The sequence below is a fragment of the Nocardia sp. NPDC050413 genome (genome assembly GCF_040655475.1).
Classification (GTDB): Bacteria; Actinomycetota; Actinomycetes; order Mycobacteriales; family Mycobacteriaceae; genus Nocardia; species Nocardia coubleae.
This window is the reverse complement of the sequence record NZ_JBFAJZ010000003.1, coordinates 284,038-341,708: the sequence shown is the minus strand read 5'-3', so window position 1 is coordinate 341,708 and position 57,671 is coordinate 284,038. Positions and strand designations below refer to the sequence as shown.

The 57,671-nt window shown below is 69.1% G+C and carries 41 protein-coding genes (2 of these 41 only partly in view); 32 read left to right on the top strand and 9 right to left on the bottom strand.

Annotated features, from left to right (window positions below; genetic code table 11):
* The 3 genes from AB0I19_RS11310 to AB0I19_RS11300 form a co-directional block, all read left to right on the top strand.
* Nucleotides 1-283, top strand: the 3' end of a protein-coding gene (locus tag AB0I19_RS11310) for a hypothetical protein (RefSeq protein WP_357147334.1). It extends 1,646 nt beyond the left edge of the window; only the last 283 of its 1,929 coding nucleotides appear in the window; its start codon lies off the left edge, out of view; it ends in the stop codon at nt 281-283.
* Complete coding sequence (locus tag AB0I19_RS11305) at nt 280-1,074, top strand: ESX secretion-associated protein EspG (RefSeq protein WP_357147331.1); 795 nt, start codon at nt 280-282, stop codon at nt 1,072-1,074. Before AB0I19_RS11310 ends, AB0I19_RS11305 begins: the two co-directional genes overlap by 4 nt.
* 61 nt (nt 1,075-1,135) lie before the next feature.
* Nucleotides 1,136-1,456, top strand: a complete 321-nt coding sequence (locus tag AB0I19_RS11300; protein ID WP_067641146.1) for a hypothetical protein — start codon at nt 1,136-1,138, stop codon at nt 1,454-1,456.
* Between the two features lie 30 nt (nt 1,457-1,486).
* Here AB0I19_RS11300 and AB0I19_RS11295 read toward each other — a convergent pair whose 3' ends face one another.
* The 3 genes from AB0I19_RS11295 to AB0I19_RS11285 are packed head-to-tail and all read right to left on the bottom strand — an operon-like array spanning nt 1,487 to nt 2,821.
* Complete coding sequence (locus AB0I19_RS11295; RefSeq protein WP_357147328.1) at nt 1,487-1,939, bottom strand: hypothetical protein; 453 nt, start codon at nt 1,937-1,939, stop codon at nt 1,487-1,489.
* A complete protein-coding gene (locus AB0I19_RS11290) occupies nt 1,936-2,427 on the bottom strand; it encodes a DUF6301 family protein (protein WP_357147325.1) in 492 nt (163 codons plus the stop codon). The genes AB0I19_RS11295 and AB0I19_RS11290 overlap by 4 nt, the downstream gene beginning before the upstream one ends.
* A gap of 10 nt (nt 2,428-2,437) precedes the next feature.
* Nucleotides 2,438-2,821 (bottom strand): hypothetical protein, encoded by a 384-nt coding sequence (locus AB0I19_RS11285; RefSeq protein WP_357147322.1) that lies wholly within the window; start codon nt 2,819-2,821, stop codon nt 2,438-2,440.
* Between the two features lie 353 nt (nt 2,822-3,174).
* On the opposite strand from AB0I19_RS11285, the gene AB0I19_RS11280 reads away from it, so the two are divergent.
* From AB0I19_RS11280 to AB0I19_RS11210, 15 genes are all read left to right on the top strand, one after another.
* Nucleotides 3,175-22,062 carry a hypothetical protein gene (locus AB0I19_RS11280; protein ID WP_357147319.1) on the top strand — a complete coding sequence of 6,296 codons (18,888 nt, stop codon included), beginning with the start codon at nt 3,175-3,177 and terminating at the stop codon, nt 22,060-22,062.
* Complete coding sequence (locus AB0I19_RS11275) at nt 22,055-22,804, top strand: hypothetical protein (protein ID WP_067641156.1); 750 nt, start codon at nt 22,055-22,057, stop codon at nt 22,802-22,804. The genes AB0I19_RS11280 and AB0I19_RS11275 overlap by 8 nt, the downstream gene beginning before the upstream one ends.
* 15 nt (nt 22,805-22,819) lie before the next feature.
* On the top strand, nt 22,820-24,019 hold the full coding sequence (locus tag AB0I19_RS11270; RefSeq protein ID WP_067641158.1) for a hypothetical protein: 1,200 nt from the start codon (nt 22,820-22,822) through the stop codon (nt 24,017-24,019).
* An 87-nt stretch (nt 24,020-24,106) separates the two neighbouring features.
* A complete protein-coding gene (locus tag AB0I19_RS11265) occupies nt 24,107-24,583 on the top strand; it encodes a YbaB/EbfC family nucleoid-associated protein (protein ID WP_357147316.1) in 477 nt (158 codons plus the stop codon).
* Nucleotides 24,584-24,848: 265 nt separating this feature from the next.
* On the top strand, nt 24,849-26,576 hold the full coding sequence (locus AB0I19_RS11260) for a hypothetical protein (protein ID WP_357147313.1): 1,728 nt from the start codon (nt 24,849-24,851) through the stop codon (nt 26,574-26,576).
* Nucleotides 26,573-27,355 carry an ESX secretion-associated protein EspG gene (locus AB0I19_RS11255; RefSeq protein WP_357147310.1) on the top strand — a complete coding sequence of 261 codons (783 nt, stop codon included), beginning with the start codon at nt 26,573-26,575 and terminating at the stop codon, nt 27,353-27,355. The genes AB0I19_RS11260 and AB0I19_RS11255 overlap by 4 nt, the downstream gene beginning before the upstream one ends.
* A gap of 23 nt (nt 27,356-27,378) precedes the next feature.
* Nucleotides 27,379-27,711 (top strand): hypothetical protein, encoded by a 333-nt coding sequence (locus AB0I19_RS11250; RefSeq protein WP_067641166.1) that lies wholly within the window; start codon nt 27,379-27,381, stop codon nt 27,709-27,711.
* A 37-nt stretch (nt 27,712-27,748) separates the two neighbouring features.
* Nucleotides 27,749-28,045: a YbaB/EbfC family nucleoid-associated protein gene (locus AB0I19_RS11245; RefSeq protein ID WP_067641168.1), complete on the top strand. Its 297-nt coding sequence runs from the start codon at nt 27,749-27,751 to the stop codon at nt 28,043-28,045.
* Between the two features lie 100 nt (nt 28,046-28,145).
* Entirely contained in the window at nt 28,146-28,457 is a 312-nt protein-coding gene (locus AB0I19_RS11240; RefSeq protein WP_067641169.1) for a type VII secretion target, read from the top strand.
* 26 nt (nt 28,458-28,483) lie between these two features.
* Entirely contained in the window at nt 28,484-29,824 is a 1,341-nt protein-coding gene (locus AB0I19_RS11235) for a hypothetical protein (RefSeq protein ID WP_357147306.1), read from the top strand.
* 27 nt (nt 29,825-29,851) lie between these two features.
* On the top strand, nt 29,852-30,157 hold the full coding sequence (locus AB0I19_RS11230) for a PE family protein (RefSeq protein WP_067641173.1): 306 nt from the start codon (nt 29,852-29,854) through the stop codon (nt 30,155-30,157).
* The gene (locus AB0I19_RS11225) at nt 30,154-31,134 is read left to right on the top strand and encodes a PPE domain-containing protein (protein WP_357147303.1); all 981 of its coding nucleotides are present in this window, start codon (nt 30,154-30,156) and stop codon (nt 31,132-31,134) included. Before AB0I19_RS11230 ends, AB0I19_RS11225 begins: the two co-directional genes overlap by 4 nt.
* Complete coding sequence (locus tag AB0I19_RS11220; RefSeq protein ID WP_357147300.1) at nt 31,131-31,922, top strand: ESX secretion-associated protein EspG; 792 nt, start codon at nt 31,131-31,133, stop codon at nt 31,920-31,922. The genes AB0I19_RS11225 and AB0I19_RS11220 overlap by 4 nt, the downstream gene beginning before the upstream one ends.
* A 42-nt stretch (nt 31,923-31,964) precedes the next feature.
* On the top strand, nt 31,965-32,294 hold the full coding sequence (locus tag AB0I19_RS11215) for a WXG100 family type VII secretion target (RefSeq protein ID WP_067641179.1): 330 nt from the start codon (nt 31,965-31,967) through the stop codon (nt 32,292-32,294).
* A gap of 32 nt (nt 32,295-32,326) precedes the next feature.
* Nucleotides 32,327-32,620, top strand: coding sequence for a type VII secretion protein EsxR (locus AB0I19_RS11210; RefSeq protein WP_067641181.1), 294 nt, complete (start codon nt 32,327-32,329; stop codon nt 32,618-32,620).
* Nucleotides 32,621-32,787: 167 nt separating this feature from the next.
* Here the strand turns inward: AB0I19_RS11210 and eccE are convergent, their stop codons facing one another.
* On the bottom strand, nt 32,788-34,530 hold the full coding sequence (gene eccE, locus AB0I19_RS11205; protein WP_357147296.1) for a type VII secretion protein EccE: 1,743 nt from the start codon (nt 34,528-34,530) through the stop codon (nt 32,788-32,790).
* 117 nt (nt 34,531-34,647) lie between these two features.
* Between eccE and eccB the strand changes: the two genes are divergently transcribed.
* On the top strand, nt 34,648-36,147 hold the full coding sequence (gene eccB / locus AB0I19_RS11200) for a type VII secretion protein EccB (RefSeq protein WP_357147294.1): 1,500 nt from the start codon (nt 34,648-34,650) through the stop codon (nt 36,145-36,147).
* A 72-nt stretch (nt 36,148-36,219) separates the two neighbouring features.
* Here eccB and eccA read toward each other — a convergent pair whose 3' ends face one another.
* Nucleotides 36,220-38,061, bottom strand: a complete 1,842-nt coding sequence (eccA, locus tag AB0I19_RS11195; protein ID WP_357147290.1) for a type VII secretion AAA-ATPase EccA — start codon at nt 38,059-38,061, stop codon at nt 36,220-36,222.
* A 157-nt stretch (nt 38,062-38,218) separates the two neighbouring features.
* Here eccA and eccD point away from each other — a divergent pair, with 157 nt between their 5' ends.
* From eccD to eccCa, 3 genes are read left to right on the top strand one after another with little or no spacing between them, the layout of a single operon-like run.
* Nucleotides 38,219-39,679, top strand: a complete 1,461-nt coding sequence (eccD, locus tag AB0I19_RS11190) for a type VII secretion integral membrane protein EccD (protein WP_357147286.1) — start codon at nt 38,219-38,221, stop codon at nt 39,677-39,679.
* On the top strand, nt 39,676-41,085 hold the full coding sequence (gene mycP, locus AB0I19_RS11185; RefSeq protein WP_357147283.1) for a type VII secretion-associated serine protease mycosin: 1,410 nt from the start codon (nt 39,676-39,678) through the stop codon (nt 41,083-41,085). The genes eccD and mycP overlap by 4 nt, the downstream gene beginning before the upstream one ends.
* An 8-nt stretch (nt 41,086-41,093) precedes the next feature.
* Nucleotides 41,094-45,155 carry a type VII secretion protein EccCa gene (eccCa, locus tag AB0I19_RS11180; protein WP_357147281.1) on the top strand — a complete coding sequence of 1,354 codons (4,062 nt, stop codon included), beginning with the start codon at nt 41,094-41,096 and terminating at the stop codon, nt 45,153-45,155.
* Here eccCa and AB0I19_RS11175 read toward each other — a convergent pair.
* Nucleotides 45,152-45,724, bottom strand: coding sequence for a GNAT family N-acetyltransferase (locus tag AB0I19_RS11175; RefSeq protein WP_357147278.1), 573 nt, complete (start codon nt 45,722-45,724; stop codon nt 45,152-45,154). The genes eccCa and AB0I19_RS11175 overlap by 4 nt on opposite strands.
* The gene (locus AB0I19_RS11170; RefSeq protein ID WP_357147275.1) at nt 45,721-46,530 is read right to left on the bottom strand and encodes a GntR family transcriptional regulator; all 810 of its coding nucleotides are present in this window, start codon (nt 46,528-46,530) and stop codon (nt 45,721-45,723) included. The genes AB0I19_RS11175 and AB0I19_RS11170 overlap by 4 nt, the downstream gene beginning before the upstream one ends.
* Nucleotides 46,531-46,811: 281 nt before the next feature.
* Here AB0I19_RS11170 and AB0I19_RS11165 point away from each other — a divergent pair, with 281 nt between their 5' ends.
* Nucleotides 46,812-47,204 carry a DUF4254 domain-containing protein gene (locus AB0I19_RS11165; protein ID WP_357147272.1) on the top strand — a complete coding sequence of 131 codons (393 nt, stop codon included), beginning with the start codon at nt 46,812-46,814 and terminating at the stop codon, nt 47,202-47,204.
* A gap of 4 nt (nt 47,205-47,208) precedes the next feature.
* Here the strand turns inward: AB0I19_RS11165 and AB0I19_RS11160 are convergent, their stop codons facing one another.
* Nucleotides 47,209-48,543 (bottom strand): AAA family ATPase, encoded by a 1,335-nt coding sequence (locus AB0I19_RS11160; RefSeq protein ID WP_357147269.1) that lies wholly within the window; start codon nt 48,541-48,543, stop codon nt 47,209-47,211.
* Nucleotides 48,544-50,911: 2,368 nt separating this feature from the next.
* Between AB0I19_RS11160 and infA the strand changes: the two genes are divergently transcribed.
* The 9 genes from infA to AB0I19_RS11115 all read left to right on the top strand — a co-directional run bounded on the left by infA (nt 50,912) and on the right by AB0I19_RS11115 (nt 57,101).
* On the top strand, nt 50,912-51,133 hold the full coding sequence (infA, locus tag AB0I19_RS11155; RefSeq protein WP_003418601.1) for a translation initiation factor IF-1: 222 nt from the start codon (nt 50,912-50,914) through the stop codon (nt 51,131-51,133).
* 148 nt (nt 51,134-51,281) lie between these two features.
* Nucleotides 51,282-51,395: a 50S ribosomal protein L36 gene (gene rpmJ, locus AB0I19_RS11150; protein WP_011207363.1), complete on the top strand. Its 114-nt coding sequence runs from the start codon at nt 51,282-51,284 to the stop codon at nt 51,393-51,395.
* Nucleotides 51,396-51,574: 179 nt separating this feature from the next.
* A complete protein-coding gene (rpsM, locus tag AB0I19_RS11145; RefSeq protein ID WP_067491000.1) occupies nt 51,575-51,946 on the top strand; it encodes a 30S ribosomal protein S13 in 372 nt (123 codons plus the stop codon).
* A 9-nt stretch (nt 51,947-51,955) separates the two neighbouring features.
* A complete protein-coding gene (gene rpsK, locus AB0I19_RS11140) occupies nt 51,956-52,369 on the top strand; it encodes a 30S ribosomal protein S11 (RefSeq protein ID WP_019045110.1) in 414 nt (137 codons plus the stop codon).
* A 22-nt stretch (nt 52,370-52,391) separates the two neighbouring features.
* Nucleotides 52,392-52,997, top strand: a complete 606-nt coding sequence (gene rpsD, locus AB0I19_RS11135; protein ID WP_067490998.1) for a 30S ribosomal protein S4 — start codon at nt 52,392-52,394, stop codon at nt 52,995-52,997.
* A gap of 91 nt (nt 52,998-53,088) precedes the next feature.
* Nucleotides 53,089-54,147, top strand: a complete 1,059-nt coding sequence (locus AB0I19_RS11130) for a DNA-directed RNA polymerase subunit alpha (RefSeq protein WP_022567324.1) — start codon at nt 53,089-53,091, stop codon at nt 54,145-54,147.
* A gap of 80 nt (nt 54,148-54,227) precedes the next feature.
* Nucleotides 54,228-54,734, top strand: a complete 507-nt coding sequence (gene rplQ / locus AB0I19_RS11125) for a 50S ribosomal protein L17 (RefSeq protein WP_067641200.1) — start codon at nt 54,228-54,230, stop codon at nt 54,732-54,734.
* Nucleotides 54,735-54,819: 85 nt separating this feature from the next.
* On the top strand, nt 54,820-55,659 hold the full coding sequence (gene truA, locus AB0I19_RS11120) for a tRNA pseudouridine(38-40) synthase TruA (protein ID WP_357147266.1): 840 nt from the start codon (nt 54,820-54,822) through the stop codon (nt 55,657-55,659).
* Between the two features lie 191 nt (nt 55,660-55,850).
* Nucleotides 55,851-57,101, top strand: coding sequence for a cytochrome P450 (locus tag AB0I19_RS11115; protein ID WP_357147263.1), 1,251 nt, complete (start codon nt 55,851-55,853; stop codon nt 57,099-57,101).
* Between the two features lie 7 nt (nt 57,102-57,108).
* Here AB0I19_RS11115 and AB0I19_RS11110 read toward each other — a convergent pair whose 3' ends face one another.
* Nucleotides 57,109-57,671: the 3' portion of an acyl-CoA dehydrogenase gene (locus AB0I19_RS11110; RefSeq protein ID WP_357147261.1), read on the bottom strand. It continues 1,195 nt past the right edge of the window; the window shows 563 of its 1,758 coding nt (coding positions 1,196-1,758); its start codon lies off the right edge, out of view; it ends in the stop codon at nt 57,109-57,111.

Genomic DNA, 57,671 nt, shown 5'->3' with positions numbered 1-57,671 from the left:
CGCGATCGGGCTGACGGTCGACCCCGCGATCGCCGTCGCGACGCCTGCGGCCGGGCTCGCGTCGACCGAACCGGTGACCGAATCCGTCGGCGCCGCCGAGGCTTTCCCGCGCGCGTCGCTGCCCGACTTCAGCAATCTCGGGTCGCTCACCGACATCATCACGCCGATCGTGGCCGCGAGCTCGGAGGTCGTCACGCCCGTGGTCACGGAAGTCGTCGAGGAGACTGTCGCCGCCGAGGGAAACGCTGACCGGGAGAACGCCTCGGTGGAGCACCTGTCGTGACGCGCACCTGGGAATTCACCGACACCGAGTTCTATGTGCTGTGGCAGCGGCTGGTCCGCACGGCGATGCCGCGACCGCTCACCTTCGTGACCGAGGTCGAGGACTCGAACGAATTCGAGCAGCGCAAACACGAGGCATGGCAACGGTTGTCCGACATGCTCGACGGTGAATTGCACACCGCGATCGATGTGCTCGCGAAGCCGCAGGTGTATGTGCGTCTGCGCGGGTGGAACGACCGTGCCTCGCTGGACCCGAAGTACATGATCAAGGCGCGCGCCGCCCGCTCGGGGGCGCGCGGTTACCTGGTCTATCAGAAGCCGGGAATCACCTCCTGGCACAGCTCGGGGTACACCCTGGTCGAGTGCGGTCCGCACGGGCTGACCGAGGCGATCCTCGAACGCATGCCCGCGCTCGACGCGGGCAAGTCGGGGATCATCCCCCTGGTCGGCGGGCAGGTCGAACAGCCCGACTTCGAGCCGCGCTCGTCGCTGATCTTCGACGAAGCCGACACCGGGCTCGCCACCCGCAGCGCCGCCTTCTTCGAGACCGAGGCCGAACGGACCGGGCTGATCGAAATCCTGCAGAACCAGTCGATGTTCGGTTCCCGCGGCATGGAGCGCGACATCCTGCTGTGGCGTGACCTGCCGGACGACGGTCGCTACGTGATCGAACTGCCGCGCGAGAACCCCACCGCCACACCGATGACGCGCGCCGACCTCGCCGACAAGATCGACCGCTCGATCGACCGTTTGCTGGCACGGGTGGAATCGCATTGGGAAGCCAGCGCCTAGCTGTTGCGCACGTGCGGCGGCTGTGATGTGCTCGAAGTAACCTCGTGAAGGGACCGCAGCGATGGGTAAGTTCGAATACGACGCGGACAATTTCCGTGCCGCCGCCAACAAATCACGCAGTGTCCGTGACCAGGTCACCGACATCCTCACCACGTTGAACAGCTCCCTCAACGCCCGCGGAAACGCCTGGGGCAGCGACAAACTCGGCGACAGTTTCTACAACGGCCCCGGTGGCGACGACGGCTACGGCTCCTCCCGTACCAACGTCACCACGAACGTCGAAACCTTGGCCACGTCGATGAACGACTTCGCCGACGGCCAGACCGAGAGCGCCGCCTACATCGACAAGATGGAACAGGGCAACCGCGACGGGCTGAAGTAGTAGCTGCCGCTGTAGAGCCGCACCGAGCCGTCAGGGCATGGGCAGGCGGGGGAGGTCGAGCGTTGTCAGGCTGAGGGGGAGATGGGTGGGGACTTCCAGCCAGGCGTCGTAGGCGAGCCCGGTGGGGGTCGGGATGCCGTAGCCGTCCCGTAGGCCGACGACGGTGAGTTCGGCGGCGCGGCGACGGTCCGCCTCGGTGACCGGGGTGGGGAAGTCGACCCACCACAGGTGGCCGTTGTCGACGTCGGGCCGGTGCCACCCGGCGTCGGTGAGGGCCTGGTATCCGGCGGGACTCGGACGCCGATCCGGGTCGAGGTATTTGTCGCCGATCAATTGAGCCGACAGGACCTCGGCGTCGCGCGCGAACTGCACGAACCTGCGGGTGCGGGCCGGTTCGGGTTCGAAGACGATCACCCGCGCGCCGAGCGGGAGTTCGCCGAGCTCGGCGGTCAGATGTTCGGCGAAGGTCGACCAGTCGTTCACAGCTGTCCCTGTTGCGAGAGTCGGCCCGCTTCGTCGAAGAGGTCGAGCCAGTCGTTGGTGGCCAGTGTCAGGGTGAGGGAACTGGGAAGTTCTTCGAGGATCAGAGTCGAATTCGTTCCGCTCCAGCGGGATTGACGATTTTCCTCGGCGATCTCGGCGGACGGGGCGCCCAGATCGGCTGCCAGGCGCGCGGCCATGGTGGTGTAGGTCTGCTGGACGAGTGCGCGGGTTTCGCCGGTGTCGGGTCCGATGGTGCTGAGGTTGACCTGGACGCGTTCGACCTCGCCGTCGTCGGCGAAGACCTTGCCGCTGGCCAGGCCGAACCCGGTGTCGAGCATTGCCCAGTCCTCCGAGGTGGACACCACCCGCCAGCCGAATCGTTCGGCGATGTCCGGTATTTCGTCGAGCTGCCAGGACCAGTCGAGCGTACGCAGGCGAGTGCCCAGGTCGGCGACCTCGTCGGGGGTCCGGGTTCGGAAGTCCGTCAACGGTTTCTCCTCAGAAGTAGGCCAGGAATGCCGCGTCGAATTCGGGGTCACGGGTGTCGAATTGCCGCGGGACGTAGTCCAGGGAGCGCACGTGTTCGAGGAACTCGGCGGGCAGGGTGATGGACTGTTCGGCGAGGTACTTCAAGGAGTCCTCGCGCCAGATCCAGACGCCGTCGGAGTAGAGGGAGGGGCCGCCCTCGATGTCGGCGCCCTCGGTGAACAGGTCGGGCGCCTCACCCATCACGTCGAGGATGGCGCGGGCCTTTCGCATGTAGTTCAGGATCTGCTCGCGGTCGTCCTCGACGGCGCCGGTGGAAGCGTCGTGCACCGAGGGCAGCTCGTCGTGCGTGCCCTCGTACATTTCCCGGTACATGGCCACCGGCTTCAATTCCATTGCGTGCGTCCCGTTCTGGTCGGAGTATGCGGGTTCGCCGTCCGCCCGCGGTCGCCCGGCCGCGCCGCGTTTCGGCGAGTCGCCGCTCTCGATCCTTCGCGCGCGGTGCCTGGTCGTCAAGTTCGACGCCGGTGGGGCGGTTGGCGGACGGCCCGCGTTCACTCGTCGGTCACCGCCGGTTCGCCGATCCCTGTCACTGTTGTTGCGGAGGCGAACGAGTTGTGGTGTGCTCGAAAGGCGGCACGGCTGGGAGGATGAGGGGCGATGACGGCGTTCACGGACTCGAGCTGGTGACGTAGCCCCCGATGATCGATCTGCCGTCCGAGCTGCATTGGCTCTCGATTCTTGCCGGTATGGAATGGCCAGAGGGCAATGAAGACGAGATGTGGGCCATGGCCGAGGACTGGCGCGCGGCCGCCGACGCCCTTCGTGGTCTCGTCGACGACATCGATGCCGCGAAAGCCGCTGCGTACAAGGCATATCCGTTCGGTGAGGGTGTCGACGACATGCTCCGCGACTTCGAGTCGATGGCGCGCGGCGATCAGTCGGTCACCAAACTGGCCGAGTTGTTCGACGTCCTCGGTGATTCGGTGTACCAGACCGGCACCGAGATCGAGTACACCAAGATCATGTTCCTGTCCTCGCTGGGACTGCTCGCGCTGGAAATTGCTGCGGCGTGGCTGTTTCCGCCGACAGCACCCGCCGTGCAGGCCGCCGCGATCGGCGTCACCCGGGTGGTGGCGCGCGGCATCTTCGGTCGCGTGCTCGCCGCGATTCTGCGCCACGCCACCAAGGCCGCTCTGACGCGCGCGATAAAGTTCGTCGGCCAGCACGTGGCCATCGACACGGTGCTCGGCACCCTGCAGGAACTGGGCGCCCAGCAGTGGCAGGTGGACCAGGGGCACCGCAAGGAAGTCGACTGGAACCAGGTGAAGGCGGCGGCGGTGAGCTCCGCCGCGGGTGGTCTCGCGGCCGGTCCGTTCGCCAATTTCCTCGGCAAGCGGCTCGGGGACAATATGTCGCCGTTCCTCAAGGGCGCCATCACGGGGACCGGCGCCGGTCTGGCCGGTGCCGGTGGCGGCATGCTCGGCCAGTTCGGCTACGACGGGTTCACCCAGGGCTGGGACAAGGCCTGGGACAACCTGAAGACCGCGGCGAGCGACCCGCTCATGTGGAGCGCCGGTGCCACCAACGGTGGCATCTCGGGTCTGAACAAGGCGGGCGCCAACGCCGCGTGGAACAAGATGAACCCCGGCCTGTTCGAGCGCCCGAGCTTCAGCTCGCAGATCCGCGACGCTATGGGTCCTGGCTACGACCTCGGCAATTTCGGGCTCGACACCAACACCGCCGGTGGCGACGGCTCGACCAACCGTCCCGGTGCGGACGGCGAGAACCGGGCAGGCGGCGAGGACGGCGCCACCGGTGCCGGCGACGACGGCGTGCGCGCGGGTGCGGGTGACGACACCATGGGCGGCGAAGGCGACGGCGCGGGCGAGACGCGGGCCGGAGCGGGCGACGACAGCCAGTCCATGCGTCCGGCCGGTGGTGTCACGCCCGAGGCACCCGCAGCGACGGACACCTCGGCGGGGCAGACGAACCAGCAGTCGAGCAACGACGGGCAGGGGGCCACCGATACCGGCGGTGGCGCGACCGGACGGCAGGAAGCCAAGCCGGAGGTCCAGACGAGCGACGCGCAGGCCGGTGACGGTGGGCGGCAGGACGGTGGGGCGCGCGCCGGAGGGGAAAGCCCTGCGGCACAGACGGATTCCGGCGGCGATACCTCGCGGGCGGCGGAGGCGGACGCGCCGGTCGGCGAGGGCGTCGACGATGGGACTCGCACCGACGCGCAGTCCAGTGGGCAACCGGTCAACCAGGTCGACGGCACGCAGACCGTCAACCGGGACACCACAACGCAGACGGGTGCGGCGCCGGTAGGTGGGGTGGCCGGTGCGGGTCCGGCGGCCACGGGTGCACCGGCACCCGGGGCGACCGGTCAGGCGCCTGTCACGGGTCAGGCGACGCCAGGGCAGCCGGCCGCGACGCCCGCCCAATCGTCCTCTGCGCCGGCGCAATCCGCGCCGAGTCAGCAGGCCGCGCCCGGTCAGCAGTCGACGCCGAGTCAGCAGTCGACACCGAGTCAGCAGTCGACGCAGGGCGGTCAACCCGCCGGACGTCCTGGCTCGCCGGAGGTGCGGGCCGGATCGCTCGATGGCATGCAGGCCGGGCCCGAGAGTCGTTCCGGCACACCTGAAGTCGGTGGCGATGGTGTCGCCGAAGCGCCGCGCTCCACCGACGCGCAGAACGACGGTGACGCCCGTCCCGATGGTGAAATCCGGGCGGGCGCGAGCGAACCACGCAGCGGCGCCGGTCTGGCCGAAACTCCGCTGCACGGTCTGCACGCCGCACCCGGTGAAGCGCCCCCGGTCCGGTCCGAGGCCGAGGTCGCCGGCGAACCGGTTCGGGTCGACGACGGCGAGGTGCGTGATCCGCTCACCGACGCCGCGGCGATCCTGCCGATCGTCGACCCCGGCACGAGTCCCGCACGGCCGGGTTCGGATGCGCGGCCGGTGCGTCCGAGCGCCGACGACACCACCGCCCGCGACCGCGCCGACAGCGACGACCGCAGGCAGCCGCAGCGAGACGACAACGACAGCGGACCCGTCTACGACACCCGCCTGCCCAACGGTCAGGGCGTCGTCCACCACCCGACGGGCACGGCGATCGGTGAGGACGCACGCACCCATCGCGTCGCCGAGAACGTGCGCAACGACGGCGCCCACGACGTGGTCGTGCACGGGCGCCGCGACGGCTCGGTGACACCGAGCAACGGCGACCCGGTACACCCGCAGGACATCGTCGACGCGATCCGCGGCAACCCGAACTATGTGCCAGGCACCCCGATCCGGTTGCTGTCGTGCCACGCGGGTAATGCCGACGGCTGGGCGCAGTACATCGCCGACCAGCTCGGCGTCGACGTCACCGCGCCCACCGATCGGGTCGGTGTGCGGCGCGAACCCGGCTCCGAGCCGGTGATCGACCGCGGCGGGTCGTGGCGCACGTTCAGCCCGGAAACGGCGACCCAGCCCGCCGACACCACCTCGCCGCGGCCGGACACCGACCCCGCCGACTCGTCCGATCGTGATGTCCTCGACGGTGACAGCCGCGAACTCGTCGACTTCATGAGCGACCAGGACCCGCCGACGCGCCCGTCCGCGATGTCGTTCCTCGAACCCGGAACCGGGACCGACAACGCACCGTTCAGCCGGACACCGGGCGTAGACGCGCACCTGCTCGGCGTGCTGGACATGAGCGACCCGCTGGTGCAGACCACCGGGGAGCCGCCCCGGATCACGCATGTCGGCGGGGAACCGATCGACGAGTTCTCCCACCGGCTCAGTGCCGAGCGCGGCGACGCGTTCGTCGCCGCCGCGACACCGGACGCGGCCCTCGTCGCCGAATTCGAACAGCGCAAGGCCCAGCAGAAGGCACTGGAAACGCAGCGATCCGAGACGGGTCGCGGGGTTCGCGAGGCCATCAAGGCGCTCAAGGACGCCGAGAACGCCCTCGCCCGCGGCGAGGGCACCGAGGAACTGGTCAGCCGCGCCCGCGACGACGTCGCGGCCGCCAAGGAAGCGTCCGCGCGGGCCAAGGCCGACCTCGACGCCTTCCTCGCCGCCGACGCCGCCGAATCCGCGGCGGGCGATTCACCGGCCAAGCGCCTGGCCAAGGCCGAGGCCGACCTGCTGTCGGCCAAACAGCGCGGCCACGTCACCTCCATCACCATCGACCGCCTCACCGGTCTGGTGTACGAGGCAGCCAACGGACCGTCGACGCATCGCATCCATCCGTCCGAATTGCATCCGACGTTGCGCGACAACGTCTCTCGCTACCAGGACCCCGAGGACGTCTACCACAACGGCGGCCGACCACCCCATTTCCCGCACCACGACAATCCGCTCGGGCACGCCGAGATTCGTGGCACCAACGCCGCCCTGCACGACCGGGAACTGCTCAACCAGCAGCGCGACCCCGCCGACCAACTCCCCACGGACTTCGACGGCCTCGCCTCCATCCTCAACTCGCCCTATGCGCCGAATCGGGGCGAAGCGCCGTGCTGCGCCAACTGCACAAGGGTGGTGCAGGGCACCGAGAGCACCGCGGGCCACATCATCGACGAGGGCGCTCCACGCGTCGACCCGATCCGCCACTCCGACATCGAAAGGGCCGCCGAGGACGGCACAACCATCGAGCCCCGGTTGGTCTCGCCCGAGTACCCCGAGACCGACTTCATGGGCGACGACGATGCCGACGGGTCGTCGCCCGACACCGGTCAGCCACGAGCGGCGGATCTGCAGCAGCGGCCGGACGGCACGTTGTTCCGGCCGGGTGACCGCCCGGACAGCTACCGCGAGCCGGACGGCACCTGGCATCACAACGACGACCCGCCGGACACCTTCCGCGACAAGGCCTTCCGGCTGCAGAACGACACCGGTGGCTTCTATCAGGGCGACGCCGACCCGCTGGCCGGTGCCGACTACAAGTACCGGGTGATCAAGGGCGACACCGAACTCTACACGATGCAGGATCCCGATCGGGCCGCGGAACTGCGCGACCTGGTCGCCCAGCGCGACGACCTGGAGCTCAAGCGCGGCAAGCAGCAGGTCAAACTCGACCGGCTGATGGCCGAGTTCGGCGTCACCGATCGCAATGAGCTCGCCCCGAAGAAGGTTGCCACCAAGATCGCCGACCTGACCGCCGCGGTCGAGAACGATCCGACGCTGTCGCAGGCGGACAAGGAGGCCAAGGCAGCGAAGCTGATGGCGCTCGAGTCCACCGCGAGCAAGTACTTCGCGCTCGGCCCGAAGATGGTCGACCTGTCCAAGCAACTCGGCGAGCTCGCCGGACTCGACTACGCGCTGAACCGTCCCGGCGCGATCCAGCTCACCTTCGACGACGCCTTCGACGGGGCCAATGTCGTCGACATCGCCGTGATCGTGCCCCCGGTGCGTCCTGGCGACGCGCCCATCCTGCTCGTGGTCGAGGCCAAGGGCGTGGGTGCCACCCTCGGTGGTTCCAAAATCGCGCAGGCGCAACAGGGTTCGCCCGAGTACCTGCGGCGCACGCTGATGATCGACCAGAATCTGCGGTACCTGCTCAACGAGACACCGGAGCAGATGCGCCTGCGCGGGCTCGACCCCGACAGCGTCGAGGGCATGACGCTACGCAAAGCCGTCGCCCAGCTGATCGCTGCCCGCGAGGACGGCACATTGGGGGCCGAATACAAGCTGGTGCACACCTCGGACAAGGGCAAGGTGAGTGTCACCGAGCTGCGCCTCGTCCGCGACGGCGTCGACATCCTGGCCGACGTACCGCTGCCCATCGATTCCGCCACGCTCGATCGCCTCGCCGCCGACGACACGATCGATTTCATGGACGCCGACAGCGAAGACCGGCGCGACAGCACGGAATTCGCCGAACCCGAACCGCCGCGGCGCGAGGTGCGGATCGAACTCGGCGACAACGGGGAAGTCGTCGCGCTGCACATCCAGCTGGCCGACGGGCAGTGGGTGGTCGCGCGCAACGACGGCGACGAGAGCACGCAGAACGCGCCCGCGCGTCAGAGCGCCGAGGTTCGCGAGGTCGACAACCGCACCGCACTGCGGAAGCTGGTCGACGATCTCAATGCCGGGTATGTGGGGCTGAACCTGAAGTACCCGTCGGGTTCCGGGCTCGACCACCGGGGCCAGACCGCCATTCGCGACGGTGTGACCGGTGGCGCGCAGCTGATCTCGGATCCGGCGCCCGCACCGGCCCAGCCCGCGCCGCCGCCCGGCGACCATCCGGTGGTGAGCGCGCCGCCGCCGGGTCCGGGCGACCCGGCGCTGAACGTGGCGAGGATCGGACGCGAAGGGCTCACCTGGTACCACAATCGTGAGCACATCCCGATCTTCGGTCCGGTGCTCGGTCGCCAGGCCGATGTGGCAGGCGATTACCGGCCGGTGTTCTTCCCGGACGGCACCGAATACCGCCATTGGATCAGCGACGCCGACCCGAACGCAGTGCGCGAGACCGTGATCAGCGAGCTGCGGGCGGATCGGATGGAGCCCGACGAGGTACGCGACATCCTGAAGGAACTGTTCGACAACGCGCGTGACCCGCGGTTGCGTCAGGACCTGGTCGACGACCTGGAATTCAACGGGCTCATCGACACCGACGAGGCGCGGGCGATGGAGGACGCGCCGATTCCGCCCGTCGATTCGACGCCGGAGCGGCCGGGTCCGGCGCCCGAGGGCGAGTCGCTCACCGACATGGCCGAACGGCTCGGCATCGACCTCGATGGCGAAGGTCCCCTGGACCTGCGCCGGGCGATCGATCGGCAGAGCCACCGCCTGCTGCGCGAGATCGGTGCGATCGAGGGTCTGGCCGACGCGGCGCGCCGCGCCGAGGAGGAGCAGACCCGTCCCTACCGGCGCGCGGACCACCCCGCCGACTCGACGCCCGCCGACGACCGCGGCCTGCCCGGACCGGATCGTCCGCGTGCGGTCGACTCGGGTGAACCGCGCGACGACACCGTCGACTACGACGACGAGCTCACCGGAACCGAACCGCGCCGAAACCACTGGGGTGACACCAGCGCCCCGCGTCCGGTGCCGTTCTCGCGGGAGGTCAGCTTCCTCGACAAGGATCCGCTCGGCCGGTTCCTGCGCGACCTGATCGTCGCCTTCGAGGGCGCCACCGCGCTGCGTGACTACGACCGGGTCGGCAACGGCGCGGATCGGCTGCCCGAATGGGCAAGCTTCTCCGACGACCGGGAACCGGGGCGAGACGAGGCGCGGGCACGGGAGTTCTTCGAGCACGCGTTGCGCCGCGATCAGTTGCGCGACGAATTGTCCGGCTGGGCAGCGATGTTCGGCCTCGACCTCGGTGACCTGTCCGGTGACCGGATGGGCCCGACACTCGACGCGCTGCGCGACTCGGCGCGCCAAAGGGCGCAGAACCTGGCCGATTTCATCGCCGCCGCCCAGCCGATCCTGCAGGGCGACGGCACGGAACCGCTCGGGCGCTCCTACGGCGATCAGGTTGCCCGCGTGCCCCACGCCGACGGTGGACCCGACCGGTTGCTCGTCGTCGACGGGCCGCTCGATCGTGAACAGGCGTTGGCCGGTGCCCTGCGGGACAACCCGGAACTGGCCGCCGATATCGACAACGGCCGGCTGCGACCGGACTTCCGGGCCGTGCACACCGACGGTGCGGGCAGGCAGTTCCTCGACCCGGTGGCCACCCCGGAGGTGCAACACATCCGGCGCACCGTCGACGGCGCCGAACTGCAGGTGACGATGATGCGCGACGACGGCGGCCAGTGGCGGCCGGTGCAGGCCGCGCCCGAACCGTCGCCGACCCCACGCGACCGCGCCGACATGGTGCGCGAGATCGTCGACTTGGCACGGGATCTCGGCCTCGGCCCCGCCGCGTTGCACCCGTCCGCCATCGACGCGACCATTCGCGCGCTGCACCTGGACAATGCCGTGCGCGCCGGGCAGGCCGAGGCATTGGCCGACTACGCCCGCACGATGGCCGACATCGAGACGTTCAACCTGATCGGTGACGCGCGCGACCAGCTCGCCACGCGGCTCGGGATCTCCGAGGGTGACCTCACGCCGCGGCGGATCGCCGAAGCACTGGCCGATCCGAAGCAGCGGCGCGGCACCCGGCAACAACAGTTCGAGGACCTGCTCGACGGCCCGCAGCGCGAACCGCGTTCGACCGCCGGCTACTCCCAGCAACTGCGCAATGTCGACGCCGCGACGGTCGAGGCCGCGCAGGAAGCGCTGATCCGGGCGCTGAGCCCGGACAACCCGGAACGGTTGCGGCCCAAGGTCAGTGTGACCGATCCGCGCACCGGGCGGTCCCGGGTGAGCCGGGCCGAAACCGGGATCGATCCGGCCGCGCTGCGCAAGCTCGTCACCCGGATGCACCGGCACGGCGGCGGCGACTTCGCCCGCGACGCCCTCGCCGCCTACGCCGACGCGCTGATGCGGATCGACCCGTACAGCGATCATCCCGCCGGCAGCATGGCGCGTGACCCACGCACCACCGGAGACCCACACATCTACGATCACTCCGCGCTGCACTCGCTGCGCGATGTGGTCGGCGCCGCCGAACCCGGTGGCCGCCCGGTGGATTTCGCGGCCCAGGTCGCCGACAACGTGGCCCGCTCCTACGGTGCCGACCAACCCGTCGGGCCGAATGATCCACGGCCGCAACCGCATCGGGACTGGGCACGGTTGGTCGGTGTGGATGTGTCGACCGCCGACGACGCCAAGTTCGTCGAGATCTACGAGGCGTACCGCGACGGCAAGATCGAAAAGCACGAGGGCCTCAGCCCGGCGGAATTGACCGCCGAGATCGCCGCGATCCGCGAGGAGATCCGTCTCAGGACCGAGCGGATCGAGCAGTTGAAGGCGCTCGCCGACGAGTTCTACCGACCCACCGACCTGCCGCCCGGCGATGCCACCTCGGCCAGGCCGCACGGGGGTGCCGAGCCCGCATCGCTGCCGGGGGACTCGGCACCGGAGCGCGGCGCCGAACCCGATGACCGGGCCGACGGCGAGCCCGACGAGACCATGCGCAAGCTCGACGAGGTCGCGGACGAGCTGGCCGAACCGCTCGCCTCGCTCGACGAGCTGGTCGGTCCGGGCGGGCCGATCGACCCGCTGTCGCGGATCGACGAGGCCGTCGACCGCCAGAACCGCCTGGCCGACCAGGCCGATCAGCGGCGCGCCGACCAGGCCGACGCGGCATTGGACGACTCTCTGCGCGAACTCGACAGCGCCGACGCCGATCTGGCGGCGTTGCAGTCGTACCTGCGCGCACAGCGCGAATTCGATGCCGCGCAAGCCGAGATCGCCGCCCGCTTCGAGGAACTGGCCACCCAGGAAGCGGACACAGCCACCCGGCGCGGCGACGAATCCTCGGACGATCTCGCCGTACGCGCGGCCGACCTGGCCGCGCTCGAATCCTTCCTCGCGGCCCAGCAGAAGTTCGACGCGTTGCGCGCCGAACTGGCCGAGGCGACTCAGACCCGGCCGGAGGACTTGGCGGCCGAGGCCCTCGCCGACGCCCGAGCTCTCGAGTCGTATCTGCGCGCCCAGCAGCAATTCGATGTCGCCCGTGCGGAAATGGCGGCCCGGTTCGCCGCCGCGGTGGAGCGTCAGGGTGGGCGGGAGCCTGCCGGACCGGACGGGGACGGTGCCGAGACGAACCGCGACCTCCCCGGGGGCACCGATCGGCGTGACGACGACGGTGACGCCGATCCGCCCGTGCCGACGACCGACCCGGGTGGCCCGCCGTCGAAGCCGCCCGCGCGTCCGCCGACGGCGTCGAGTCCGGAACCCGAAGAGCCGTCGAAGGTTTCGTCCTGGTTCGATACCGGTCTTCCGAAACCGCCCGCGGAGCTCGCTGTGCCGGACGAGTCCACGCCTCAGGTCGACGAGAACGCGGCCGCGGAGAATCCGCCGCAGCGCGCTCCCCAGCGCAGCGATGCCCTCGACGACGTGCGGCAGTTCCTGCGGGAACTCGCTGATCTCCCGCCGTCGGTGCACGCGGACGCGCCGCCGCTGACCGCCGAGCAGGCCGAGCAGGTGCGCAGGCTCGCCGAGGCGCTCGGTCTCGGCGACGCGCTCACCGGTCAGCGCGATCCGCTCGGCGCGTTGGCCGAGATCGCCGACATGGCCCGTGCGCGCGGATTCCTCGACAGCGCATTGGACGCCGAGGCCGACCTGGGTGCGCCGATGCGGTACCCGGACGACTACGAACCGCTCGACGGCGACGAACTGCAGGACGGCCTGGACCAGTGGCGGGTCGAGGGCGATCCCGAGGTCCGCGCGGAGATCGCCGACGACCTGCGCCGGGCCGGCCTCGACGACGACACCCCGCCCGCGCCGGGCACCGAACCGGACCCGGACGCGCAGGCCCAGCCGCTGCGCCCGACCGCGATCCTGCCGCCCGAGGACGGCGCCCAGCGACCGGGCGGCCCGCGGGTCGAGCCGGGCCGGCAGGCGTTGGACCGGTTGACGGCCAGGTTCGGCGTCGATCCCACCGACCCAGGATCGATCGACGCCGCGCGCTACCGGCAGTTGCTGCGAGCCGGGGCGGTGGAGGCCTTCGCGTCGGCGGTGCGTCATGCGGAGGCGGCGACCGATCCGCAACAGCGGGCACTGCGGGAAGCGGTGGCGCGCCGCTGGGGTGCCCGACTCGGGCTGCCCGCCGATCCGGGGCTCACCCGCGCCGCCGACGACATCAACCGGCTGCGCGCCGGGGTGACCCGCGAGGCGAGTGACCTCGCGCATCTGGATCACCTGCTGCACACCGACCTCGACGACCGAGTGCTCTCGCTCGATGTCGACGGCGAGAAGATGCTGGTGCGGGTCGTGGTCGACGGGCCCGACGCTTGGCACCTGGAACCCGTGGCACGGCCCGAACCCACGCCACCGGCGCCGGCCACCGAGCAGGCGGTCGAGACGCCGACGAAGAAGAAGACGTGGCTGCGCAGACTGTGGGACGCGGTCTTCGACCGCGGGTATTTCGGCGACAACCCGAAGTACCCGTCCGGTTCGAGTATCGACGGCGCCGGCCAATCCATGCTCGGACACAGCGCGGGCGTGCCGCTCACCTCGACCAAGGACGCGACCCCCAACGCCCCCGGTGGCGAGTACGACCAGCTCCAGATCAAGTTCAACCCGGTGCGCATCCTCAAAGAGGGCGTGTACATGTGGCAGAACCGTGAACTCGTGCCGATCCTCAAACACCTGTCCTCCCGAATCGCCGACCAGGCCGGTGAGTTCCTGCCGCTGCGCAATCTGGACGGCACCGAATACAAGCCGTGGATCTCCGACGCCGATCCCGCACTGCGCCGCCAGATCGAACAGGACCTGCGCGACGCCGGCCTGGAACATTTGCTGGAACCGGAGAGTCTGACACCGGCGGAACTGGCCGCCCGCGAGACCGCCCAGCTTCCGGAATCCACTGAGCCGGTGCAGGTTTCGCGCTCCGGTGGCGAGATCCCCGCGGCCACGGAGCCGCTGCCGTCGTGGTTGCGGGACGTGGTGGACGCGGTGAACAACCGCATCGCCGACGCGACCGTGCTCGAGGCACTGGCGCACGAACTCGGCGTCCAGATCACCGATTTCAGCGAAGCGGGTCTGCGCAAGGCGCTGGCCGAGGCCGAATACCGGCTGTTGCGTCGTGACGGGGTGATCCAGGCACTCGAGGCCGCCGCCAGGTTCTTCAATATCGAAAACGCGGACATCCCGTTCCGCCCTGCCAATATCGACAGCAAGGACCCGCTCGGCGCCTACCTCAAGGAAGTCGTCGCGGCCAAGGGCAGCAAGTTCGACTTCGACATGCTGAACTGGCGCGGGGTGAACAACGGCGGCGAATGGGTGCACCCGTGGGCGGATCTGAGCGACGACGGCGACGATCCGACCGTCCTGGCCGAGGACGCCCGCAAGATCTTCGACGACGCACTGCGCCGCACCGGGCTGCGTGACGAGCGGTCCACCTGGGCGCACCTGGCCGGTGCTGATCTCGAGGCGCTGGTGCGCGACCTGGACGGCGAGATCGCACGGCTGCGCACGCAACTCGACGGAAATATCGGAGTACTGGACGAATTCCGCCGTCGCGTAGCCGATTTCGGTGACACCGACACCGGCGACCGGCTGGTGGTCGACACCGAGAACGGCAGGATCGCGATCGTCGACACCGGGGCCGGGCACGAGCCGGCGTTGGCGCGCGCGTTGGCCGAGGCCGACGCGGCATTCATCGACCGGCTCAACCGCGGCGTGGTCGACATCGAGATCCGCTTGGTCGGCATCGATGACAGTGGCCGGGTGCACCTGCTCGAGGTGGACTCACCAGAGGTTCGTCACCTGCGCACCGAGGTAGGCGGACACACCGTCGACGCGACGATGGTGCGCGACGGCACGACGCCGTGGCGAATGATCGACGCACCCCCGACGCGCGGCGGGGCGGACGCACCGGTGCCCGCCGTGCCGGACGCGACGAATCCGCCTGTGCCGGAACCGCGTTCGCTGGCCGCGGTGCGGGCCGAGCTCGCCGAGGTGGCGCAGCGGCTCGGGATCGGCGACCCGACGACGCTGTCGCGTGAGCAGTTGCAGACCCTGCTGTCCGACCTGGACCGGGGCAACCAGGTGCGAGCCCGGCAGGTGGAGGGCCTGGTCGACTACGCGCGCAGCGCCGACGCGATCCACAACTTCAACGCCCTGCACACCGCCCGCGGCGCGCTGGCCCTGCGCTTCGGCGTTCCGGCCCAGGCGCTCACACCGGAGGTGGTCGCGCGCGGGTTCGCCGACCCGAGCACGCGGGTGGAGTTGCACCGACAGCGCGCGGAGGACCTCACCGATTACGCGAAGCTGTTGCACGAGTTGGATTCCGCCGCCGTGGATGCCGCGCGCGACGCGCTCGCCCCGCATCTCGGCCTGCCGCGCGGCGGTCTCCCGCTGGACGCCGCCGCCCTGGCCGAAGCGCTGTCCAACCGGGTCGGTCGCGGCAACCTCGACGACCTGATCGGTCCGCTGACCGACTATGTGCGCACCCTGGCCGACATCGACCCGTACGCCGAGAACCTGGTCTACAACCCCGACGCCGATCCGCGCGCCGTCAGCGACGATCCGCCCGTGCACGACCGCGACGCCCTGGACTTCCTGCGCGAAGTCGGCGCCGACGACCTCACCGACCGCACCCCGCTGCCACCGGCCCCGGCCGATGCGACCCCCGGGCCGAGCCGCGACCACGCGCGCCTGCTCGGCGTCGACCTCACCGACGCCGACGACCGGCGCGTCGCCCAGGTCTACGAGTGGTTCCGCGACGGCCGCATCGACAAGCACGAACGCCTCACCCTCGCGCAGCTCGCCGAGGTCCACGCGCAGATCCGCGACGAGATCCGCCTGCGCGCCGCCGACATCGCCCGACTCCGCGACCTGTTGAACGAACCGTTCGTCACCGACCCCGACCTCGGCACCGCCGACCGACGCGCCCTCGACTGTCCGTCCGCGGACACCTCGACGGACTCGCCGACCCCGCCCCCCGGTCCCGATTCGCGTGGTGACGAAGATTCGGGTGAGCCGCCCGCGCCTCGCCCCGCGCCAGGCGGTCCACCGTCGAAGCCGCCTGCCCATCCGTCGACCGCGCTGAGCCCGGAACCCGAAGAGCCGTCGAAGAATTCGTCGCGGTCCGACCGAGGTTTGCCGCAACCACCCGCTGAACTGGCGGTGCCCGACGCAGCGGACCCGGGTGTTTCGGAGGCTCCGCCGAACCGGCCCGAACAGCGCACCGACCGCATCGACGATGTGCGCCGGTTCCTGCGTGACCTGGGTGATCTGCCGCCGTCGGCGCAGGCCGACGCGCCGCCGCTGACCCCGGAGCAGGCCGAGCGGGTACGCAGGCTGGCCGAGGGGCTGGGCCTGGGTGACGCACTGACCGGTCAGCGCGATCCGTTGGGCGCGCTGGCCGAGCTGGCCGACATGGCGCGGGCCCGCGGATTCCTCGACAGCGCATTGGATCCCGAGGCCGACCTGGGTGCGCCTATGCGCTACCCGGACGACTACGAGCCGCTGAATCTGGATCAGCTGGACGACGGCCTGGACCAGTGGCGGGTCGAGGGCGATCCCGAGGTGCGCGCCCAGATCGCCGACGACCTGCGCCGGGCGGATCTGGACGACAGTTCGCGGCAGGCGCTCGGCACCGAACCGGAACCGAACCCGTCGGCCGAACCGCTGCGCCCGTCCGCGATCCTGCCGCCGGCCGACGGCACCCAGCGGCCCGGCGGACCACGCATGGAACCCGCACGCCAGGCGCTGGATCGGTTGGCAACCCGCTTCGGCGTCGACCCGACCGATCCCGGTTCACTCGATGCCGCCCGCTACCGGCAGGCGTTGCGCGCCGGTGCGGTGGAGGCGTTCGCCTCGGCCGTGCGCCACGCCGAGGCGGCGACCGATCCGCAGCAGCGGGCGGTGCGTGAAGCCGCCGCCCGGCGCTGGGCGGCGCGGCTCGGGCTGCCCGCCGATCCGGGGCCGGCCCGCGCCGCCGACGACATCGCCCGCTCGCGTGCCGCGGTGGCCCGCGACGCCGCCGACCTGGCCCACCTCGACCGCCTGGCCCGCACCGAACTCGACGACCGCATGCTGTCGGTCGATGTCGACGGCGACCAGACCCTGGTCCGGCGCGTCGAGGACGGACCGGACGCCTGGCACCTGGAACCCGTGGCACGTCCGGAACCGACACCACCGGCGCCGGCCACCGAGAAGGCCGTCGAGGTGCCGAAGAAGAACTGGCTGCGCCGCCTCTGGGACCGGATCGTCAACCGCGGCTTCTACGGCGAGAACCCGAAGTACCCGTCCGGGTCCAGCCTGGACAGCGCGGGTCAGTCGGTGCTCGGGCACAGCGCCGGGCTGCCACTCACCTCGACCAAGGACGCGACACCCAACGCGCCCGGCGGCGAGTACGACCAGTTGCAGATCAAGTTCAACCCGGTGCGCATCCTCAAAGAGGGCATCGAGATGTGGCGCAAGCGGGAGCTGGTGCCGATCCTCAAGCACCTGTCCGCGCGCATCGCCGACCAGGCCGGGGAATTCCTGCCGCTGCGGAACATGGACGGCACGGAATACAAGCCGTGGATCTCCGACGCCGATCCCGCACTGCGTCGCCAGATCGAACAGGAACTGCGCGACGCGGGCCTCGAGCATCTGCTGGAACCGGAAAGCCTCACACCGGCGGAACTGGCCGCGCGGGAGCCGAAGGAAATCCCGGATTCCGTCGAACCGCGACAACTCACGGACCGTGCGGACCAGACGCCCGAGGTCGCCGAGCAGCTGCCGCCGTGGCTGCGGGACGTGGTCGACGCCGTGAATCAGCGCATCGCCGACGCCACCGTGATCGACGCGCTCGCCCGCGAACTCGGGGTGCGGATCACCGATTTCAGCGAAGAGGGCCTGCGAAAGGCGCTGGCCGAGGCAGAGTACCGGGTGCTGCGTCGTGAGGGCGTGATCCAGGCACTCGAGGCCGCGGCCAGGTTCTTCAATATCGAGAACGCCGACATCCCGTTCCGGCCGGCCAACTTCTTCAGCAAGGATCCGCTCGGTGCCTACCTGAAGGAAGTCGTCGCGGCCAGAGGCGACAAGTTCAGCTTCGACATGCTGAACTGGCGCGGGGTGAACAACGGCGGCGAATGGGTCGACATCTGGCCCGACCTCAGCGACGACGGTGGATCCCAGACCGTCCACGCCGAGGACGCCCGCAAGATCTTCGACGACGCGCTGCGACGCGCGGGGCTGCGTGACGAGCGGTCCACCTGGGCGCATCTGGCCGCGGCCGATCTCGAGGCCCTGGTCCGCGATCTGGACGGTGAGATCGCGCGGCTGCGTGGACAACTCGACGACAATATCGGCATCTTCGACGAATTGCGCCGTCGGACAGCGGATTTCGGTGACAGTGACACCGGTGACCGGTTGGTGGTCGACACCGAGAACGGGACCATCGCGATCGTCGACACCGGCGCCGGGCAGGAAGCGGCGCTGGCGCGCGCGTTGGCCGAGGCCGACACCGACTTCATCGACCGGCTCAACCGGGGCGAGGTCGACATCCAGATCAGGATCGTCGGGGTCGACGATCAAGGACGCGTGCGGGTGAGCGAGGTGGACGCGCCGGAGGTCCGGCACCTGCGCGGCGAGGTCGACGGCCGCACCGTCGACGCCACCATGGTGCGCGAGGGCACCGGTCCGTGGCGGATGATCGAGACTCCGCCGCGGCACGGCACGGCGGACGAGAACCTGCCCGTGGTCGCCACGGATCAGCCGGTGGCACAACCACGTTCGCTGGCCGAGGTGCGGGCCGAGATCGCCGACGTGGCCGAGCGGCTCGGCATCGACGACCCGACGAACCTGTCGGGGGAGCGGCTGACCACGCTGCTGTCCGAACTGGAACGCGCCAATCAGGTGCGAGCCAGGCAGCTCGAGGCATCCGTCGACTACGCGCTCACCACCGATGCCGTCGACAACTTCAACGCCCTGCACGACGTACGCAGCAACATGGCGCTGCGCTTCGGCGTCGAGCCGAACGATCTCAGCCCGGAACGGGTCGCCGAGCGGTTCGCCGACACCGGAACCCGGGTGGAGCTGCACCGTCAGCGAGCCAAGGACCTCACCGCCTACGCGAAGCTGCTGCGCGCGCTCGACCCGGGCGCCGTCGACGCCGCACGTGACGCGCTCGCCCCGCATCTCGGCCTGCCGCGCGGCGGGCTGCCCCTGGACGCCGCGGCCTTGGCCGAGGCGGTGTCCAACCGCGCGGCCCGCGGTGACCTCGACGATCTCACCGGTCCGCTCGCCGACTACGTGCGGGCACTGGCGAAGGTCGACCCGTACGCCGAGAACCTGGTCTACAACCCCGAGGCCGACCCCCGCGCGGTCGGCGACGACCCACCGGTCCACGACCGCGACGCCCTCGACTTCCTGCGTGAAGTCGGCGCCGACGACCTCACCGACCGCACCCCGCTACCGCCCGCCCCCGCCGACGCGACCCCCGGGCCGAGCCGCGACCACGCGCGCCTGCTCGGCGCCGACCTCACCGACGCGGACGACGAGAAGGTCGCCACGGTCTACGAGTGGTTCCGCGACGGCCGCATCGACAAGCACGAACGTCTCACCCTGGACAAACTCGCCCGAGTCCACGAGCAGATCCGCGACGAGATCCGCCAGGCGGCCGCCGACATCGCCCGCCTGCGCGCCCTGCTCTCCGAGCCGTTCGTGACCGACCCCGAGCTCGGTGGGGCGGATACCCCGGCCCTTGAAGCGTCATCCGGCGAGTCCACACCCCGGTCGCCGAACCCCGAATCGCCGACCCCGTCCGTGCCAGGAACCCCGACCCGTCCGGGCTTGCCGGTTGGCGCGGATGCCAACGGCGACAAGGACACTCGGAACAGCGAGCAGCCGCGGGAACTGCCCCCGGCGGAGAACCGCGGTGAACCTGCTCCCCGGCCACGGCCCGCCATCGAACCGGAGTCCCGCACAACCGGTGACGACGCCTCGGCCCCGCCGCTGCTCGATCCGGTGACCGATCCGGGTGACCCGGGTATTCCGCAGGACCGTAACCACTCCCAGGGTGGCCGCCATGCGGAGGCTGGGCTCGATGCGGGAGATCCTGTGATGCTCGATCCGGTGACCGACCCGGGGGATCCGGGCATCCCGAAGGGGCCCGACCCCGCACAGGCCACCGGTCGTCCTTTCACGTCGCACGATGTCGACACCGATCCGGGCGTCGATGCCGGTGCCGGTTCGTCGGAGTCGAACGGTGCGGACGCCGACGGTTCGCGCCGTCGTCCACCTGGTTCTCCGGAATCGGACGACGCGGCGGACCCGGACAAGGGATTCGACCCGGGTCAGCAGGTCCCGCCGCCGAGTGCGGACGGGGAGCGACCACGCGCGCGCCGGGAGCTGCCCGGTTCGGCCTACCGGTCGCACATTCCACACCCCCCGCACGAGTACGAGGTGGAGCTCGAGGTCCCACTGTTCGATCCCGTCGAATGGCCTGTACCCCCACTGGAAGTAACTCCAGAACCATCCGATCCTCCGCGCCCACCGGAGCCTCCGCGTCAGCCCGAGCCCCCGCGCCCGCCTGAGCAACCACCGCTTCCTCCGATTCCGCCGGACAAACCGTGCCCGCCGGAACCCCCTGTGCCGCCGCAGCCACCCGTGCCGCCGGTGCCTCCGCAGCCGCCGGTGCCGCCCGTACCGCCGGCACCCCCGATTCCGCCAGATCCGCCGGTGCCTCCGCAGCCTCCTGTACCGCCGGTGCCTCCGCAGCCTCCTGTACCCCCGGTGCCGCCGGAGTTGCCTGAGCCGCCGGAGCTTCCACTGCCTCCGGAACTGCCGGAACCTCCGGTGCCCCCGAAACCGCCGGTGCCGCCGGAATTACCGGTGCCGCCGGAGCTGCCGGTGCCTCCCGTACCGCCGGCACCCCCGGTTCCACCTCAGCTCCCATTGCCGTCGGACCCGACGCCGGGCGAACCCACCCCGCCACCATGGCCCGTTCCCCCGACGCCGCCGAGCGAAAGGCCGAGCATTCCACCCATTCCGCCGTGGATGACGCCACCGCCGGGGTCGGTCATGCCCACCCCGCCGGACGGCCTGCCGTTCCCACCGGGACACGGCCAGCCCAATCCGCCGGGGATCAACCAGCCATTCCCACCAGGGCCTGACCACTCGTTCCCACCGGCCAACGGCCAGCCCTACACGCCGAGCAACGGTCAGCCCCACATTCCTGGGAACGACCACGTGTTCCCCCCGGGGAGCGGTCAGTCGCACCAGTCGGGCAACAGCCAGCTGTTCCCCCCGGGCAACGGCCAGCCGTTCAAGCCGGGCGATGGTCACCCGTTTGTGCCCGGGAGCGGTCAGCCGTACTCCCCGGGCAACGGCGAGTCCTACCCGCCCGGAAACGGCCAACCGTACCCACCAGGAAACGGTCAATCCTTCCAGCCGGGCAACGCTCAGCCCTACCAACCGGGGAACGGAAACCCCTATCAGCAGCCGGGTTACGCGCAACCGTTCGTCGGTGGCGACCAGCCGAATCCGCCGGGAAACGGGCAGTCCTCCGCACCTGGGCACGGTCAGGGTGGGTACGGAACTCAGCAGGCGGGGAACGGGTACTCGGCGGGCGGGGCGCCGATGTATCCGCCGCCGGTTCTGCCGCCGAATGGTGGGCAGCAGGGGCAGCGCAGGCCGTACGGGGCGGAGTATCGGATGCCCGCCGAGCCGGCTGTGGTGGTGGTCCGTCCGTACGCGGGTGGCCTGCCCGCCGAATTCGATCCGCAGACCGGGTCGTTGCGTCCCGCGCCGCCTGGACTGTCGGGCACCGACGGGCTGTATGCCGATCTCGGTGGTGTGACGGTGGTCTTCTACCGGCTCGGCGAGCGGTTGATGGTGCAGGTGGGCATCCAGCCGATCGAGTTGAGCGGTCTCGCGCAGGTGGGCTGGGAACGATCACCGCAGCGGATGACGCGGTTCAGCGTGGCCGTGAACGGCAGGCCGATGGGTGAGCTGATCTACCCGGCCCTGCCACCGGAGCTGGACCTGGGTCTGCTGATCCGTAACGTGGTTGCCGATCCGGCCGACCGGATGACAATCTTCAGCGACCGTGCTCGACCGATCGGAGAGGTTTCCCCAGGTGAGTGACGATCCGATCGAATGGAACGATCCGGACGTGCGAATCGACCCGGCGACCGGCCGGTTGTCGTACCGCGGCGAGCCCTACAGCGGTGCGGTGACCCACACCCGCCCCGACGGCACGTGGCGCGAGTACTGGAGCTACGACGACGGCGACCGCGACGGCGACTGGTCGGGCTGGTACCCCGACGGGACCATGCGCTACAACGGCGAGTTCTATCGCAACCGCCCCGTCGGCACCTGGCAGGAGTGGTACCCCGACGGTTCCCGCCGCCTCGAAGACGTCTACGACATCGACGGTGTGCTGCTCACCCACTCGGTGTGGAACGAGGCGGGGGAGCTGGTCGAATTCGCCGACGAGCGCACCCGCAAGGGCATCACCGCCGACGCGATCTCCGCCGACGACCCCGAATTGCGCTGGGACGACGAGGAAATCCGCAGGTACTACCGCGGCGAACCGTTCACCGGTCAGGAGTTCCGCCGCCCCGCACCGAGCGCCCCCATCACCGAATTGTCCACCTACGCAGACGGATACCGCGACGGACCGACCCGGGCGTGGTACCTCGACGGCACCCCACGCTTGCGCGGCGAGTACGCCGACCGGCACGAGGTCGGCACCTGGACCACCTGGTTCCCCGACGGGAACATCGAGGAAGAAACCGTCTTCGCCCCCGACGGCGCCCTGCTCACCCGCACCGTGTGGGACGAGTCCGGCGCCGTGATCGCGCGGTACGGCGAGCACCGGGACTAGACGAAGGAGTGTGCAGTGGCTGAGGAGCTGGCCGGTGAACCCGATGTCGGATTCACCCTCACCAGGGTGGTCGTCGAGGACGACGGGGTGCCGGATCGTGCCACCGCGCTGAGCCATCGCATCGCGAAAACGGTTGCGGCCCTTGGTCCAACGGGCTGGTCGAAGGTGGAGGCGTCGTTCGCGATGACCGCGGCGGCCGAGGTGTCGATGATCGTCTTCCACGACGAGCAGGAACGTTTCGCGCGCGTGTTCCCCAGCCCGGAACTGCTCGACCTGCTGCGCGAGCATCGCCATGTGTCCGCGTCGATGGGTGACGGTCCGTGGTGGCGCTACCTGCTCACGCTCACCTCGGCGGGCCGGATGGATGTCGATTACGACTACGGCGACGAGCCGTTCCCCGACGACCAGCTCTTCCCGCCGACGGTGTACCGCACCGACATCGAGATCTATCCGCGCGACCACCTGCCGGTCTGGCTGGCCGCCTACATCGGCCACGACAACCGGCAGGTGCGCGGCCCGGTGGCCGCCGCCGAGCAAGCACGCGCGGACGCGGCGGCGGGTCGTACGGCGGTCGGCTCGGCGCCGGATGCGGAGTTCCCCGCCCTGGAACCGATGGCGCGACGGTGGGCACTGATCGCCGCCGCGTTCGTCGCGGTCGGCTCCAAGTGGGGCCCGCGCGTGACACCCGCCTTCCACGTCTTCGAGGGCGCGTCGTTCAGCGGTTCCACCCTGTGCCTGCTCCCCGGGGACCGCGCGGTGCTCTCCGGCGGGGTGTGGAACGCGCCGGAACTCGACGCCGTCTACAACAACGACCAGCCGATGCCGGACTTCTACCTCGGTGCCCCGGACTGGGTCGCGGCGCCGGTGCTCAACCGGCGCGCCGAGAACGGCCTGCTCACCTTCTGCTACTGGTGGGAGGGCGGCCGCTGGTACCGCGGCGCCTCGCCGGGCGCCGACGCGCTCGCCCCGGCCGTTCCGGGCATGTGGGACACCAGAACTGTGGTCGACGTGCTCACCGGGCTGCTCGGCGAACGGGCTTCGCAGGCACAGAAGGAAGCCGTACCCGGTCTGGTCACGGCGGCCGAGCGAGCGGCCGTCGCCAGGGAGGCGTTCACCCGGGTGTTCCCCGCGGACGCCTATCACGTCGACGCCGCCTGGTTCGAGCTGAATCTCGGCGGCCTGCTCGGCACCCACACCGTCGGCCTGGCGCGATGACGTGCTGTTGCGCGCGCGGGGCTGGTGTGGTGTGCTCCCTCACCGACGAGCCGGTCGGGAGGGCTCGGAAGTCGGAGGGATTCGGGCATGACCAATGAACACGCCAAAGCTCAGATGGAAGACATCCTCGAGACCGTCCAGCAGCAGCTGCGGGCGATCGGGCAGGTCCAGCAGGACCGGGCGAAACTGGTTGCCAGCGCGACCATTCGCAAACGCGTCACTGTGACGGTCAACGCCGACTACAAGGTGATCGAGACCAAGTTCACCCCCGACATCGACGACCTCACCTACACCGAGATCGCCAAGGCCGTCACCGAGGCCGCCCAGCAGGCCGCCGCCGAGGTCGCCCGCAAGACCCGCGAGCTGATGGCCCCGGTGCAGACCGAACGCGCCCGCCTGCCCAAGCTCACCGAATTGGTCGAGGGCATCGGCGATTTCACCATTCCGCAGCCGGTCGAAGCCTCCCTCGAGCCACCCAATTCGCCGGAGCGGGAACGTCTCTCGTCCAACGAGGAGGACGGCTCGCGGGATCCATCGCGCACCGCCACCGACGCCGGCTGGTGACCCGGATGCTCGCACCCCCGCCACCGGCGGGATCGCCGCTGTACATGCGGAATTCATCTGTCGGACCGTAGAATCGTTAGCAAGCCGTGCGAATCGGCGGTGCCTTGGGAGCGCCGCGCGGTGGGACGGCCGTGGTGATCAGGACGACAGGGAGGGCTCGGACATGACACCGACTGGACCATCGGCGGCCCAACAGTGGTCTGGCCTGCGTTCGTCGGCTTCGGATGGGGCGCTGGTCCTCGAGCCGTCGGCGCTGCCGAATCTGGTGAACGCGGCCACCGATGCCCGGATCAAGGTGAACTCGGTCAAATCGTCCACCGATCTGGTCGGACAGCTCGCACGGTTCTCCTCGTTGGATTCGGGGCAGCAGCTGGCGAAACAGTTCTCGGACAAGGCTGGTGAGCTGGCGACCGTCCTCGGTAAGCACCAGACGATCCTCGACGACGTCGCCACCACCTTCATGGATGCGGCCAAGAGCTACAAAGGTGCCGACACCGCCAGCGAAGTCGATATGAACCAGCTGCGCACCACTATCGAGCAGAGCAAGTCCAAGGGTGACAAAGTCAGCTCCTCGGCGCCTGTGTTGCCCCTGCCTCCGGTGTCGCAGGGCGCACCCCCCTACCTCCCCGGCGTCACCACCCAGGTTCCACCGCTCGTACCCATGCCGGCCGCCGGCTCGGCGAACATTCCGAACGAGCTCACCAATGGCAAGAACTTCGATCCGGCCGAGGTGACCGCGGAGAATCCTGGCTCCTACAGCTATGAGGAGCTCAACATGATCCGGGTTTCCATCGAGGGCGTGCCTGCCAGATTGCGGACGGCGGCCGCGGACTGGACCTTGCTCAAGAACCAGGTGAAGCCGGCTTTCGATGACCTGAACGCGAAAGTTGGCGACAGTTCGAAGAACTGGACGAGCCCGGGCGGTGCCACCCGGGCCAGGGCGGCCATGAACGCCTACCACGAAGGCAACCAGAAGCTGGTCGAGCAGATGGGCCAGATTTCTGTCGCGCTGGAGTACGCGGCCGGTTGGCTTTCCGCTACGAAACAAGGCTTGGACAGCACGCTGTACATCCCGTCGTCTGTCAAGCAGAGCGAGCTGCAGGCTGCCAAGGAAGAGGCCGCGAAGAACGCGCGGAATGTACTGATGTCCACCTACGTGCCCGGAGTCAACGCGACGTCGAGTCATATCGCCACGTTGCCCGAGCCGACCGCGCCGACATCTGGAAACGGGACCGGCAACGGCGACGGCAACGGGAACGGAAACGGCTCCGGAAACGGCAGCGGAAGTGGCTCCGGATCGGGTTCAGGCAGTGGTTCGGGTTCGGGCGACGCTTCCGCCGCGTTCAAGAAGGCGATGGCCGACCTGCAGCAACAGCAGTCCGGTAACCAATTGGGCAACGGCAGCGCGGACACCAACGGCAACGGAGGGCTTGGTTCGAACGGCTCGACGGGATCTGGTTCCGGTTCTGGTTCGTCCTCGACCGATCAGCTGACCTCGGCCCTGCAATCCGGTCTCGAACAGGCCAGTTCCGCCGCGCAGTCCGCGCTGGAACAGGCTTCCTCGGCCGCCGAACAGAGCTCGCTCGCGGGGATTCCGAGCGCGGCCGGGCTCAGTTCGCTGCAGGAACAAGCGAAGAAGGCGCTCAATGCCGCGAGCAAAGGCGGTGGCGGAGGTGGTGGCTCCGGCGCGGGCGGTGGTGGCGCCGGTGCGGGGGCCTCGCCGCTTTCCCCGAGTCTGGACAGCGCCTCCAAACTGTTCCCGCGCGCGTCGGCCGCCACCGGGATGGAGTCCGCGTTCCGGGCAGGCGTCGCCTCGTCGGCCGCGGGCACGCCGATGGGCGGCATGCCGATGGCGCCGATGGGAGGTGCTGGTGCCGGTGGGCAGGGCCAGCAGAAGGAACACAAGCGCGCCGACTACCTCGACTCGGTGGAGCATCTGGACGAGGCGCTCGGTGACGCGCCGATCGTTGCGAGACCAGTGGTGGAACAGTGACGCCCACTTGGGAATTCACCGGCGCGGAGTTCGAAGCGTTGTGGGCCGGTATCGAAGCCGAGTACATGCCCGAGCCGTTCATCCACTCCAGCGAGCCGTGCTCCGCTGACGAAGCGGAGTACGCGCTGAGACAGGACTGGATCAGGATCAAGCAGCGCTGGGGGCATGAGCTCGACGACATCATCGCGGTGCTCACCAAGCCCGATATTCGGGTGGTCGTGCGTGGATACGGTGGCGGCGAACGACTCATCGATCCCACGCTCTCGGTGCGCATGCTCGCGGTGCGCAAGGGTGACGTCGGATATCTGGTGCGTCAGCGTCCGGGCCGAACCCTTTATCACGCAGACGGATTCGTCGTCACCCGGCACGCCGCGCTGTCCCTCGGTGACGTTGTCGCCGGTCAGCTGCCCGCGGCCGAACCCGGCCGCAGCCGGGAGATCACCCTCGACGAACCCTCCGGTGACCAGTTCGATCACTCCTACGGCCGCTCACTGGTGCAGCACTACGACGACGACGCCGCGGTGCAGACGAAGACCTTTCAGCAGGCGAGCCTGGACCGTGACGGCTTCATCGATGTCGAACAGGGCTGGTCTCGATTCGGTCCGCGTGGCATCCTGCGATTGCGGCTCGGCTGGCGCGATCTGACCGACGACGGTCGCTATGTGATCGTGCCCGGCACACCGCCGGTCGCGGTCGGCGCCGATCGCAGGCGGCTGGTTTCGCTGATCAACAGTCAGATCGCGGAAGTTGTCAGAGCCATCAGGGATGATCGGTCGTAAGCTTGCGAAGGGAGGGGAAAACCATGGACGAGTTTCCGACGGAGTTCACCGCGGCATCGCTGACGGGCGCGATCGCGGTCCGCACCACCGAGCAGGGACTGCCGCTCGGCGTCACCGTCGACGCGGACCAATTGCGGCGTGACCCAGCCGAATTGGCCGCCGAGATCCTGCGACTGTGCCAGAAGTCCGCCAAGCGCGCCGGGTTGGCCCGCCGAAACCAGCTGGCGGAGGCGGGTTTCGATCCAGCCCTGCTCGCCGCGACCGGCTTGCCGACCGAAGCCGAGGTGGCCGCCGCGGAGATCGTCGAAGAACAGGAATACGACACCGAACCGCAGAGCTGGCTGCGTTCGGTTTAGAGCTGTCGATCCGGCGAAGAGGAGGGAGGACTCGGCGATGGTCGAAACCATGGACGAGCTGATCGCGAAGGTGCAGGGTCAGCTCTACCGGCTGCAGGATCTGGCCGAGGCCACCAACGACATCCGGGCACAGGAAACCTCGCCCGACGGGGCGGTCACCGTGACTGTCGACGGCAGCGGAGCGTTGGTCGGCCTGGAGTTCACCGGGGCGATCGCCAAGCTGTCGCCCGCCGACTTCGAGCGGGTCCTCGTGCAGACCGCACGGGCCGCCGCGCATCGCGCTTTCGGTTCCCGCGCCGAGCTGGTGACCGCGTACAACCGAGCGGGCACGTGAGATTCAACTGTTCTTAACCACGGATATGCGTGGCGCAGGCTTATGACGGGTAGATAAAGTAACGAAACACCGTGGGCTGTTTCGAGATTGGACGAAAGCCATGAACCAAGTTGCGGTAGTTCCCGACGCCGTCCGCGCGTACGCGGGTGCCTCGGCCACCATGGCGGCCGGGGTCGCGCAGGCCGGTGCGGTCGACCAGGTCGCCACCATGGCCGCCGCCGTGCCGGTTTTCGGCCTGATCGGCCAGGAATTCCTGATGTCGTTCGCCTACGCCCAGGCCAACCACCTCACGTCGGTGGCCGAGCTGGCCGCGGTGCACGCGGGCACGGCGCTCACCGCCGCCCAGGCCGCCACCACCTACGAGGGTGCCGACGGGGCCTCCAAACTGGGCATCGCGTCGGTCGACCAGTAGCCATGACGTACCCCGGGGGAAATACGGTGGGTGCGAGCGGATCGGTCGACCCGACCGTGCTGGAGCTGCTGCGCGGCAGTTCGCTGGCGCCGATGCTCGACCAGCCGGTGAGCCAGGTGCTCAGCTCGATGGGACTGCCGCAGTTGCCGCAGTTGCCGGAGTTCATCCAGCTGCCGGAGATGCCGCCGCTGCCGACGATCGACCTCACCGCGCTGATGCGCCCACTCACCGAGCTGGCTTCGGCGTTCGGCACGGGCGCACTCGGCGGCACGGGCGACACCTCGGGTACCGGCACGTCGACGAATCCCGCCGAGGCGCTCACGAACATCAGCTCCGTGCTCGAGACGGTGATGTCGCTCGGGTCGACCGCGCTGCAGACGGTGATGCAGCTGTGGCAGAGCGCCGCCGCGATGGAGGCCGCGAACAAAGCGACGGCGGCGCAGACAGATGGTGCGAAACTCGCCGCGCAGAGCACCAGCGAGAAGGCGGTACTCACTCACGCGGCCGGCAATGTCGCGGTCGGTGGGGCCAAGCTGGCCGCGGTGATCGCGCGCTACTCCGCCACGTTGGCCCTTGCCCCGCTCTACGCGGCGACGCCCGGCGGGCAGGCGGTGCTGATCGCCGCCACCCTGGAAGCCATGGCCGAAGGTCTGGCCATCACCGCCGAGACCAAGGCCGAGATGATCGCTCGCAGCGGCGAGATGATGCAGGCGGGGGAGAAGGTCCAGGTGACCAACGCGCCGACCGGTGTGTCCTCGGGCGCCGATTCGCTGAGCCAGCTGATGGGTTTGATCTCCCCGCTGATCAGCACCGCGAGCACGGCGGCGTCCTCGATCGGTTCGCTTGCCGAGCAGGTGAATTCGCTGTCGACCAGCACCACCTCCGACGTGTCGGCCACCGGCGGCGAGATCGCCGCAGATGGTGGGGAAACGGCGGAGGGAGCACTCGGCGCGGGTGGCGGCGGTGGGGGCGCGATCGGCGGTGGCGTCGGCGCGATCGGGGCGGCGGGCGCGGCGTCGACACCGCTCAGCCCGTGGCAGGGCGGTCGCGGTGGTGGGTTGTCGACGGTCGGCAGCACCGGTGCGGTCGCCACGTCCGGCGCCACCACCTCGGGCGGAGCGAACATGACGACCGCCGCGGCGAGCGGAGCGGCACCGGGCATGATGCCGATGGGTGCCGCGGGCGCGGGCATGCCGATGGCGCGGGCGGTGGAAGGCGGCGACAACGAAGCCGTGCACTCCCAGCTGGTCACCGGTAGCCACGGTGACGAAGTAGTCGGCCGGATCGAGGGTGTCTCCACCCCCGTGGTCGGCGCAGCCGAACCGATGGCCGCCGAAGCTCCACCGGACAAGGAACTCTCACTGTGACGCGGCCCGACCACGACAGGAGTGGCAATGACTGACACCTTCGAATTCGATTCCACCGCGGCGAGTAAAGCCGCCGCGGCCCTGGACGGCATCGCCGACCGGCTCACCACCGAACTCACCGCCGTCGCCCCCGCGTTGCGGGTGGCTCCCGCCGGAACCGATGAGGTGTCGGCGCGCGCCGCGACCACCGCCAACAGCGTCGCCGACGACTACCTGGCCGGAGCCGAGGCGGGTGCGCACGAGATGAACAAGCTCGCCGCCACCCTGCGTTCCCAGGTCGCCGATTTCGACCGGATGGAAACCGACAACACCAGCGGCTTCACCGGAAAATGATCGAACCACCGCAGCCCGGCTTCACCGGAGTGGTGTGGGAGGCGCGCGAGCCGGCCAAGCTCGCCACCGACCTCACCTCCGGTGCCGGACCGATGCCGATGGCCGACGCGGCCGCCGCCTGGACGCGGCTCGCCGCGGCCTTCGGCGCGGCCGCGCTCGACTACGAGCAGGTGCTGCACACCTTGCGAGGCTCCTGGAAATCGGGCAGCAGCGAGCAAGTGTGGGAACGGATCTCGGCCCTGCGCGAATGGCTGCTGGAAACCGCCGCCGCCGCCACCGCCAACGCGGCTCGGTTGCAGGCGCAGGTGCTCGCCTACGAAGTGGCGGCCTTGGCCATGCCCAACACCGCCGACATCGCCGCGATCGCCGCGATGCAGCAGGCACTCGAACAGGTCGGCACGGCTCTCGGCGCTCCGATCAAGGCGATCGCCGCGCAGACCGACACCGAGGCCGACGCGGCGAAGGCCGTCGCCTCCCGGGTGATGCGCAGCTACGAAGCCGCCACCGAACCTCTTTCCACCCCGTGGTTGCACGCACCGCCGCCACCGATCGCGCCGGAAACCGCACTCACCGGCGAACAATCGGGCAACCCGGCTGCCACGCCCGCCGCGTCGGGCTCTCTCGGCATCGCTGGTGCGGGTATGGGCATGGGCGCGATGCCATCGATGCCCGCCCCCATCCAGACTGCCTATCGCGCACCAGTTTTCGCGCAATCGGCAACCGCTGTCACCACCACGCCGCAACCGACTCCCGTGGCCACGCCCACCGGACAGGCGGCACCAGTAGCCCCGGCGGCCATGGCTCCCGCGGCGGGCGGGCAGGACACCGCGCACCGATTCCCCCGCGCGGGTCTCGCCCACGAGGAAGCCGACCAGTTGGTCGCCGAAGGCGAGATCCAAGCCGCGCCCGCCGTGCTCGGTGTCGCCGAACGTGCCGCCGCGCCGACCACGAACACCACCGCGGAGGGCCGGTCGTGACCACACTGACCAACGACGCCCTCCTCGCCGTCGCCGAACGGCTCGGCGTGCAAACACTCCCGCTCGTCCTCGGCGTCGGGCCACGACAGGACACCTTCGACGCCTGGCGTGCCGCTCGCGACGCCGCCGTCGCCGAACTCACCGCCACGGGCATTTTCGACGCCTACGGCGACGTGGAACCCGAACTCGCCGCGGCTGTCCACACCCTCGCCCAACCCGACGCCGAACTGGTCGCCCGCGGCTACGGCGAGGAAAACCGGCGCCGGATCTGCCTGGCTCGGCGCGGCACCGGTCACGCTGCCGCCGTCTACACCGGCAGTACCTACGACATCACCACCAGCACCATCGACGGCACCGAACGCGAACTCACCCGTCTGCTGCTCGCCGCGCTCCCTTCCTGCGCGCCCGCCGAAGCAGCGAGCGTGAGCGTCCTCGCCGACGACCTCGCGGCCCGCTTGGATGCCGCCGAAACCACCTCCGACTACGTGGACGCGATGTATGCGCTCGGCATCGACGCGCACCAGGCGACCGTCCTCGGCGCGGCCTTCGGCAGCTGCCATGGCTACACCGAGATCGTCGCCGAAGTCCACCACGACGGGCTGACCACCCGAGCCCCTGGCGCGGTCGCGGTATACGACACCGCGCGCGGCCGGGTCGTCGTGACGCCGGCAACGGCGCCCGACGGGCAGGTGTGGTCGACCATCACGCCGGGCACCGACCACCGCCTCACCCAGGCAGTCGGTGCGCTCCTCGAGGGGCTTCCCGGTGGGAGGTGGCAGCCCGATTAAGCCAACTCTCGTTTCAACCATCAAGTAAGAAAGGTTCGGCACATGCCCCCTCAGGGACCAGTAGGTGTAGAAGCAGGCGGCGTAGACGGCGTCGTCTCCAAGCTCGAAGGCACCATCAACAACCTGCGCACGTCGGTCGGTCAGATCGACGACGCGGCCCAGGCCGTGCTCCGCGGCTGGAAGGGTGACGCCTCCTCCGAATTCGTGAAGGTCGCCCAGGCCTGGCACGACGAGGCCGACGCCCTCAACAAGAAGTTCGACCGCCTCACCGAAGCCGTCAACGGCGGCAAGTCCACCCTGGTGAACATGGACCAGGGCGGCCTGTCCGGCGGCGGCGCCGGCGGCGGTGGCGGCAGCTACACCAACCTCTGACCGCGAATCAGACACGAACAGGAACTGAGCTCATGACCATTCTTTACGATCCCGCGGCGATGAACGAGCTGTTCAACGACCTGCAGACCTACGGCGGGAAGATGAAGGGCGAGATCGACGAACTCGAAGGCGCCGCTTCGGACTTCCGGGCCAACCTGCAGGGTGACAGCGCTATCGCCAGCTTCGACACCGCACACAAGAACGTCACCACCGAGCTGACCGACACCCTCGACAAGCTCGACAAGCTCGCCGCACAGGTCGAGGCCGCGCTCAGCCGCGCGCTCGAGGCCGACGGCAAGGTCGGCGACGGATTCGCCGGGTTCTGAAATTTGGAGCGCTGGCGCGCTCGAGCGCGGCCCCCTTGGGGCCGAACGAAAAACGGGGCTGGACTCGTGCCTTCGGCACTTTGTCCAGCCCCGTTTTTCGTTCGGCCGGGCCGCTTGCCCGCTTCGCGGGCGATGCCTCCTCGGGGTCGGCCTGGGCGGGGTCGGATTCAGCGGGAGGCGACCAGGGATTCGCCGATGTAGTGCATTTCGTCGGGGGTGGTGACCATCGAGACGGTGGCGCTGCCGGTGCTGGTGCGGACGGTGATGCGGTTGGGGGCGTAAGGATCCTGGACGAGGGTGACGTCGGGTGGAACCGCTTCGGGGTCGCGTTCGGTGGTGCGGACTTCGATGATGGTCGCGCCGCCGAGGTGGGTGGTCGGGGCGATGCCGTCGAAGACGAGGACCGTGGTGGTCGGGTAGGGGGCGGCGGGGACCGGTGGGGGTCCCGGCGGGGGTTGGGGGGAGGCGCCGGCGGCTCGGGGGGCGATCGACAGGAGTTGGGGGGTGGCGAGATTGGCGACCATGGAGTGCCAGGCCTGGGGACGCGAGGTGTGGACTACGGCGTGGGCGCCGAGGGCGGTGGCGCGCAGGACCACCTGTTGTGCCAGGTCGAGATTGCCGATGACGTCGACGTGGCGGGTGCCCGCGCCGATGAGGGGGACGGCGATGCCCTGGCCGCGTTCGTCGGCGCCGATGAGCTGGCCGCAACCGGTGGTCGGCACGGCGATGTCGGTGAGGGCGGCGAGGGTGCCGCGGTAGCCGTCGCGGCCGCCGAAATCGTCGGCGGCACCGAGGGGCAGCGTGTCGAGCAGGATGCGGCGCTGACTGCCGGGGAGTTCACGCAGGCCGGCGAGAGGCGGCTGTTCGTAGGGCGCCGCGGTGTCGAAGCGGACCACGGCGTTGAGGACCACGGTGCCCGCCCGGTCGTCGGCCCGCTCCACCCGGCGGGTGCCGGGGTGCAGGCGCAGGGTGACCGTTGTCGACAAGGTCGGCAGCGACCAGATTTCGGCAAGCCCACCGGTGCTGATCATGGGAGCGGTCAACTGGTAGTGGGTCAGGTGCCTGCCGAATTCGGACTCGAGGCCGTCGGCGGTCTCGGTGAGCCGGGCGGGATCGAAACCGTGGGCGAGTTCGCGGACGGCGCTGTTCATCTCGGTGGCGGTGAGGATCGCGGCGTCGATGCCGTGGGTGGCGAGCCGGTTGGCCACCCGGCGGGTGGCGATGATCATGGTGCGCAGGGCGCCGGTGGCGCCACCGCCGCGCTTGTCGACCGCGGCGGCGTTGGCCACGGGGTCGAGACGCAGCACCAGCCAGCAGGTGCGGTGGGCGATGGCGGGCAGCGGGCCGAGGATCCGGTCGTAGAGGTGGGCCGCGGCGCCGGTGCCCGCGGTGCGTGCGCCGGTGGCGATGACGTCGATGCTCACCAGCTCCACATCGAACTGGTCGAGGCAGCGCGCGATCTCGGTGAGCGGCAGCAACTGGTCGGCGCTCAGGGTGCCGCGGCGCAGCAGGTTCAGCGAGTCCGGCGGCGGGTCGATGCGCAGCATGGTGAGCAGCAGATCGCCGTCCCAGCGCAGACCACAACCACCACCCTCCGGCAGCGGCACGTCGAAGGCGGGTGCCCGGTCGATGGTGTCGGTGCGGTTGCGCCAGCGGCGCGCCAGCCAGTCACCGATGCGCACCGCGGGTGGGCGCCGCCGAATCGGGACAAGTCCGATCAGCAGCACCACAGCCGCGCCGCCGATCGCCCAGTAGCCGGAATCGGTGGTGGCCAGCACAATCCAGGCCACCGCGGCCGCGAGCACCGCGACCGGCACACACGCGCGCAGCGGGTACATTCGGAACAACCAGAATTCCGGGTCACGCAGTGTGTCGTAGACGTTGTCGCCGCCGGTTTCCCCAGCGTTCATGCTGTCGTTCAAAATAGTTGTCCCTGCTTGGCATTCGTCGAATCATGGTGAAGGACAATTCCGGATTTACGGTACCGTGTCCGACGAGATGGTGATCAACGCAGCATTGGAGTCCCGGTGCCGGCACAGCTGACGACCAAAGCCCAGGTCAATGGTTATCGCTTCCTGCTGCGCAGGCTCGACCACGCCCTTATCCGCCGTGACGTGCGAATGTTGCACGACCCGATGCGTTCGCAGAGCCGATCGATGCTGGTCGGTGCGGTGCTCGGGCTGATCGTCGTGGCAGGCGCGGCCATTCTCGGATTCCTCAAACCGCAGGGTGCGATCGGTGATGCGTTGATCGTCACCGGCAAGCAGAGCGGTGCCATGTATGTGGTGGTCGAGGCGAAAGAGGGCGAGAAGACCCTGCACCCGGTGCTGAATCTGGCATCGGCTCGCCTCATCGCCGGTGACGCGCAGTCCCCGAAATCGGTGAAAGACGACAAACTCGGTTCGCTGCCGCGTGGCCCGCTGCTCGGTATTCCGGGCGCCCCCTCGGCCCTGCCCGGTTCCAAGCAGGGTTCGAGCTCGAATTGGACGCTGTGCGAGACCACCCAGCTGTCGGCCGCCGGCAGTGCCGCCGGTGCCACCGGTGGCCGCACCACCGCCATCGTCGGCAAGCCCGAACTCGGTGACCGCGTCGGCGTCACCGGACCGGACGATGCCCTGCTGGTGCGTCGCGACGAGAAGACCTATCTCGTGTACCGGGGGACCAGGGCCGAGATCGACCCGAACAATTCGGTGGTCGCCCGCACCCTCGACCTGTCGGGAGAGCAGACCCGCCCGATCGGCAGCGCGGTGCTCGGCGCGACCACCCAGGCCCCACCGCTGGCGGTGCCGACCATCGACCGGGCGGGTGAGCCGGGTCCGGGCAAGCTGGCGGATGTGCCGGTCGGCGGCATCATCTCGGTCACCGGGGTGCGAGCCGCCGGCGAGAAGACGATGTATGTGGTGCTCGCCGACGGTGTCCAGCCGGTGTCGGAATTCACCGCCGAGCTGCTGCGCAATGCCGACTCACGCGGGATGCGCGAGATCGCGCAGCTGGCGCCCGACGCGCTCGATCGCCTGCCCGTCCTGAACACCCTGCCGATCGAATCCTTCCCGGAGCGCAAGCCGCGCATCCTGTCCGCCGAGGACGCCCCGGTGGCGTGCGTGCACTGGGCCAAGAACCCCGGCGAGGCCACGCCGCAGGGCCAGTCGGTGGACGGACCCGCCGAACGCGCCACGGTGACACTGCTCACCGGAACCGAACTGCCCCTGGCCGATTCGGCCAAGCCGGTGACGCTCTCGACTTCCGACGGCACCGGTGACCGGATGGACGCGGTGTATCTGCCTCCGTCCACCGGCGAATTCGTACAGGTCACCGGTGCGGAGCCGGGCAGTCTGCGCCGCGAGTCGCTGTTCTATGTGGCCGACAACGGGATTCGCTACGGCATCCCCGACGCGGCCACCGCGAGTGTGCTCGGCCTGGGCGACAAGCCGCGCTTGGCTCCCTGGTCGATCATCGGCCAGCTGGTGCCCGGCCCGACCTTGTCCGCGAAAGACGCACTGACCAGTTACGACTCCCTGCCGCAGTAATACCGGCGCGCTCGGACTTCGCGGTGGACCCGTCGGTGTCGCGAGGCGGTGAGTTGCGGTAGATGTGCTTTCTCAGGACAGGTTCGGTAGCCGGCCCACGTTGAGGGTGGCGACGATTCCGGTGAGGGCGGTTCGCATGTCGGGTTCCTCGATACGCATCAGCACGTCGTCGTCGGCCTCGGCGAGATCGAGTCCCTCGGTGTTGGCCAGGCGGAATTCGCGTTCCTCCTCGGCGGCCTCGATCACGTTGCGGATGAAACGACCGTTGCCGGCGAGGTCGACGCCACGGCGCGGCTGGCCGCTCTGATCGGTGCTCTCCATGTTGTAGAGGTGCTCGCAGGTCTCCACGAGCAGCGTGAGCGCCTCGGGCGACAGCTGCGAATCCCGGCTGCCTGCGACGATCTCGCCGATCTGGCCGAGCTCTTCGGCGGTGTAGGACGGGAATTGGAGGCGCTTGGCGAAGCGGGAGGCCAGACCGTCGTTGGCGGCGAGCAGGCGGTCGATCTCACCGTCGTAACCGGCGATGATGACGACGAGCCGGTCGCGGTCGTTCTCCATACGGGCCAGCAACGTGTCCACCGCCTCGCGGCCGAACGCGTCACCGCCCGAGAGACCGGTCTGGATCAGCGTGTACGCCTCGTCGATGAACAGCACACCGTCCATCGCGCTGTCGATCAGCTTCTCGGTCTTGATAGCGGTGCCACCGAGGTTCTGGCTGACGAAGTCGACACGCTTGGCCTCGACCACCTTGTCGGTCTTCAACAGCCCGACACCGCAATAGATCTTGGCGACCACCCGCGCGATGGTGGTCTTACCGGTTCCGGGCGGGCCGGTGAAAGCCAGGTGCTGGCCACGGGACTGGCTCGACAGCCCCTTGTTGGCACGGATCTTGGCCAGTTGCGCCGAGGACTGCAGCTTGGCCACCTGGTTCTTCACCGACGCCAGCCCGACCTGCTTGTCCAGCTGCGCACGCGCTTCGGCGAGCACGGTCTTGGCGCGGTCCTCGGCGGCGGCCTCGTTCATCGCGGCCAGCGACGGTGCGGAGTTGGGGTCCCACTTGTCGGTGCGTGCGTCGATCACCTCGCGGCTGGTCACAACGATGCGGAACGTGCGGTCGCGCATAGCCGTGGTGTTGGCCGTGAAGTCGGGCAGTTGCGAATAGACCTGCTCGAAAAGTTTCTGCGCCTCGGACTCGTTGCCCGCCTCCCGCAGACACAGACCGCGGTTGTACATGGCGGTGAACTTGGCCGACGGAATCGGGCCTGCCTCGGCCTGTTCCATGCGCCGCACCGCTTCGCCGAACAACCCGAGCTGAGCGCACGCGGTACCGACCATCACGTGCGCGCCGGTGGCCAGGTACGGATCCTTCCACTGCTCCGAACCGGCCAGCACCGTCATCACATCGGGCCAGCGCTGGGTGTTGTAGTGCAGGATGCCGCGGATGTAGGCGCTGATCCGGTCGTCGATCTGCTTGTCCGGGTCGTCGGGCCGGTTGCGGCGCAGCTCGGCCAGCTGGTCGAGGACCTGCTCGGCCTGGTCGTAGTCCTTGTCGGCGATCAGCTGTGCGGCCCACGCCAGCCAGATCTCGGTCAACCCGGCCAGCGGATAGTCGATGTAGAGCCCGGGCAGGAACCGGCCCGCCATCGCCCGCGGCGCCAGGCCGAGTCTGCGTTGCTCGCGCCCGAGCGAGTCGAGGCTGGTGCGGTGCAGATTGAACAGCACCTCCTTGGTCACTTCGCCGGCGGCGGCGCGGCCGAGCCACGCGTCGCACATCGACGAATCCCATTCCGTCGCACGCTGGAAGGCCAGCTTCGCGTACTCCTCGTCGCGCGCGGATTCCTGTCCATCGATGGACAGGCCGAGCGAGAGGACACCGGCGTCGAAGGCGCGCTGAGCCTGGCGAATGTCTGGCATATGGTGTCGGACCCCGAAATCTTCTTCTCGTGGACAGCTGGCGTTCAACCCGGCAGTAAAGCTTCGATCGCGCCGGTTTGCCCTGTCCGTTAGATTAGGTAACGCTGCCGTGTGGTCGCAACGGAAGTAGTCAGCTACGACTGAGAGTTCATCACTGGTGTCGACGTTGTTAGGCAATGAGCCCGAACTATGCCGAGTTTCAGTGATCGGGGGTGATACGCAGCTCGACATCGGACTGCCTGCCACTGTCCCGATCGCCGGATTCATCGGCGATCTGGTGACGCTGATCCGCTCGCGGAATCCGCGCTTACCGGATGCGGACGAGGACACCGCCCCGGTCCGCGCCCAGCACTGGACGCTGGCCCGGCTCGGGCAGGACCCGCTCGCGCCCAGCCGCACCCTCACCGAGGCCGAGGTCTACGACGGCGAACTGCTGGTGCTGAGCCCGGTGACCCGCAAGGAGTCACCGGCGCTGTTCGACGATGTGATCGATGCGGTATCCCGGCTCACCGCAGGGGAATTCCGGGGCTGGTCGGGTTCGGCGGCGCGGTGGACGGGTCTGGTGATCGCCACCGTCGCCATCCTGGCCGCGCTCGCGCTGCTCGCTGTCTCGCGTGCCGACAGCGACCCCCTCGCGCCCGCGCTCGCCCTGCTCGGGTGTGGCATCGCCGCGTCGGCGGCCGCGGGCATCGCGGCGCGCAAGTTCGCGGATTCGGTGACGGGAACCTGGCTTTCGCTGGACGCGCTGCTGCTGATGTTCGGCGGTGCGGCATTGTTGGTGCCTGGTTCGCTCGGCGCAGGTCACGTGATGCTCGGCAGTGTCGCGCTGTTGGTGACCGGGGTGATCGGCTACCGGGTCACCGGAATCGCGGCCGGGTTGTTCGCCGCCGCGATCACCGTCGGTGTGTTCGGCGCGCTCGCCGCCACGATCTACCTCATCTGGCATCCGGGGCTGGCCAAGCTGTTCGCCGGGGTGCTCGTCGCCGCTGTGATCCTGCTGTCGTCGGTGGCGCGGCTGGCGGCGGTGACCGCCCGACTGCCGATTCCGCCCGTGCCGACGGCGGGCGGGGCGATCGACCCGGCCGACCACGAACAGCGTCCGACCATCGAGGGAATCGGCGCGGTCGGCGCGATCGCGTTGCCCTCGGCGTCCGGCCTCGGTGAGCGAGCGCGGGTGGCCAACCAGATCCAGACCGGGCTCGTGGTCGCGTGCGCGCTGGCGGCGCTCGTCGGCGCGATCGGGGCCGCCGATCCGTTCGGGCCGTTCCACTCCGGCGGGGTCGCGCTCGCGGTCGTCACCGCGATCGTGTTGTGCCTGCGTGGCCGGTCCTACGCCGACCTGGTGCAGGCGGCCACCCTCATCGTCGCCGGTGCGCTCATCGTGCTCGCGCTGCTCACGGGCCTCGGCCTCGGCCACGACTCGCTCGAATTCGCCGCTGTGGCAATGCTGTTGGTCACCGCGGGCAGTGTGGTCGGATTCGGGGTGATCGGACCGCATGTCGAGGTGACCCCGGTGACCAGGCGGATGATCGAGATCTTCGAGTACCTGTTGATCATCACGATGATCCCGCTCGCGCTGTGGGTCATGGACGTGTACTCGACCGCCCGCAACATATGACCCGGCCACCCCTGCGGCGTACGGTGCTGCGGCTGGTCTGCGCGGCGACCGTACTGGCTGCGGTCGCCGGTTTCCCAGCGCCGGCCGCCGCCATCTCCCCGCCCCGGATCGATCCGGGTGCGCTCGACGCGGCACTGGCGCTGAGTGGCAGGCCCGCTCCGCTCGAACCGACCGAACAGCGCGAACTGTGCGCGGAACCGGTGCTGCGCGGAAGTCCTCCCAGCGAGCCGCCGATGGCGCAACGGGTACTCGATCTACCGTCGGCGTGGCAGTTCAGCCGTGGGGCGGGACAGAAGGTCGCGGTGATCGACACCGGCGTGAACCGGCATCCGCGACTGCCCGCCCTGCAGGCCGGTGGCGACTATGTCAGCGATTCGGACGGCACCGTCGACTGCGACGGGCACGGCACGCTTGTCGCGGGCATCATCGCCGCCCGGCCGTCACCCGAGGACGCGTTCGTCGGCGTCGCCCCCGACGCCGAGATTCTCGCCATCCGCCAGTTGAGCCTGGCCTATGAGCGCAAGGACCGGCAGGGCTCGGACAAGCCGCCCGGTTCTCTGCGCAGCGACGGCTACGGCAGTGTCCTCACTCTCGCCGGTGCCGTCGTCCGCGCGGTCGACATGGGCGCCACCGTCATCAACATCTCCGAAGTCGCCTGCACCGCAGCCGGTTCCGACACCTCCGACGCCGCCCTCGGCGCCGCGGTGAAGTACGCCTACGAGCGCAATGTGGTTGTCGTCGCGGCCGCGGGCAATGTGGAGCAGGGCGGCCCGTGCCAGAACCAGAACGAAGGGTCTGGGTGGAGTTCGGTGACCACGGTCGCCTCGCCCGCCTGGTTCACGCCCTACGTGCTCGCCGTCGGCTCGGTCGACGCCGACGGAAAACCCTCGGCCCTGTCGTTGCGCGGGCCGTGGGTCGGGGCCGCCGCGATCGGGCGCAACATCGTCTCGCTCGACAGCCGACCCGGCGGCACCGGACTGGTCGACGGCGTGCAGACCATGAACGGTTTGCAACCCGTCGACGGAACCAGTTTCGCCGCACCGTATGTGGCAGGACTGGCCGCGCTCGTGCGCTCCCGCTTCCCCGACCTGTCCGCCCAGCAGGTGATCGACCGGATCACCCGCACCGCTCACGCACCGGGCCGGGGCCGTGACGACGCCATCGGCGCGGGCTTGATCGACCCGCTGGCCGCCCTCACCGCCCCCTTGGCCGGCGAACCGCCGAGCCAGGGAGCCGATGTGGGGCATCCGATCGCGGCTCCGTTCGTCGCGCCCGACCCCGACCCGCGGCCGCGGCGGATCGCGATCGCCGGATCGCTGACCCTGCTGGCTGCCCTTGGCATCGGCGCCGCGTTCGCCTTCCCGTTCCGCACGCGGCGCGCCGACCTGAACGACGAATTCGAGTAGAGGGATCGATGGCCACCGAAGGTTTCGTCCGACGCCCCCGGATCGCGCCGCCGCGCGCACCGGGTGGTGAGGTCGCGCTCACCCCGCCACCGGAGATCGAGCGGGCCATCCCGTCGCCGCTGATGATGAAGATCATGCCGGTGATCATGGTGATCGCGGTTGTCGGCATGATCGCGATGATGGCGACGATGGGCCGCAATCTGCTGGCCAATCCGATGATGATGATGTTCCCGATGATGATGCTCATGTCGATGGTCGGCATGATGGCGGGCATGCGCGGCGGCGGCCCCAAACGCGCTGTCGAGCTCAACGAGGAACGCAAGGACTACTTCCGCTACCTCGCCCAGGTGCGAAAAGACGTGCGTCGCACCGGTGTCAAGCAGCTGGAGGCGCTGGGCTGGAGCCATCCCGAGCCGGCCGACCTGCCGTCGCTGATCGGCAGCAGACGGATGTGGGAACGTCGCCCGAGCGATCCCGACTTCGGGCACGTGCGGGTCGGCGTCGGTAGTCACCGCCTGGCCACCAAACTGGCCCGCCCCGAGACCGGCCCGCTCGAAGACCTGGAACCAGTCTCCACCGTGGCGCTGCGCCGTTTCGTCCGAACCCATTCGGTGGTGCACGAGCTACCGACCGCGGTCTCGTTGCGCGCGTTCCCCGCCATCAATATCGGTGGCGATCTCGACGAGGGCCGGGAACTGGTCCGCGCGATGCTGATGGAGCTGACCACCTTCCACGGCCCGGACAATCTCGCCGTGGCGATCGTCTGCGCCGACCAGGACGCGCAGTGGGCCTGGGCGAAATGGCTACCGCACGTGCAACATCCGTCGCTGCGTGACGGTCTCGGCTCGGCCAGGATGCTCTACACCTCCCTCGGTGAACTCGAGTCGGCGTTGCAGGCCGAACTGATGGAACGCGGCCGGTTCATGCGCAACCCCCAGCCGACCCAGGGCCGGGTGCATCTGGTCGTGGTGATCGACGACGGCTACATCAGCGGCAACGAACGCATCATCAGCGAATCCGGACTCGACTCGGTGACGGTGCTCGACCTGACCGCCCCCGAGAACGGGCTGGCTGCCCGGCGCGGCCTGCAGTTGGTGGTCGGCGACGGCGCGGTATCGGCGCGCAGTGCCGCCGGGGTGGAACGTTTCGCCACCGCCGACGAGGTGAGCATCGCGGAGGCGGAGGCCTTCGCCCGGCACCTGGCCAGATACCGGCTCGCGACGGCCGCGCAGATCGTCAGCCTGGGGGAGGGCACGGCCAGCGATCCCGGCCTGATGGCCTTGCTGCGCATTCCCGATGCCGCCCAGATCGACCCGGCCAGGGTGTGGCGCCCGCGCACCGCGCGCGAACGGTTGCGCGTGCCGATCGGCGTCACCCCGGACGGGACCCCCGTCGAGATCGATATCAAGGAATCCGCCGAGAACGGTATGGGCCCGCACGGCCTGTGCATCGGCGCCACCGGCTCCGGTAAGTCCGAATTCCTTCGGACCCTAGTGCTTTCGCTGGTCACCACCCATTCGCCGGACGCGCTGAACCTGGTGCTGGTCGACTTCAAAGGTGGTGCGACCTTCCTCGGACTCGACTCGTTGCCGCACGTGGCGGCCGTCATCACCAACCTGGAGGAAGAACTCTCCCTGGTCGACCGCATGAAGGACGCACTGGCCGGTGAGATGAACCGCCGCCAGGAGTTGCTGCGCTCCGCAGGCAACTACGCCAATGTCACCGACTACGAGAAGGCCAGGGCCGCGGGTGTTCCCCTCGACCCGCTGCCCGCGCTGTTCGTCGTGGTCGACGAGTTCTCCGAACTGCTCTCGCAGAAACCGGATTTCGCCGAACTGTTCGTGATGATCGGCCGGCTCGGCCGCTCGCTGCACGTGCATCTGCTGTTGGCCTCGCAGCGTCTCGAGGAGAACAAACTGCGTGGCCTGGAATCGCACCTGTCCTACCGGATCGGCCTGCGCACCTTCTCGGCCAATGAATCCCGCGCGGTGCTCGGTATCACCGACGCCTACCACCTGCCGAGTGTGCCCGGTGCCGGTTACCTGAAAAGCGATGCGTCCGAACCGCTCCGGTTCAACGCAAGCTATGTGTCGGGCCCCTACGTCGCGCCTGCGGGCACGGTGGTCGACGACGACGGCGCACCCGTGGGCGGACAGCGTCCGGTCGTGTTCACCGCGGCCCCCGTCGAAGCCGCCGAGGTTCAGCCCGAGCCGGCCGACGAACCCGTGCTGCGCGGCAGGCCCGAACTGCCACCGCCCCCGCCGAGCACCCCCGTGGCCGAGGAGGGGATTCCGGACTCCCTGCTCGACGTCGTGGTCAAGCGGCTCACCGGGCACGGCCGCCCCGCTCACGAGGTGTGGTTGCCGCCGCTGGACGAATCGCCCACGGCCGACATGCTGTTGCCCGACCCCGATTGGCGTTCGCCGGTGAACCGGCACGGTCAGTTGTGGATGCCCATCGGCGTGGTCGACAAGCCCTACGAACAGCGTCGCGACGTCCTCACCATCAGCCTCGCGGGCGCGCAGGGCAATGTCGCGGTCGTCGGTGGTCCGCAGTCCGGCAAGTCGACCACGTTGCGCACGATCATCATGGCCGCCGCCGCCACCCACACCCCCGAGCAGGTGCAGTTCTACTGCCTCGATTTCGGTGGTGGCAGCATGGCGGGCCTGGTCGGGATCCCGCATGTCGGCTCGGTGGCGGGTCGCCTCGACGGTGACCGCGTGCGCCGCACCATCGCCGAACTCACCTCGCTGATGCGTCAGCGTGAGGAACGGTTCGCCGAACTCGGCATCGAGTCGATGGCCGAGTTCCGCAGGCGTAAGTTCTCCGCGCTCGAAGCCAGACAGATCAACGGAACCACCGCCGCACCAGGTGACGCGCTCGCCGCCGACCAGTTCGGCGACGTCTTCCTGGTGATCGACGGCTGGGGTGCGATCCGCGAAGAGTTCGACGTGCTGGAACCTCAGATCAATGCCATTGCCACCCAGGGCCTTTCCTACGGCATCCACCTGATGATCGGTGCGTCCCGGTGGGCTGAGATCCGCCCGGTGGTCAAGGACCAGATCGGCACCCGGCTCGAGCTGCGTCTCGGGGACCCCGGCGACTCGGAGATGAATCGCCGTACCGCCCACCAGGTTCCGGTCGGCAGGCCGGGCCGTGGCCTCACCCCTGAGCAACTGCACATGCTGATCGCGTTGCCGCGCCTGGATTCCGATTCCGACCCGGCGACCATCGCCGACGGTGTGACGCGGGCCAAGGAGGAGCTGATTGCCCTCTACCCGGGCAGGCGGGCGCCGGAGGTGCGCATGCTGCCGCTGCGTTTTCCCCGCGAACAGGTGCTCGCGGCCGCCCGGCAACAGGGTGTCACGCTCGACCGCAGCAAGGTCGTCGTCGGGCTCGGCGAGTCCGAATTGCAGCCACTGGTCCTCGATTTCGGCGTCGAACCACACTTCATGGCGTTCGCCGACGTCGAGTGCGGCAAAACGACGCTGCTGCGCAACATCGTGATGAGCATCGCCGAACAGTCGACTGCCGACGAGGCACGGGTGATCTTGATCGACTACCGGCGCACCATGCTCGGTGTGCTCGAAGGCGACCAACTGGCCGGCTATTCCACCTCCTCGCAGACCTGCGGGCCGATGATCGCCGAGGTCGCCGCCTATCTGGCCAAACGGATTCCCGGCTCCGACATCACCCAGCAGCAGTTGCGCGACCGCAGCTGGTGGTCGGGCCCGGAGATCTATGTCGTCGTCGACGACTACGACATGGTTGTCGCGGGCTCGGGCAACCCGTTCACCCCGCTGCTCGAATACCTGCCGCAGGCCCGCGACATCGGCCTGCACCTGGTGGTCACCCGGCGCATCGGCGGCGTCTCGCGGGCGCTGTACGACCCGGTGCTCGGCGCGATGAAGAACCTGTCGGTGCAAACGCTGATCATGAGCGGCTCGCGCGACGAGGGAAAGCTGATCGGCGATGTGCGCCCGAGCAAGATGCCGCCGGGGCGCGGCACCCTGGTCTCGCGCAGTCAGGGCGTCGAACTCGTCCACATCGCCGATCTGCCGCCGCTCTAGCCACTCTGCATGGAGAACCGGCTGCGCACGTCCCTCGGCAGGCGCGTGGGCGGTGCGACCCGGCGTTCGAACAGCGCCCGGGAGGGACCGCTCGCGCCGGGGCCCGCGATTCTGGCCAGGCGGAAGCCGGCGCGGCGGTAGTAGTCGTGCAGGTCGGAGTTGGTCGTCCAGGCGTCGAGGCGGACCCACGGACGGTCGGCCAGCTCGGCCACCCGGTCGGCGTGGTCGAGCAGATGTCGGCCGACCTGCCTGCCCGCGAACCGTAGATCGACGATCATGAAGTGCACGACCACCGCCTCGGCGAGCTCCCACGGCGACCAGAGTCCGGGATCGGCGCGGCGGTTGACGGTGATCGTGCCCGCCGGTTCGTCGTCCACCTCCGCGATCCAGGTCTCGCCCGCGTCGAGCGCGCGGCCCACCGCATCGGCGAAGATTTCGATCGGACGGCCCTTGCCCGCCACCGTCCACTGATCCGAACCCCGCGCGGCCAGCCACGCCGTGCGCTGCACCCGCAGGCGGCAGATCAACGGCAGGTCACCCAGGGCGGCCTGCCGTAGCCGCACGCTCATGGCAACGCAACGGCGTGACCGGGTGCGATGCCGAGAGTGCGGGCGATGACGGCGGTCCCCGCCTCGTCGCCGAGTTGGTAGGCCAACCGGTTGCGGCCGGCCAGGGAGCGGTGACGGGTCGCCCGGGTGACCCGTTCGTGATTGGCTCCGATACGCAGATGATCCAGCAGTACGGTGCCGGTCGCGACGCCGAGCACCACCGCCTCCTCCGCGGTCGCGGGCCGGGCGACGACCGTGTCGCGGTGCGCGGTCTCGCCGTAGCCCCGGTCCGCCAGGCGCCGCGTGGTGCCTTCGGGGATGTCGTGCGGTGAGTCGATCCCGGCCGCCTCGGCGAGGTCGCGCGGATAGAAACTCACCTCCCACGACCACGGTTCGTTGTCGAGGTACTGCACCACCGTCCTGGCAAGCACCCAGGACGCCGTCGGCACGCCGAGCCAGTGCGCCACCTGGTCGTCGGCCGGTTCCATGCAGGTGCTGAATTCCTTGGCCGGCTGCCTGCTCGCCGCGCGCGCTATCTCCTCGAAGATGTCATGCGCCGAGCGCGGACGATCACGCCGGATGTGGTCGGTGACCACGGATTCCAGTACTTCCTGGTTTCGAACGATGGTTCCGCGGGAAGTCGCTGTGTAGACCAGGTTTTCGGCGACGAGCACCTGGATGGCGTTGCGCGCGGTGGTGATCGAGACCTGCATCTGCTCGGCCAGCTCGGAATGGCTGGGCAGCCGGTCGCCCGGTTTCCAGGTACCCGCGCGGATCTCCTCGCGGAGGAGGTTCGCGATCCGCAGATAGGTCGGACCGTCCGCCATCATGCTCCTCGGTAGGTCGTGCAGGTAACGAAGTGTACTCGTCTGGGTTACCTACGGCCGAGTAATGCTTGACAGTGAGCTTGCGAGGTTTATTGTAATGAACGTCCTGATCCGGTGCTGTGCGGCGACGACGGCGAGGCAACGTGGCTGGTGCGGAGAGTTCTACGGTTGTAATGGCTTTCCCCGACACATTGCGATGTGTCGACCCCGCAGGTCCGCACGCTGATACCGGTTTACTGCCCTTCTCCGACCTACTGGTCCGGGCATGTCGCGGTCACCGGGTGGTCGGCGGACCCCTGCTGTGGTTCGCGCGCGACCTCGCGGTTCTGCACGAGAAGCGGGTGGTCGGGCGTGGCGGTCGCGTCGAGACCGACGCCGTGGTGCTGCGTGAGATCGACTGCCGGCGAGCCGAACTGGTCCTCGCCATCGACGACTGGGTGCTGCGCGGCGTGCCGCAGCACCGCCTGGGCGCCACGCTGCACACCGAAACCATCGGCGCGGTCATCGACCGGTTGGCGGAGTCCTCGGTGCGCGCTCACCACGCGCTGATGACGCTGGACGCCAACGACGAACTGCTGCACAGCGCCTGGCACCACCTGGCCGAGTTGGCCGACGCCTACGACGATCTGGTGCGTGATGTGCTCGCCGGGCGGCGTCGGCTGCCCGAATGGTGACCGCTCAGCGGTAGCGGTTGTGTTCGGCGCCGAACTCGTCGGCGACCGTCGCGGCCAGCTCCACGTACGCGCGCTTGGTCGACTTGTGCAGGCGGTGCAGGTCGATCTCGGCGCCCTCGGACAGGTGCTCGTCGAACGGGATGATGTGCACGGCACGGCAGCGCGACAGGAAGTACTCCCGCAACTGCTGCACACCGACGTTCGGTGAACCCTCACGCGGCAGGTTGATCACAACCACCGCGTTGCGCACGAGGTGGTCGTGCCCGTGCAGCGACAGCCAGTCGAGCGTCGCGGCGGCGCTGCGGGCACCGTCGATGGCCGCCGACGAGATCAGCACCAGCGAATGCGCCAGGTCGAGCACGCCGTTCATCGCCGAGTGCATCAGGCCGGTGCCGCAGTCGGTGAGGATGATGTTGTAGAACCGCTGCAGAATGCGGGCGACGGCCCGGTACTCCTCGTCGTTGAACGACTCCGAGGCGGCCGGATCGCGTTCGCTGGCAAGCACTTCCAGCCTGCTCGAACTCTGCGAGGTGTGCCTGCGCACATCCGAGTAGCGTTCGATGGCCGGATCGAGCAGCAGGTCGCGCACGGTCGAGCGGGTCTGGATGGCCACGCGCTGGGACAGGGTGCCGAAGTCCGGGTTGGCGTCGACCGCGATCACCCGGTCACCACGGATCGACGCGAAGATCGACCCGAGACCGGTGGTGGTCGTCGTCTTGCCGACACCGCCCTTGAGTGAGAGCACCGCGATCCGGTAATCACCACGCACCGGCTGCCGGATACGGGCGACCAGCTCCTGCAGGCGCCGCTCCTCGGCCGACATTCCCGGGTTGATCGCACCACCGGAAACATGGTGCACGGCCTTACGCCATCCACTGCCCGGCGCCTTCTTGACCCGTTTTACCGGCACATTGTCCAGCGACGGAGGTTGATAGCCGGGGTTGCCCCAGCCGGGTTGACCGTAGGCGGGCTGCTGGTACTGCGGCGCGACATGCTGCGGTGCAACGTTGTTCGGGGCGTGGTGTGGCTGCGCCAGTCCACTGTGGGGGGCGCCGTCCGGCGCGTGGAAGGGCTGAACCGGGGCACCGTTGGGTGCTTGGGACCAGGTGCCGTCCGGCGCCTGGAACTGCTGGGGCGCGGCCGCCTGGTACGGCTGTGCTGGTGCACCGTCGGGTGCGTGGAGTGGTCCCGGGTACGGCTGCGCCTGGGAGCCGTCGGGCGCCTGGTACGGCTGAACCGGCGCGGCGGTGCCCTGTGAATACTGCTGGGTCTGAGCAGCATTCGGGCCGGCCTGCGCGGCGTTCCCGTGGGGGTACGTGCCGTCAGGCTGCACTCGCATACCGTCAGGGCGGTACTGGGGGAGCCCATCGCTCTGGTACGGATGAGCGGGGCCCGCCTCGGGTGCCTGCGGGTAGGCGCCGCCGATGGGCTGCTGTGCCGGATAGACAGTCGCACCACCGCTCTGTGCGGTCGGGTCGGGGACGGCCTGCTGCTCGGGTTCGGGCTGTGAGGGTGCGGTGTTCGGCGTCAGCTGATGACGTGGAGGTGTTCCCTCGGGGCGGGAATGCGGCGCAGGCTGCGCGAATTCACCTGAGCGGTAAGAACTTTCAAACGGCCGCCCCTGCCCGACGGCGGCGCTGTCGCTGGGCAACGCCCCCTGCAGTCGAGGGTCGTCGGCCCGGAACATCTCGGTCTGCGCATCAGGTGCGTGCACGGAAGCGCCGTGCGACAGGTCTCCGGGAATCGAATCGTATTGCGACGCAGAGAAAGCCGGTCCCTGCGGTACCTCGCCGGACGCATAGGGCGAAACGGGCGCCGGACCCGCCGAAGCCGCGACATCGCCAGAACTGTACGGCGACCCCTGCGCAAACCCACCCTGCTCGGGCGCAGCAGCGTCGGTTCCGCCATGTACGGCCCGGTTCGTGGCTGCCTGCGACTCGGCCGCTGCCGTCGACGGCGACCCGGTCGGAGTGCGCTCGGCTGCGGACTGTCGACCGCTCGAAGATCCCGCCACGTCCGCGGCGGAAGTGGCGGCAGGCTCGGTGGACGCGGCCGGGAGCGAATGGCCGTCGCCGTCCTCGCCCTGCATCGACGAAGGGCTCGCCGACTGCCGGGCGTCAGCCGACTCGGCTGCGACGGAAGCGGCCGATGCTCCGATGTCCGGCCCGGATGTCGGTGCACCCGATGTGCTGTGAGAGGTCGAGTCGGTCCCGGAAGTGCTGGGCGCCACTACTTCTGGCTGTTCGTCCCGGTTCGCCGGATCCGGCCGGCCGCTGGTGGAGGGTGCAGGTTCGGCTTCCGGGCGCGACGGTGTCGAGAGCGCATCGATCGGAGTGGCCGATGACAGCGGATCGACGGGCGCCGAAACCGCTTCGGTAGCCGACGCCTGCGGATGCGCGGGTGACTGCGACCAGGCCGGAACGGCAGGCGGCGCCAGCGGGTCCGAGTGCGACGGCGTGGCGGGCGCGAGCAGGCGGGGCGGCGCCTGGGTCGGGCGCGCCGGGGGATCGGGCAGCGGGGGAGGCGGCGGGAGGTCGGGCAGGCTGCGCTGGTTCGAGGGCCCGAGCGGTGTGAAGCCCTCGGACGGGGGAGCGGGGGTTCGCGTCGGGAGGGCCGCCGCGGCCTGCTCGGCAGGTGCCGGGGGTAGCGAAGGCCCCGAATGAGCAGGCGGAACGGCCGCATTCGGGATCGAGTGCGACGGCGAACTGGTGTGCGTCGGCGTGGCCGAGTGCGGGGCCGGTGTAGAGGGCTGCCCGGTGTTCCACGGGGAGAACGCATCCGGCCCGGTCTGCGGCGGCATGAGCCGGTCAGGTGCGCCCTGTTCTTGGGGCCGAACGGCGCCGGCCGAGGACCGCGAGCCGGCGGCATGCTGGGCGGAGTCGCCAGTCGCGCTGGTTCCTTGCTCCCACGCGCCTGCCTGGGCTTGCTGGGTAGAGCCGTCCGAGCCCGACCGCGGTGGCGGAGCGAGTGGGTTCGGGGCGCCCTGAGCCTGCGGCCAAGGCACGCCGGTCGAGGCCGGTGGCCAGGGAGCGTCGGCGCCCTGAGTTGGTGCGGGCGCGCTCGACGTCGACGGATTCGGACCGGGCATCAGCGGGTTCGCGGTCGACGGCGCCTGCGGATCGTGGAAAGCAGGGCCTTGGCCCGCGGTGCCGGTTACCTGGCTCGGCTGTTCGGGCTCGCGCTCCTTGCGGCGGCGGCCGCCCTTCTTCTCTTTGCGCGCGCTGTCGTCGCCGCGCAGGAAACGGCGGCGCTTGGGTGCCTCGTCGATCGGTTCGTCCTGTGGCAGGTTCTCGACCGGCGCCTCGTACCCGACCTGGGTGACTTCGCTCTCCGACAGCCATGGCGGCAACATGGGGAGGCTGTCGTTGTTGCGGCTCACCGGTGCGCTCCGCTCACCAGGGTCCCCCGATCTGATCGACCCACTACTTGCGACGCCGGTGAGTTTACGCGACAACCCGATCGGCGTGGCGGGCGCCTCATGCCTGCCCGCGTGCCCACCGTCGACGTCTTCATTGTGCGACGTGCGCCACGTTCAGGGTGTACCGTCGGGGTCTTTTTGCCTCAGCGCACACGGCCCGGTAAGCTTGAGCGGCGGTGCACCTAGGCGCCGACTGTTCGCGTGCAAACCCGGGAAGTTCGTCGGGCCTGTGGGTGAGCAGCTACGAGGTAACCACTCAAGGTTGAGCATAACCGGGATCGCGGAGGATATGGCGAAGAAAGACGGGGCCATCGAGGTCGAGGGTCGAGTTGTCGAGCCGCTGCCCAATGCGATGTTCCGGATCGAGCTCGAGAACGGTCACAAGGTTCTCGCGCACATCAGCGGAAAGATGCGGCAGCACTACATTCGCATCCTTCCGGAAGACCGCGTGGTCGTCGAGCTCTCGCCGTACGACCTGTCCCGCGGCCGGATCGTCTACCGCTACAAGTGATGCCTGCCTGACGTCGCGAGCCCGAGGCCCGCGGCGTCACACGGTGTTCCGGCCCAGGCCGGAACGCGACAAGAGACTTCCCCAGTCGTCGGCTGGGGAAAAACTGTGTTCACAGACCCTTGTGAACCCACGAAAAGATTGGACGGACGTGAAGGTTCAGCCGAGCGTCAAGAAGATCTGCGAGAAGTGCAAGGTGATCCGCCGTCACGGTCGGGTCATGGTGATCTGCGACAACCTGCGCCACAAGCAGCGTCAGGGCTGAGCAAGCCTCACCGCCGGGCACCGATCGTCTGATCGGACTGACCGAAAAGAAGAACTCCCAGCTCCAGCGCGTACGCACGTGTGCGCGCCAACCACCGGTACGGAGGCCGGTGCCCCCATTTGCGAAGACGGGGGGACGGACAGGGAGCAGACCTCCGCAACCATTAAGGAACCTGCCACATGGCACGTCTGATGGGCGTTGATCTCCCGCGCGAAAAGCGCATGGAGATCGCGCTGACCTACATTTTCGGAATCGGGCGCACCCGCGCCACCGAGATCCTGGCTCAGACCGGCGTCAGCCCGGACCTGCGCTCGAAGGATCTCAGCGACGACGACCTGAGCAAGCTGCGCGACTACATCGAAGCGTCGGAGTTCAAGGTCGAAGGTGACCTGCGCCGCGAGGTCCAGGCCGATATTCGCCGCAAGATCGAGATCGGCTGCTACCAGGGCATCCGCCACCGTCGTGGCCTGCCTGTGCGTGGTCAGCGCACCAAGACCAACGCGCGTACGCGCAAGGGTCCGAAGAAGACCGTCGCCGGCAAGAAGAAGTAGGGATAGCGTATGCCTCCGAAGAGCCGGGCCGCTGGCCCGAAGAAGACTCAGAAGTCGCGTCGCCGGGATAAGAAGAACATCCCGCACGGCCACGCGCACATCAAGAGCACGTTCAACAACACCATCGTCTCGATCACCGACCCCGAGGGCAATGTCATCTCGTGGGCGTCGTCGGGCCACGTCGGTTTCAAGGGTTCGCGTAAGAGCACCCCGTTCGCCGCGCAGCTCGCTGCCGAGAACGCTGCCCGCAAGGCGCAGGAGAACGGCGTCAAGAAGGTCGACGTGTTCGTGAAGGGCCCGGGTTCGGGCCGCGAGACCGCGATCCGTTCGCTTCAGGCCGCTGGCCTCGAGGTCGGCTCGATCTCCGATGTCACTCCTCAGCCGCACAACGGCTGCCGGCCGCCCAAGCGCCGTCGCGTCTAGCGGGAAAGGAAACAGCTAAAAAATGGCTCGTTATACAGGCCCCATCACCCGCAAGTCGCGTCGTCTGCGCGTCGACCTCGTCGGAGGCGACCAGGCGTTCGAGCGTCGTCCTTACCCGCCCGGCCAGCACGGTCGCGCGCGGATCAAGGAATCCGAGTACCTGATGCAGCTGCAGGAGAAGCAGAAGGCTCGCTTCTCCTACGGCGTCATGGAAAAGCAGTTCCGTCGCTACTACGAAGAGGCCAACCGCCTCAAGGGCAAGACCGGCGACAACCTGCTGCGTCTGCTCGAGTCGCGTCTGGACAACGTCGTGTACCGCGCCGGTCTGGCTCGTACCCGTCGTCAGGCCCGTCAGCTCGTGAGCCACGGCCACTTCCTGGTCAACGGCGTCAAGGTCGACGTGCCCAGCTACCAGGTCTCCCAGTACGACATCATCGATGTCCGGGAGAAGTCGCTGCCCACCCTGCCGTTCCAGGTGGCGCGTGAGACCGTCGGCGACCGTCAGGTTCCGGGCTGGCTGCAGGTCGTCCCCGGCCGCCTGCGCATCCTGGTGCACCAGCTCCCCGAGCGTGCCCAGATCGATGTGCCGCTGCAGGAACAGCTCATCGTCGAGTACTACTCGAAGTAAGCGCTTTTGGTGGGGGCCGTTCCTACGACGGCCCCCGCAATCACTGATTAGGCGTCAAATAGCGGACGCCCTGAACAGGAAGTAGATCCTCATGCTGATTTCCCAGCGTCCGACACTGACCGAAGAGGTTGTGGCGGAGAACCGCTCGAAGTTCACCATCGAACCCCTCGAGCCGGGCTTCGGTTACACCCTCGGCAACTCGCTGCGTCGTACCCTGCTGTCCTCCATCCCGGGGGCCGCGGTCACGAGCATCCGCATCGACGGTGTCCTGCACGAGTTCACCACCGTTCCCGGTGTGAAGGAAGACGTCACCGACATCATCCTGAACCTCAAGGGTCTGGTCGTGTCCTCCGAAGAGGACGAGCCGGTCACCATGTACGTGCGTAAGCAGGGCCCGGGCACCGTCACCGCCGGTGACATCGTCCCGCCGGCCGGCGTCGTCGTGCACAACCCGGACATGCACATCGCCACCCTGAACGACAAGGGCAAGCTCGAGATCGAGCTCGTCGTCGAGCGGGGCCGCGGTTACGTGCCCGCCGTGCAGAACAAGGCGACCGGCGCGGAAATCGGCCGGATCCCCGTGGATTCGATCTACTCCCCGGTGCTCAAGGTGACCTACAAGGTCGAGGCCACCCGTGTCGAGCAGCGCACCGACTTCGACCGTCTCATCCTCGACGTGGAGACCAAGAACTCCATCACGGCCCGGGACGCGCTGGCTTCGGCCGGTAAGACCCTGGTCGAGCTCTTCGGCCTGGCCCGTGAGCTCAACGTCGAAGCCGAGGGCATCGAGATCGGCCCCAGCCCGGCCGAGGCGGACCACATCGCCTCGTTCGGTCTGCCGATCGAGGACCTGGACCTCACCGTCCGGTCCTACAACTGCCTCAAGCGCGAGGGTGTGCACACGGTGGGCGAGCTCGTCGCCCGCACCGAGTCGGACCTGCTCGACATCCGTAACTTCGGCCAGAAGTCCATCGACGAGGTGAAGGTCAAGCTGCACGCGCTCGGCCTCTCGCTGAAGGACTCGCCCGCTTCGTTCGACCCGTCCTCCGTGGTGGGTTACGACGCGAGCACCGGCACCTGGAGCGATTCCGGCACCTTCAGTGACACCGACGGTGGCGAGCAGGACTACGCCGAGACCGAACAGCTTTAGATCACTGCGTCGACCGGGCACTCCGCAGGCTCCGCGCCTGCTGGGCACCGGCGACACTGATCTTCCTCAAGGAGAATCCAATGCCCAAGCCCAAGAAGGGTGCCCGCTTCGGCGGGTCGGCGTCGCACCAGCAGGCGATCTTCGCGAACCTGGCCACGGCGCTTTTCGAGCACGGTCGGATCACGACCACCGAGTCGAAGGCCAAGGCGGTCCGCCCCTACGCCGAGAAGCTCATCACCCGCGCGAAGGGCGGCACCCTCGCCGACCGTCGCGAGGTCATGAAGGTCATCCGCAACAAGGACATCGTGCACGCGCTGTTCGCGGAGATCGGCCCCTCGTTCGAGGGTCGCGAGGGTGGCTACACCCGCATCACCAAGGCGCTGCCGCGCAAGGGTGACAACGCGCCGATGGCCATCATCGAGCTGGTCCGCGAGAAGACCGTCACCAACGAGGCCGACCGCGCCCGTCGCGTCGCCGCTTCGCAGAAGACCGAGGCGCCCGCCGCCGAGGCCACCGAAGCCAAGGCCGACGAGGTCGTCGAGGCTCCGGCCGCCGACGAGGCCGCTGAGGACAAGAAGGACGCCTGATTCTCAGGAGTTCGACCGAGCCCGTCACCCCTTCGTGGGTGGCGGGCTCGTTCTTTTGCCAGTGTTGGTGAGGCAGGGAGGTTCGATGGACGAGATCGGGCAGGACCGGTCGCGCGTGCGGCTCGGAATCAGTTACGACGGCACCGATTTCATCGGCTGGGCGCGTCAGCCCGGGTTGCGCACCGTGCAGGGCGTGCTGGAGGAATCGCTGTCGAAGGTGTTCCGTGAGCCGATCGTGCTCACCGTCGCCGGGCGGACCGACGCGGGCGTGCACGCCGAAGGGCAGGTGGCGCATTTCGACACCACCGGCGAATTCGACGCCGACAAACTGATGTACCGGATGGCCCGCTTCCTGCCCAAGGACGTCCGCATCACCGATATCCGAACGGCACCACCGGAATTCGACGCGCGGTTCTCGGCGATGCGCCGCCACTACGCCTACCGCCTCACCACAGCCCCCTACGGTGCCGAACCGCTGCGCGCGCGCAGCGTGGTCGCATGCAAGCCGGGTGTGGATCTGGACGCCATGCGCGCCGCCTCCGGAAAATTGTTGGGACTGCACAACTTCGCCGCCTTCTGCCGCCGCCGCGAGGGCGCGACCACCGTGCGCGAACTGCAGCGTTTCGACTGGGAGCGTGAGGGCGACCTGCTCACCGCATACGTGAGCGCCGACGCGTTCTGCTGGTCGATGGTCCGCAGCCTGGTCGGCGCGGTTCTCGCAGTCGGCGAGGGACGCCGCACCCCGGAGTGGGTCGCGTCGCTGCTGTCGGAAACGGAACGCTCCAGCTCCGTGACCGTCGCCCCCGCGCACGGCCTGAGCCTGATCGCCGTCGACTACCCCGCCGACGCCGACCTGGCCGCCCGCAACGCCCAGACCCGCGAAACCCGGACCGTCCCCGCCGCGGAGGGCTGCTGCGGCGACTGACTGCCGGGCGGCCGATGCCTCCGCCGGTCAGGCCGCCGATCGGGCGTGACAAGGATCCTTGACCGGGGTGGCGCGAGCAACTCGGGAACTGGCGGGCGCGGGGGCATACGCGCTGGTAGGCTCTGGCCGGTTACGAGTCGAGCGGTCCGTCTGGACTACCATTGCGCCGCAGTCGATTTCAGGGAGTTATTGTGAATCCGCAGGACACGAATCAGGGTGCCATCCGCAACTCGCCGTTGTCCGCGGCGGTGCCCGAGCACCGGATTCCGCTCTACGACGAGGCGTTCGCGGCCGATCCGCACGGTGCCTACCGCCGGATGCGTGACGAGTACGAATCGCTGGTGCCGGTCGAGCTGTGGCCGGGCGTGCCCGCGACGCTGGTCATCAAATTCAGTACCGCGGTGCGGATTCTCAACGACCCCGCGAACTTCTCCGCTGATCCGAGGGCGTGGCAGGCGACCGTGCCACGCGACATCCCCATCATGCCGATGATCGAGTACCGGCCGAACGCGCTGCGTACCACCGGCAAAGGCCACACCCGCTACCGCGACGCCGTGAACGACGCGCTCGCCGGGATGGACCTCAATGTCATGCGCACCAGCGTGGAGCGATCGGCCATCCCGATCATCAATTCGTTCTGCACGGACGGGCACGCGGATGTGCTGCACCAGTACATCTTCCCGATGGTCTTCTCGGTGCTGTGCGAATTCCTGGGCTGCCCGCCCGAGATCGGCGCGGAAGTCGCCAGGGCCAATGCCGCGATGTTCGACGGCGTGGACACCGACAAGGTGAACACGATCATGACCAACGCCCTGCTCGACCTCACCGCGCTGAAGCGCTCGCAGCCGGGCGACGACATCACCACCCGCCTCGTCCAGCATCCGGCGCGGCTGACCGACGACGAGATGGTGCATCAGCTGGTGCTGCTGTTCGCGGCAGGCGTCGAGCCGCCGATGAACCTCATCGCCAACACGCTGCTGCTGATGCTGACCGATCCCCGCTTCACCGGCGAAGGCAACTCGATGCCGTTGTCGACCAAGATGGCGATCGATGAGCGCCTCGCCACCGACCCGCCGATGGCGAACTACTGCATCACCTACCCGCGCCAGTCCGTGCCGATCGACGGTGTGCTGCTGCCGGCTCAGCAGCCGGTCATCATCAGCATGGCCGCCTGCAATACCGACCCGACGATCAACACCGGCGATTTCCTCGGCAACGGCTGGAATCTGGCGTTCAGTGCGGGCGAACACGCCTGCCCCGCGCATGCGCGCCCGTATGGCGTGCTCCTGGCGCAGGACGTCATCGACCAGCTCTTCGATGTTCTGCCGGAGCTGAAGCTCGGAGTGGCCCAGGACGACCTCGTGTGGCGTCCCGGGCCATTCCACCGCGCGTTGTCAGCGTTGCCGGTCGTGTTCCCACGAACGGCGCCGCTGTCGCTGTAACGGCGTATCAGCCGTTGATGCGGCTCTCCCACGCGCCGGGCAGATCGTCGAACAGCACCGGCGCGCCGAGGGTCTCGTCGTCGAAGCCGAAGGAATCGAGCAGGGCCGGGACGTTGTCGGCGAGAGTGTCGATGGCTTCCCGCAGCTGCTGCTTGATGCCTTCGACAGCGGCGACGTCGAGGTAACCGCGGGTGAGGTACCACGCGGCATTCTGATCCAGGTAGTGCAGCGCGAAAACGTCACGCACGGCGGCGATTTCGGGCAGGTGCTCGTACCGGTGCAGCAGCTGCAACGCTTCCTCCGCGCTGTAGGCCTCGGCGAGTTCGAGCGCTTCCGGAATGACGGCGAGCCGATCCGCGAGTTCTCCCGATTCCAGGTGCCGCTGGGCTTCCTGCACGATCGTGAGGGTGCGCGCGGTGAACAGCCCGAGGCGGTCGGTGGTGACGGCGGGATCGTGCAGACCGGTCTGCGGCGGTACCTTGCCCGCGAGGTGCCTGGCCAGGACGCGACCGGCAACAGAGCCGAGCACATGGCAGTCGCCTTCGCCGGTGATGGCCGCGTGGCAGACGC

What these genes read in the sequence shown, in the direction of transcription:
- AB0I19_RS11300 (WP_067641146.1), top strand. Translation starts at nt 1,136, where the DNA reads ATGGGTAAGTTCGAATACGACGCGGACAATTTCCGTGCCGCCGCCAAC.
- AB0I19_RS11285 (WP_357147322.1), bottom strand. Translation starts at nt 2,821, where the DNA reads ATGGAATTGAAGCCGGTGGCCATGTACCGGGAAATGTACGAGGGCACG.
- AB0I19_RS11280 (WP_357147319.1), top strand. Translation starts at nt 3,175, where the DNA reads ATGGAATGGCCAGAGGGCAATGAAGACGAGATGTGGGCCATGGCCGAG.
- AB0I19_RS11265 (WP_357147316.1), top strand. Translation starts at nt 24,107, where the DNA reads ATGACCAATGAACACGCCAAAGCTCAGATGGAAGACATCCTCGAGACC.
- AB0I19_RS11250 (WP_067641166.1), top strand. Translation starts at nt 27,379, where the DNA reads ATGGACGAGTTTCCGACGGAGTTCACCGCGGCATCGCTGACGGGCGCG.
- AB0I19_RS11245 (WP_067641168.1), top strand. Translation starts at nt 27,749, where the DNA reads ATGGTCGAAACCATGGACGAGCTGATCGCGAAGGTGCAGGGTCAGCTC.
- AB0I19_RS11240 (WP_067641169.1), top strand. Translation starts at nt 28,146, where the DNA reads ATGAACCAAGTTGCGGTAGTTCCCGACGCCGTCCGCGCGTACGCGGGT.
- AB0I19_RS11230 (WP_067641173.1), top strand. Translation starts at nt 29,852, where the DNA reads ATGACTGACACCTTCGAATTCGATTCCACCGCGGCGAGTAAAGCCGCC.
- AB0I19_RS11225 (WP_357147303.1), top strand. Translation starts at nt 30,154, where the DNA reads ATGATCGAACCACCGCAGCCCGGCTTCACCGGAGTGGTGTGGGAGGCG.
- AB0I19_RS11215 (WP_067641179.1), top strand. Translation starts at nt 31,965, where the DNA reads ATGCCCCCTCAGGGACCAGTAGGTGTAGAAGCAGGCGGCGTAGACGGC.
- AB0I19_RS11210 (WP_067641181.1), top strand. Translation starts at nt 32,327, where the DNA reads ATGACCATTCTTTACGATCCCGCGGCGATGAACGAGCTGTTCAACGAC.
- eccE (WP_357147296.1), bottom strand. Translation starts at nt 34,530, where the DNA reads ATGAACGCTGGGGAAACCGGCGGCGACAACGTCTACGACACACTGCGT.
- eccA (WP_357147290.1), bottom strand. Translation starts at nt 38,061, where the DNA reads ATGCCAGACATTCGCCAGGCTCAGCGCGCCTTCGACGCCGGTGTCCTC.
- mycP (WP_357147283.1), top strand. Translation starts at nt 39,676, where the DNA reads ATGACCCGGCCACCCCTGCGGCGTACGGTGCTGCGGCTGGTCTGCGCG.
- eccCa (WP_357147281.1), top strand. Translation starts at nt 41,094, where the DNA reads ATGGCCACCGAAGGTTTCGTCCGACGCCCCCGGATCGCGCCGCCGCGC.
- AB0I19_RS11175 (WP_357147278.1), bottom strand. Translation starts at nt 45,724, where the DNA reads ATGAGCGTGCGGCTACGGCAGGCCGCCCTGGGTGACCTGCCGTTGATC.
- AB0I19_RS11170 (WP_357147275.1), bottom strand. Translation starts at nt 46,530, where the DNA reads ATGGCGGACGGTCCGACCTATCTGCGGATCGCGAACCTCCTCCGCGAG.
- AB0I19_RS11160 (WP_357147269.1), bottom strand. Translation starts at nt 48,543, where the DNA reads ATGCGAGTGCAGCCTGACGGCACGTACCCCCACGGGAACGCCGCGCAG.
- infA (WP_003418601.1), top strand. Translation starts at nt 50,912, where the DNA reads ATGGCGAAGAAAGACGGGGCCATCGAGGTCGAGGGTCGAGTTGTCGAG.
- rpsM (WP_067491000.1), top strand. Translation starts at nt 51,575, where the DNA reads ATGGCACGTCTGATGGGCGTTGATCTCCCGCGCGAAAAGCGCATGGAG.
- rpsK (WP_019045110.1), top strand. Translation starts at nt 51,956, where the DNA reads ATGCCTCCGAAGAGCCGGGCCGCTGGCCCGAAGAAGACTCAGAAGTCG.
- rpsD (WP_067490998.1), top strand. Translation starts at nt 52,392, where the DNA reads ATGGCTCGTTATACAGGCCCCATCACCCGCAAGTCGCGTCGTCTGCGC.
- AB0I19_RS11130 (WP_022567324.1), top strand. Translation starts at nt 53,089, where the DNA reads ATGCTGATTTCCCAGCGTCCGACACTGACCGAAGAGGTTGTGGCGGAG.
- rplQ (WP_067641200.1), top strand. Translation starts at nt 54,228, where the DNA reads ATGCCCAAGCCCAAGAAGGGTGCCCGCTTCGGCGGGTCGGCGTCGCAC.
- truA (WP_357147266.1), top strand. Translation starts at nt 54,820, where the DNA reads ATGGACGAGATCGGGCAGGACCGGTCGCGCGTGCGGCTCGGAATCAGT.